General features: G+C 68.5%; 38 protein-coding genes, 1 tRNA gene and 2 pseudogenes. 20 read left to right on the forward strand and 21 right to left on the reverse strand.

Features of this window, described 5'->3' with window-relative positions; genetic code table 11:
* Positions 1–256 precede the first annotated feature (256 nt).
* Both ACZYZ3_RS17560 and ACZYZ3_RS17565 read right to left on the reverse strand, forming a co-directional pair.
* Positions 257–466 (reverse strand): hypothetical protein, encoded by a 210-nt coding sequence (locus ACZYZ3_RS17560; protein WP_463965088.1) that lies wholly within the window; start codon positions 464–466, stop codon positions 257–259.
* 94 nt (positions 467–560) lie between these two features.
* Positions 561–1,667, reverse strand: a complete 1,107-nt coding sequence (locus ACZYZ3_RS17565) for a DNA alkylation repair protein (protein ID WP_463965089.1) — start codon at positions 1,665–1,667, stop codon at positions 561–563.
* A 124-nt stretch (positions 1,668–1,791) separates the two neighbouring features.
* Between ACZYZ3_RS17565 and ACZYZ3_RS17570 the strand changes: the two genes are divergently transcribed.
* A complete protein-coding gene (locus ACZYZ3_RS17570; protein WP_463965090.1) occupies positions 1,792–2,574 on the forward strand; it encodes a phosphatase PAP2 family protein in 783 nt (260 codons plus the stop codon).
* Positions 2,575–2,631: 57 nt separating this feature from the next.
* Positions 2,632–2,967 (forward strand): MmcQ/YjbR family DNA-binding protein, encoded by a 336-nt coding sequence (locus ACZYZ3_RS17575; RefSeq protein ID WP_463965091.1) that lies wholly within the window; start codon positions 2,632–2,634, stop codon positions 2,965–2,967.
* Here the strand turns inward: ACZYZ3_RS17575 and ACZYZ3_RS17580 are convergent.
* Positions 2,964–3,257, reverse strand: a complete 294-nt coding sequence (locus tag ACZYZ3_RS17580) for a MerR family transcriptional regulator (RefSeq protein WP_463965092.1) — start codon at positions 3,255–3,257, stop codon at positions 2,964–2,966. The two genes, ACZYZ3_RS17575 and ACZYZ3_RS17580, sit on opposite strands and share 4 nt — an antisense overlap.
* A gap of 174 nt (positions 3,258–3,431) precedes the next feature.
* Between ACZYZ3_RS17580 and ACZYZ3_RS17585 the strand changes: the two genes are divergently transcribed.
* The 4 genes from ACZYZ3_RS17585 to ACZYZ3_RS17600 all read left to right on the forward strand — a co-directional run bounded on the left by ACZYZ3_RS17585 (position 3,432) and on the right by ACZYZ3_RS17600 (position 6,436).
* On the forward strand, positions 3,432–3,857 hold the full coding sequence (locus ACZYZ3_RS17585) for an Hsp20/alpha crystallin family protein (protein WP_463965122.1): 426 nt from the start codon (positions 3,432–3,434) through the stop codon (positions 3,855–3,857).
* 114 nt (positions 3,858–3,971) lie between these two features.
* On the forward strand, positions 3,972–4,355 hold the full coding sequence (locus ACZYZ3_RS17590) for a DnaJ domain-containing protein (protein WP_463965093.1): 384 nt from the start codon (positions 3,972–3,974) through the stop codon (positions 4,353–4,355).
* A 48-nt stretch (positions 4,356–4,403) separates the two neighbouring features.
* Positions 4,404–4,793 (forward strand): hypothetical protein, encoded by a 390-nt coding sequence (locus tag ACZYZ3_RS17595; RefSeq protein ID WP_463965094.1) that lies wholly within the window; start codon positions 4,404–4,406, stop codon positions 4,791–4,793.
* A gap of 122 nt (positions 4,794–4,915) precedes the next feature.
* Complete coding sequence (locus tag ACZYZ3_RS17600) at positions 4,916–6,436, forward strand: GH1 family beta-glucosidase (protein WP_463965095.1); 1,521 nt, start codon at positions 4,916–4,918, stop codon at positions 6,434–6,436.
* A gap of 10 nt (positions 6,437–6,446) precedes the next feature.
* Here ACZYZ3_RS17600 and ACZYZ3_RS17605 read toward each other — a convergent pair whose 3' ends face one another.
* A complete protein-coding gene (locus ACZYZ3_RS17605) occupies positions 6,447–7,517 on the reverse strand; it encodes an App1 family protein phosphatidate phosphatase (RefSeq protein ID WP_463965096.1) in 1,071 nt (356 codons plus the stop codon).
* Positions 7,518–7,576: 59 nt separating this feature from the next.
* The gene (locus ACZYZ3_RS17610) at positions 7,577–8,332 is read right to left on the reverse strand and encodes a DUF72 domain-containing protein (protein WP_463965097.1); all 756 of its coding nucleotides are present in this window, start codon (positions 8,330–8,332) and stop codon (positions 7,577–7,579) included.
* 147 nt (positions 8,333–8,479) lie between these two features.
* Here ACZYZ3_RS17610 and ACZYZ3_RS17615 point away from each other — a divergent pair, with 147 nt between their 5' ends.
* From ACZYZ3_RS17615 to ACZYZ3_RS17635, 5 genes are all read left to right on the forward strand, one after another.
* A complete protein-coding gene (locus tag ACZYZ3_RS17615) occupies positions 8,480–10,273 on the forward strand; it encodes a glycoside hydrolase family 15 protein (protein WP_463965098.1) in 1,794 nt (597 codons plus the stop codon).
* 121 nt (positions 10,274–10,394) lie between these two features.
* The gene (locus tag ACZYZ3_RS17620; protein ID WP_463965099.1) at positions 10,395–10,703 is read left to right on the forward strand and encodes a YegP family protein; all 309 of its coding nucleotides are present in this window, start codon (positions 10,395–10,397) and stop codon (positions 10,701–10,703) included.
* Positions 10,704–10,746: 43 nt separating this feature from the next.
* Positions 10,747–11,466: an HAD family hydrolase gene (locus ACZYZ3_RS17625; RefSeq protein WP_463965100.1), complete on the forward strand. Its 720-nt coding sequence runs from the start codon at positions 10,747–10,749 to the stop codon at positions 11,464–11,466.
* A 64-nt stretch (positions 11,467–11,530) separates the two neighbouring features.
* The gene (locus ACZYZ3_RS17630; protein ID WP_463965101.1) at positions 11,531–11,830 is read left to right on the forward strand and encodes a hypothetical protein; all 300 of its coding nucleotides are present in this window, start codon (positions 11,531–11,533) and stop codon (positions 11,828–11,830) included.
* Between the two features lie 64 nt (positions 11,831–11,894).
* Complete coding sequence (locus ACZYZ3_RS17635; RefSeq protein ID WP_463965102.1) at positions 11,895–12,656, forward strand: SDR family oxidoreductase; 762 nt, start codon at positions 11,895–11,897, stop codon at positions 12,654–12,656.
* 18 nt (positions 12,657–12,674) lie between these two features.
* Here the strand turns inward: ACZYZ3_RS17635 and ACZYZ3_RS17640 are convergent, their stop codons facing one another.
* The 4 genes and pseudogenes from ACZYZ3_RS17640 to ACZYZ3_RS17655 all read right to left on the reverse strand — a co-directional run bounded on the left by ACZYZ3_RS17640 (position 12,675) and on the right by ACZYZ3_RS17655 (position 17,443).
* Entirely contained in the window at positions 12,675–13,082 is a 408-nt protein-coding gene (locus tag ACZYZ3_RS17640; protein WP_463965103.1) for a sterol carrier family protein, read from the reverse strand.
* Between the two features lie 287 nt (positions 13,083–13,369).
* Positions 13,370–14,272 carry a right-handed parallel beta-helix repeat-containing protein gene (locus ACZYZ3_RS17645; protein WP_463965104.1) on the reverse strand — a complete coding sequence of 301 codons (903 nt, stop codon included), beginning with the start codon at positions 14,270–14,272 and terminating at the stop codon, positions 13,370–13,372.
* A gap of 493 nt (positions 14,273–14,765) precedes the next feature.
* Positions 14,766–15,755, reverse strand: a pseudogene (locus tag ACZYZ3_RS17650) (asparaginase); the annotation flags it as partial.
* Positions 15,756–15,790: 35 nt separating this feature from the next.
* A complete protein-coding gene (locus ACZYZ3_RS17655; RefSeq protein WP_463965105.1) occupies positions 15,791–17,443 on the reverse strand; it encodes a molybdopterin-dependent oxidoreductase in 1,653 nt (550 codons plus the stop codon).
* A 235-nt stretch (positions 17,444–17,678) separates the two neighbouring features.
* Between ACZYZ3_RS17655 and purD the strand changes: the two genes are divergently transcribed.
* Positions 17,679–18,983 carry a phosphoribosylamine--glycine ligase gene (gene purD / locus ACZYZ3_RS17660; protein WP_463965106.1) on the forward strand — a complete coding sequence of 435 codons (1,305 nt, stop codon included), beginning with the start codon at positions 17,679–17,681 and terminating at the stop codon, positions 18,981–18,983.
* Positions 18,984–18,985: 2 nt separating this feature from the next.
* The gene (locus tag ACZYZ3_RS17665; protein WP_463965107.1) at positions 18,986–19,960 is read left to right on the forward strand and encodes a phosphoribosylaminoimidazolesuccinocarboxamide synthase; all 975 of its coding nucleotides are present in this window, start codon (positions 18,986–18,988) and stop codon (positions 19,958–19,960) included.
* Positions 19,961–19,996: 36 nt separating this feature from the next.
* On the opposite strand, the gene ACZYZ3_RS17670 is transcribed toward ACZYZ3_RS17665, so the two are convergent.
* On the reverse strand, positions 19,997–21,262 hold the full coding sequence (locus ACZYZ3_RS17670) for a helix-turn-helix domain-containing protein (protein ID WP_463965108.1): 1,266 nt from the start codon (positions 21,260–21,262) through the stop codon (positions 19,997–19,999).
* Positions 21,263–21,406: 144 nt separating this feature from the next.
* Between ACZYZ3_RS17670 and ACZYZ3_RS17675 the strand changes: the two genes are divergently transcribed.
* Positions 21,407–21,652, forward strand: a complete 246-nt coding sequence (locus ACZYZ3_RS17675) for a hypothetical protein (protein ID WP_463965109.1) — start codon at positions 21,407–21,409, stop codon at positions 21,650–21,652.
* 145 nt (positions 21,653–21,797) lie between these two features.
* Here ACZYZ3_RS17675 and ACZYZ3_RS17680 read toward each other — a convergent pair.
* The 5 genes from ACZYZ3_RS17680 to ACZYZ3_RS17700 all read right to left on the reverse strand — a co-directional run bounded on the left by ACZYZ3_RS17680 (position 21,798) and on the right by ACZYZ3_RS17700 (position 29,270).
* Positions 21,798–21,874, reverse strand: a tRNA-Pro gene (locus ACZYZ3_RS17680).
* Between the two features lie 105 nt (positions 21,875–21,979).
* A complete protein-coding gene (locus ACZYZ3_RS17685) occupies positions 21,980–23,809 on the reverse strand; it encodes an ABC transporter ATP-binding protein (RefSeq protein WP_463965110.1) in 1,830 nt (609 codons plus the stop codon).
* Positions 23,806–25,638, reverse strand: coding sequence for an ABC transporter ATP-binding protein (locus tag ACZYZ3_RS17690; RefSeq protein WP_463965111.1), 1,833 nt, complete (start codon positions 25,636–25,638; stop codon positions 23,806–23,808). The genes ACZYZ3_RS17685 and ACZYZ3_RS17690 overlap by 4 nt, the downstream gene beginning before the upstream one ends.
* 399 nt (positions 25,639–26,037) lie before the next feature.
* A complete protein-coding gene (locus ACZYZ3_RS17695) occupies positions 26,038–26,985 on the reverse strand; it encodes a metallophosphoesterase (RefSeq protein WP_463965112.1) in 948 nt (315 codons plus the stop codon).
* A complete protein-coding gene (locus ACZYZ3_RS17700) occupies positions 26,982–29,270 on the reverse strand; it encodes a transglycosylase domain-containing protein (protein WP_463965113.1) in 2,289 nt (762 codons plus the stop codon). The genes ACZYZ3_RS17695 and ACZYZ3_RS17700 overlap by 4 nt, the downstream gene beginning before the upstream one ends.
* 37 nt (positions 29,271–29,307) lie before the next feature.
* Between ACZYZ3_RS17700 and sp36 the strand changes: the two genes are divergently transcribed.
* From sp36 to ACZYZ3_RS17715, 3 genes are read left to right on the forward strand one after another with little or no spacing between them, the layout of a single operon-like run.
* The gene (gene sp36 / locus ACZYZ3_RS17705; RefSeq protein ID WP_144671455.1) at positions 29,308–29,463 is read left to right on the forward strand and encodes a Sp36 family protein; all 156 of its coding nucleotides are present in this window, start codon (positions 29,308–29,310) and stop codon (positions 29,461–29,463) included.
* A 2-nt stretch (positions 29,464–29,465) separates the two neighbouring features.
* The gene (locus ACZYZ3_RS17710; RefSeq protein ID WP_463965114.1) at positions 29,466–30,035 is read left to right on the forward strand and encodes a RidA family protein; all 570 of its coding nucleotides are present in this window, start codon (positions 29,466–29,468) and stop codon (positions 30,033–30,035) included.
* 16 nt (positions 30,036–30,051) lie between these two features.
* Positions 30,052–30,963: an NUDIX hydrolase gene (locus ACZYZ3_RS17715; protein ID WP_463965115.1), complete on the forward strand. Its 912-nt coding sequence runs from the start codon at positions 30,052–30,054 to the stop codon at positions 30,961–30,963.
* A 402-nt stretch (positions 30,964–31,365) separates the two neighbouring features.
* On the opposite strand, the gene ACZYZ3_RS17720 is transcribed toward ACZYZ3_RS17715, so the two are convergent.
* Positions 31,366–32,043 carry a Crp/Fnr family transcriptional regulator gene (locus ACZYZ3_RS17720; protein WP_011693220.1) on the reverse strand — a complete coding sequence of 226 codons (678 nt, stop codon included), beginning with the start codon at positions 32,041–32,043 and terminating at the stop codon, positions 31,366–31,368.
* A 206-nt stretch (positions 32,044–32,249) separates the two neighbouring features.
* On the opposite strand from ACZYZ3_RS17720, the gene ACZYZ3_RS17725 reads away from it, so the two are divergent.
* Positions 32,250–33,434, forward strand: a complete 1,185-nt coding sequence (locus tag ACZYZ3_RS17725; RefSeq protein WP_463965116.1) for a MarP family serine protease — start codon at positions 32,250–32,252, stop codon at positions 33,432–33,434.
* Positions 33,435–33,502: 68 nt separating this feature from the next.
* Here ACZYZ3_RS17725 and ACZYZ3_RS17730 read toward each other — a convergent pair whose 3' ends face one another.
* A complete protein-coding gene (locus ACZYZ3_RS17730; protein WP_463965117.1) occupies positions 33,503–34,735 on the reverse strand; it encodes a DUF2332 domain-containing protein in 1,233 nt (410 codons plus the stop codon).
* A gap of 2 nt (positions 34,736–34,737) precedes the next feature.
* Positions 34,738–35,205, reverse strand: coding sequence for a type II 3-dehydroquinate dehydratase (aroQ, locus tag ACZYZ3_RS17735; RefSeq protein WP_463965118.1), 468 nt, complete (start codon positions 35,203–35,205; stop codon positions 34,738–34,740).
* A 195-nt stretch (positions 35,206–35,400) separates the two neighbouring features.
* Between aroQ and ACZYZ3_RS17740 the strand changes: the two genes are divergently transcribed.
* Entirely contained in the window at positions 35,401–36,378 is a 978-nt protein-coding gene (locus ACZYZ3_RS17740) for an SMP-30/gluconolactonase/LRE family protein (protein ID WP_463965119.1), read from the forward strand.
* Between the two features lie 31 nt (positions 36,379–36,409).
* Here the strand turns inward: ACZYZ3_RS17740 and ACZYZ3_RS17745 are convergent, their stop codons facing one another.
* The 3 genes from ACZYZ3_RS17745 to acs are packed head-to-tail and all read right to left on the reverse strand — an operon-like array spanning position 36,410 to position 40,117.
* The gene (locus tag ACZYZ3_RS17745) at positions 36,410–36,805 is read right to left on the reverse strand and encodes an SRPBCC family protein (RefSeq protein WP_463965120.1); all 396 of its coding nucleotides are present in this window, start codon (positions 36,803–36,805) and stop codon (positions 36,410–36,412) included.
* Positions 36,802–38,043: a flavin monoamine oxidase family protein gene (locus tag ACZYZ3_RS17750; RefSeq protein ID WP_463965121.1), complete on the reverse strand. Its 1,242-nt coding sequence runs from the start codon at positions 38,041–38,043 to the stop codon at positions 36,802–36,804. The genes ACZYZ3_RS17745 and ACZYZ3_RS17750 overlap by 4 nt, the downstream gene beginning before the upstream one ends.
* Before the next feature lie 43 nt (positions 38,044–38,086).
* On the reverse strand, positions 38,087–40,117 hold the full coding sequence (gene acs / locus ACZYZ3_RS17755) for an acetate--CoA ligase (RefSeq protein ID WP_463965123.1): 2,031 nt from the start codon (positions 40,115–40,117) through the stop codon (positions 38,087–38,089).
* A gap of 409 nt (positions 40,118–40,526) precedes the next feature.
* Between acs and ACZYZ3_RS17760 the strand changes: the two are divergent.
* Positions 40,527–41,390, forward strand: a pseudogene (locus tag ACZYZ3_RS17760) (hypothetical protein); the annotation flags it as partial.

Here is a 41,390-nt window from a genome sequence, read left to right on the forward strand (position 1 = left end):
AACGAGGAAGCCGCCAACAGCTACCCCTACCAGCAGGCCTACCTGCCCTACAACCGCCTCGTCGACGGAACGGTCCACGACTGGTGACGGCGCCGTGCCTGGGCGTTTCCGCCTGACCGTCCCTGCCCAACGGGACCTGGCACAAATTAGACCTGGCACAAAAAGGTCCCGGGCGGGAGTCGATGCTCCGCCGCCCGGGACCTGGTTTGTGCGCTGCAGGCAGGCGCCTGCGTCAGGCACCCACGCTCCGCCAGGGTCAGTGGATGAGTTCCCGGGTCATGCCGAAGGGCACCTGGTCGGACAGCGCCGCCGTGTAGTGGCCGGCCTTGTGCCGGGTGAGCAGGATCCCCTGCGTCCCGGTTTCCATGGCGAGCTGCTGGAGGCCGCGGACGGCGTCGTCGAGCCGTTCGTCAAGGACCTGACGGCTGTCGACCTGGATCTCAATGCACTCGGTTGCTGTGGTCATCGCTCTGTTCCTTCTTGGGTATTGCTCATCGGCCCCAATGATCGAAGCGACAATAACGTCATATTTATCGGCGCGTCAAATCGCCGCGCCGGCCCTAAACGCTCCCGGTCCGGACCAGGAATTCGGTCGGCGCGTACCGCACGCCGTTGACCTGCAGTTCCAGTAGATGCACGCCGGGATGATGGCGCCGCGTCGTCATTTGGCGCAAAGCATGGCGCTTCGAGAATCTCGCGGACTCGCCCGGCCCAAGGACCGCCGTTCCGAGCTTGAAAACCTTCTCCGCGCGGGTGCCGTTCGCCTTGGCATAATGCACCACATAGTCAACGGCGAGCCGGGCCTCCGCCGGCCCGACATTGGACACCTCGAAATCGAAGGCAAGCTCTCCGGGAAGCTCGACGACGGTGCTGTCCAGCCGCGGCGGCGTCACGGCGAGCGACGCCGGCGGGAACCCCAGCAGCGCCAGCGCGCCGGGGTGGGCCTTCTTGAGCAGGGTCCGGAGCCCGTGCCGGACCACCCTGGGCGTGTTCGCGTCCGGGGCGGCCAGCCATCGGGCCGCCGTGGCAACCACCTCGTCGGGGGCATGGCGGGCCAGATCGTTGAGGTGGTTGGCTACCGAGCGGCGGACGTCCTCGACCGGGTCCCGGTACAGGGCATCGAGGATCGGCAGGGTCGCGGCGGGCCGGTCCGTGATCTCCGGGACGCGGATCGCCCACGGCAGGTAGGCCCGGGTGCCCTCGCTGGCGAGCCGGCGGACCTGCCAGTCCGGGTGGGAGGTCCAGGCCTGGATAACGGCCAGTGTGCGGTCCAGATCTGCTGCGAGGAGCCGCCGGATCGCGAATTCTGCGGTGAGGCGCGGCGTCAGCTCGGCGAGGAGGGCCAGGCAGTCCTCGAAGTCGCCGGTTTCCTTGCGGGCCAGGGCGAGGGTGGCGGCTGTCTCGGTCACGGGCCAGATCATCCAGCCGGTGAAGTCCGGATCCTCCAGCGCCCGGCGGAAGATGACTGCGGTGGCGGAGTAGTCGCCGGGCAGGTCAGCCAGCAGGGCGCGGCTCAGGAGGTCAGTGCGTTCCCGCAGGCTCAGCTCGTCGAGTTTCCCGGCCGTTGCGGCCAAGCGGGTCAAGCTGCGGCCCGGTGCGGCCGTGGCGAGAATCCGCTCCAGCGAGCGGACCACGCCCGGGTTGATCAGTTCATTCATCACGCCCATGGCTTCAGGCTACCGGGCGAGCGCTCCGGGGCTGCCGGGCAGCACCAGCGCCTGCAGCGGCACCGGAACCGGGATATTCTTCACGAAGGATATGACCACACACGGCGCAGGGGCGGAGACGGGAATGGCAGAGGAGACTACCGGGAAATCGCCCGGCCGGTGGCGGGTTTTCCACGACAAGTTCGTGGTCGAGGAACGCTACATGAGCGAGCGGGACCGGAAGAACCTGTACCGGATCGCCGTCGGCCTCATGATTCTTGGCGCCGTGCTGTTCTTCTCGATCCTTGCCGGGGTCCTCAAGCAGGACGGCCTCACGGCCGGCGATGAACCGGTCCGTTCCTGGCTCCTGACCCTCCGCTCCGAGCCGCTCACCACGAGCATGATCATCCTCGCGATCATTTTCGGCCCCGTTGCCCTGCCGATCATCATCCTCGTGGTCACGGTGGCCTGGGGCCTGCTGGCCAAGCACGCCTGGCGGCCGATGCTCCTGGCCGGCGCCATGCTCACCGGCGTAATCCTTGCCCAGATCATCGGGCGCACCGTCGGGCGCCAGCGCCCGCCCGTGGACCTTATGCTCTTCGGCGCGGACTACACCTTCTCCTTCCCGTCCGGCCATGTCCTGGGCGCCTGCGACTTTCTGCTGGTCAGCGCCTTCCTGGTCTTCTCCCGTCGGCACAACCGCCTGGCGGCCGTCGCGGGTTTCCTGCTGGCCGGCGCCGGGATCTTCTTCGCCGCAGTGAGCCGGCTCTACCTGGGCTACCACTGGCTGACCGACGCGCTGGCTTCGCTGTCCATCTCGTTCGTGATCCTGGGCGGCGTGATCGCCCTGGACACCTGGCGGACCGCCCGTATCCGCGGTGAGCAGATCACCGGAACGCTTTCCAAGGCCGACACCAGCCAGACCTAAGACCACCCAGGTTGGCAGCCTCTTGTCCCGCCCCGGCGCCGGTGCGACAGTGGGGCCATGGCCACCGAAGAGGATGTCCGCCGCGCGGCCCTGGCGCTGCCGGGCGTTGTTGAACGGCCCAGCTGGGGCCAGCCGGCCTGGTTCGCGGCCACGCTCATGGCCAGGATCTGGGAAGAAGGCGTGCTCACGGTCAAGACCGAGGAACGCGAGGCCCTCGCCGGAACGGACCCGGACACCTTCTTCTGGACCCCGCACCACGAGCCTTCGCCGCAGCTCGTGTTGGTGCGGCTGGAGCGGATCGGTACCGAGGAACTGGTAGAACTCCTTGAGGAATCCCACCGCCTCGCCGGGGCCGGAAGTCCCGGGCGTAAGTCCACGCGCCGGAGCTCTTAGCTCCGGCGCGAGCGGAGGCGGTTCAGCTCGCCCTGCAGCCGGGCGTTGACAGCCTCCAGCTCCAGCACCTTGGCGACCCCGGCCAGGTTCAGCCCCTCCTCCAGCAGTTCGCTGATCCGCCGCAGCACCGCCAAATCCGCGTTGCTGTACTGCCGCGTTCCCCCGGCGGTGCGGTCCGGCGTCAGCAGGCCCCTCCGCTCGTAAAGCCTGATGTTCTGCTGCCCGGTCCCGACCAAGTGGGCCACCACGGAGATCGCGTAGACGCCCGGATCCTGTCCACGTTCCGTCACGGTGCTCCCTTGCAGTCTGCAGTCGTCAGTCGCCGAATCCGGCGGACCGCGACTTTTTGTCCTTGCATCAGTGTTGCACCGGTGCTATAAAAAATCTATATCCACCATCACACATAGTCAGGTTGGTTGGATACCTTAAGAAAACAGAACTCTCGCATGAAGGAGTGGGAAATGATGTTGATGCGCACGGACCCGTTCCGTGAACTGGACCGGCTGACCCAGCAGGTCTTCGGAACGGCGGCACGGCCCGCGGCCATGCCGATGGACGCATGGCAGGAAGACGGCGAATTCGTCGTCGCTTTCGATCTGCCCGGCGTTAACGTTGACTCGGTGGACCTCGACATTGAGCGCAACATCCTCACCGTCCGGGCTGAGCGGCGCGACCCGACCCAGCCCAACGTTGAGCTGATCGCCTCGGAACGGCCGCGCGGCGTGTTCAGCCGCCAGCTCATCCTCGGCGACACCCTCGACACCGAGAGGGTCAAGGCAATCTACGCCGACGGCGTCCTGACGCTCCGCATTCCGGTGCTGGAACAGGCCAAGCCGCGGAAGATTGAAATCACGCACACACAGGACACGATGCAGGAGATCGGGAAGTAGCTGCGGCGGCGGACGCACACCGTCGAGCCGTCGATCAGCGCGGGGACCAGAGGGCACCGGGAGCAGCCGGCGCCGTCTGGTCCCCGCCCGGTCCGTCCAGAGGGCGGTGAATCGATGAATCGGGACCCCCGGGGCTACTACGCTGCCTTGCACGTGACGCCGGACGCGACGGCGGCCGAGATCCAGCACGCCTTCCGGGCGCTGATGCGCCTCCGCCATCCCGACGTCGAAGCCGCCGCCGGTGCCGGAACCAGAACCGGGGCCGGGAAAGGTGCCGGGAACACCGGCGGGGACGACGCGCGGCGCATCCTGGAGTCCTTCGCGGTCCTTCGGGATCCCGGATCCAGGGCGGAGTACGATCCGGCAGCGGCAGCGGCGCTGTCTTCCAGGCCCGGCCGCACACCCCCCGAAGGCCAGGAGATTCCGGTGCGTCACCACCGGCGGGAGCGCCCGGCCCTTCGGGTTACCCCGGTGCGGTGGGAGCGAGGTCCGCTGTGACCGGAGCGCAGGCAGCCAGCCAAGAAGCACAAGAGAAGGAGGGCGGCCATGAGCGCATGGCGCCGCTACGATTCGCACCTGATGCCGGTCTTCCACGAGCGTTTCGAGACGCGTTGGGGCAAGGGCACAGCCCCGTTCCTGGACCCGGAAGCCCACGAAGCGCCGCTGCCGCGGGCCCAGTGGATCAACATTGACACCGGGGCCGCGCTCGCGGTGGTCCCTGTCTGGACCGCCGATGACAGCCAGCACCGCTCCTTCGGTGTCTTCTATCTGCCGCCGGGCGGCGATATCTGGGTGTTGCGGCCGGGGTACACAAGTTATCTGGAACCCTCCGCGGATGATACCGAAAGCCTCCTGGTGCTGCGGAACGACGCGTTCAAAAAGGCCGTCGCGCACGCCAAACAATTCCTGTTCGGGCCTGAGGCCGCGGCGTACTGAGGTTCCTCGGGAGTAATTCCGGGCCGCAGGCGGGCCGGGCACGCGGGCGCCGGTCGTGGCGCCGGGATGCGCCGCGGCCTAAAATCAGTCAACTGCCCGAAACTACCTAGGGGAATTCACTGATGAAAGCATCAGCCAAGGACCTGGCCGCCCTGCTGCCGCCGCGTTTCACCCTCGGCGTGGCGACTGCAGCCTTCCAGATCGAAGGTGCGCTGGATGAGGACGGACGCGGTCCCTCGGGCTGGGACCACTTCGCCGCCAGGCCCGGTGCGATCGTGGGGGACCACAGCCCCGCGATTGCGTGCGACCACTACCACCGGATGCCCGAAGACGTGGCCCTGATGAAGGAACTCGGGGTCGACTCCTACCGGTTCTCCCTGTCCTGGTCACGCATCCAGCCCGGCGGCAGCGGGCCGGTCAATCCCGCGGGCCTCGACTTCTATGACCGGTTGATCGACCTGCTGCTGGCCAACGGGATCGCGCCGATGGCCACGCTGTACCACTGGGACACGCCGCTGGAACTGGATGAGGCCGGCGGCTGGATGAACAGGGACACGGCCTACCGGCTGGGGGAGTTCGCGGCGATCGCGGCGGCCGCGTATGGAGACCGTGTGGCCCGCTGGGTGACGGTCAACGAACCCGCCACGGTCAGCACCAACGGCTACATGCTGGGGATGCACGCGCCGGGCGAAGCTCTCATGCTGAAAGCCCTGCCCAGCGTCCACCACCAGCTGCTGGGCCACGGTTTGTCGCTGCAGGCGCTCAGGGCCGCCAACGTACCGGGCGACATCGGGATCACGAATGTCTATTCGCCGATGGTGCCCGCCTCGATCAACCCCCTGGACAAGCTCAGCGCCGGACTTATGGACATGGCGCAGAACCGGCTCTACGCGGACCCCGTCCTTCTCGGCAAGTACCCCGACACCATCCGGGCCGCCACGTTCTTCTCCTCCTTCAGCCCGTCCAGCGAAGACATGAAGCTGATCTCGCAGCCGCTGGACTTCTACGGGCTGAACTACTACATGCCAACGCGTGTGGCGTCCGGCCCGGGCGACGGCGCGGTGCCCAAGGGGATGGCCGAGGCGATGGGCGATGACCTGAGCGGCTCCGCACCCGGCTCCCCGTTCCACATTGTCTCGTTCCCGGACACCGAGACCACCGCCTACGGCTGGCCCATAAAACCGGAGTACATGTCCGTCGCGCTCGCGGAGATGGCTGAGCGCTACCCGAACCTTCCCCCCGTCTATATCACCGAGGGTGGGGCGAGTTTCGAAGACCTCGAGATCCGGGACCCGGACGGCGGACTGATCATCCCGGACGAACGCCGCGTGCGCTACCTGGCGGACCACATTGCCACCGCCGTGGAAGCGACATCACCCGGGGGCGCTGCAGAGTCGGTTGAGCTTCGCGGGTACTACGTGTGGTCACTGATGGACAATTTCGAATGGTCGGGCGGCTACAAGCAGCAATTTGGGCTTCTGCACGTGGACCGCAAAACCCAGGAGCGCACCAAGAAGGCCTCGTATTACTGGCTCCAGGAAGTCCTCTCGGCCCGGCACCGGGACGCCGTCCCGGAGACCACCGACGCCGGCGTCGAGCCGGCCGCGTCCGACACCGCCGACGCCCAGCCCGCAGGCCAGTAGTCGATCACGCCTAGAGAATCTCCAGATCCTGCAGACTTTTAGCCATGCCTGCACCGTCCGGGGAGTAGATCCACGGAACCGTGGAGCCCGTGTGGTCACGGTTCTCCGAGTGCCCGCCGGCCAGGACGGCCTCGCTGGCGGAGAGTTGCCGGATTCCGATGGCGGCCACCAAATGGCCGTGCTGCTGGGCGAAGTGCGAGTAGATCGCTTCGTCATGCTGGCCGTTGTCCCCGAAGAGCAGCCAGCGCATGTTCGGGAACTCCTCGGCGAGCAGTTCCAGGTTGCGGCGTTTGTGCTCCTGGCCGCTGCGGAACCATCGGTCGTGGGTAAGGCCCCAGTCGGTGAGCAGCAGGGCGCCGGAGGGGTACATGTTGCGGGTGATAAAGCGCGCCAGGGTCGGGGCGGCGTTCCACGGTCCGGTGGACAGGTAAATGACCGGGGCCTCCGGGTACTCCACCCTGATCCGGTCCATCAGCACGGCCATCCCGGGCGTCGCCATCCGGGCGCGCTCGTTGAGCACAAAGGTATTCCAGAGCGCAAGGAACGGGCGGGGGAGCGCCGTGATCATGATCGTGTCATCGATGTCTGACACGATCCCCAGCTTGGTCTCGGGGGAAATGACGAAGATCTTCGCCGAGGCAGGCTTGGTCCCCTCGGCGCGCAGCACCGCGGTGTGCCAGCCCGGGGTGAGCTTCACCTGCACGACGGTGTCCACTAGTCCGCCGCGGTCCGCATGCACCCGTGCGGTCACCCCGCCGATCTCGATCTCCACCTCGGAATACTGGATGGGGACGGACGTGAACGCCCGCCAGCCGCGGATGTTCTGGTTGCCGTTCTGCGCTGCCTGCTCAGTCCGGCTGCCAGGATGGAGTCTGCTGGTCAGTACCACCCGGCCGAGGACCCGGACCCAGGTGGTGGAGCCGTAGCCTTGGTAGGCGACGGTTGTTGGGACAAAGTCCCAGCGCCGGGCCGCCTTCAGGCGGGCACGGTTAACGGTGTCTGAGACCCGGTGCGCCAGGCGAAACGCCCGGTTGCCGGTGACTAGTTGCTGACGGGGAGATTCCTGTGACGCCAATTCCATGCCTCCACTCTCCCACAAGGGTCCGTCCCGGTGCGGACTGCGTCCGGAAAAGCCACGGTTCAGGCGCCGCCCAGCAGTTCCCTCAGCACCATGGCGTTACGCACGGCATTCCCGCCGCCGTCGTTGTTGAAATACACAAAGACTTCCTTGCCTGCCGCCTGCCATTCGCGGATCCGGTCCGCCCACCAGCGCAGCTCGTCGTCCGAGTAGGAGCCGCCGTAGAGGTACTCCCGGTCCGGGCCATGCAGCCGGACGTAGACGAACGGTGCGGTGGCCCGGAGGACGCACGGCAGCCCGGCGCCGCTCATGACGCAGTAGGCGGCGCCATGGCGTTCCAGCAGCGTGTAGACCTCCGGCGCATCCCAGCTCGGGTGGCGGAATTCCACGCTGACCCGGATCCAGTCTGGCAGCGCCGACAGGAAGTACTCCAGCCGTGTGTCGTCCCGGGCGAAATCCGGCGGCAGCTGGACCAGCAGCACCGCCCGTTTCTCGGCGAGTTCATGCCAGCACCGGGCGATCCGCTCGATCCAGACCTCCGGGGCATACAGCTTCTTCCCGTGCGTCAACCCGCGAGGGGCCTTGACGGATAGCAGGAACCCCGGCGGAAGCCGCCGGCGCCAGCTGGCGAAGGACGTGTCCCGGGGCCACCGGTAGAAGCTGGCGTTGAGCTCCACTGTTGTGAAGCGGGCCGCGTAGTGCGCCAGCCGCTCCCGTGCCGGCAGCCCCGGCCGGTAGAGCACGTGCTCCCAGTGGTCATAGCTCCAGCCGCTGGTGCCGATGTGCACAGGTCCATACGTGGTTGCGCCGTGGTCCATTCCACCATCCCCTTTCCCGGTCGTCAGAGCCGATGTGCCCGGCGCCGAATCCGAGCGCCGAAACCTGCAGGGACGTTGTTCCGACGTTCCGTTTCAGCATCTATGGATCCTAGTCCCGGGGGGAAACGGTGTGGCACTGTAAGTCCCATGGCTCGCATTGAAGATTATGCACTGGTCGGCGATCTGCACACTGCGGCCCTGATCAGCACCGAGGGCTCGATCGATTGGCTCTGCCTGCCTCGCTTCGATTCGCCGGCCTGCTTCAACGCCCTGCTGGACACTCCCCTGGCCGGGCGCTGGCTGCTGGCGCCGGAGGGCGGCGGTGAATGCACACGACGGCATTACCGCAAGGGCACGCTCATCCTGGAAACCGAATGGGAGACGCCCTCCGGAACGGTCAAGGTCATCGACTTCATGCCGCCGCGAGACGGGGTGGCGGACATCGTCCGGATCGTCGTGGGCATCCGCGGAACGGTCAGAATGCGGGGCGAACTGGTCCTGCGTTTCGACTACGGCCACATTGTCCCTTGGGTCCGCCACGACGATCACGGGATCCACGCGATCGCCGGTCCCGATGCCGCGTACCTCGTGACACAGGCGCCGCTCCGGGGCGAGCGCCTGCGGACCATCAGCGACTTCACCGTCAAAGCGGGGGAAAGCGTGCCGTTCGTGCTGACCTGGGCGCCGAGCCATCTGGACCGTCCCCGCGCTGTGGACCCGGAAAAAGTCATGGCATCGACTGAGGAATTCTGGCGGCACTGGTCCGCCAAGTGCACGGTCACCGGGCCCTACCGTTCGGCCGTGCAGCGCTCGCTGATCACGTTGAAAGCCCTCACGTTCGACCCGACCGGAGGGATAGTGGCGGCCGTGACCACCTCCCTGCCGGAGGAGCTCGGCGGCGAACGGAACTGGGACTACCGATTCTGCTGGCTCCGTGACGCCACCCTGACGCTCCAGGCGCTGCTCGCGGCCGGGTACACGGAGGAGGCCGCCTCCTGGCGGGACTGGCTGCTGCGGGCAGTGGCCGGAGACCCCAAGGACCTGCAGATCATGTACGGCATCCATGGCGAGCGCCGCCTCCCCGAGGTGGAACTCCCCTGGTTGCGGGGGTACGAGAATTCCGCCCCCGTCCGGACCGGCAACGGCGCGGCCGGGCAGCTCCAGCTCGACGTCTGGGGCGAGGTGCTGGACTGTCTGTCCCTGACCCGGAACTCACTGCTCAAAAGCACCGATGAATCCTGGGACGTGCAGATTGCCCTGATGGAGCACCTGGAGACGGCCTGGGACCGGCCCGACAACGGGCTCTGGGAGATGCGCGGACCCCGAAGGCACTTCACCCACTCCAAGGTGATGGCGTGGGTGGCGGCCGACCGGATGGTGAAGGGAATCCGGGACTTCGGCCTGGCCGGCCCCGCTGACCGCTGGGAGGAGCTCCGGGACACCATCCGGGCCGACGTCATGGCCAGGGGGTTCGATGCCGACAGGAACACCTTCGTGCAGTCCTACGGGCGGCCGGAGCTCGACGCGAGCCTGCTGCTGATCCCGCGCGTCGGATTCCTGGCCCCGGATGACCCGCGCGTGATCGGAACGATAGATGCCGTCCAGCGGGAACTGACCCAGGATGGCCTCCTGCGCCGCTACAAGCCCGAAGAATGCGACGATGGACTGCCCGGCGGGGAGGGCGTGTTCCTCGCCTGTTCGTTCTGGCTGGTCGAGGCGCTCCTGGGGGCGGGCCGGCACCACGAGGCGCAGGAACTGTTCGAGCGCCTGCTGGCGCTGCGCAACGACGTCGGACTCCTGAGCGAGGAATGGAGCATCGATGCCGGTCGGCAGCTGGGAAATACGCCTCAGGCGTTCAGCCATTTTGCCCTCGTGATGAGCGCCCTGGAACTGCACGAGGACGGTGTGCGCCGCAGCGACTCACCGGGCCCGGAGCGGTGATTCGGGACGCTGCCCGCGCCGAAGCCCGCTATCAGTTCGTCGGGCAGGGTTTTCATCAAGACTTTCGATAAGTATACTTACTAATACCCCAGTGTGGGGCGGAGGATTAAAGGAGTGTGCGATGGCTGGATGTTTCGAGCTTGTGGACGCGCCCGATGGCGGCTACCGGATCCGGATTCTTGACGGAGCAGGCAGCCTGATGGCAATTTCGGTCACGTTTCCCACGAAGCGGGCAGCAGTGGCCGGCATCGCCCAAGCACGCGAAATCGCCGGAACGGGCCTGATCCGGGACCGCAGTGCCGGCGGGCAGGCCGCGCCGGCGGGGCCACTGGCCAGGGCGTCCAGGAGGACCGCCGGAGGCGCCGGCCGCGGAGCCTCCTTGTCCGGCGGCCCGCTGGCCGCCGGAAAACGGGCACGCGCACACCTCTGATGAGAATCCTCACAGCCTCCTCCGCCGTGCCCCCGCAGGCCGCATGACCGCCGCCCCGTCCCGCGGCCTGCACCAGGCAGCCGTGCTGTTCGACGTCGACGGCACCCTGGTCGACTCCGTCTACCTGCACACCCTGGCTTGGTGGCAGGCGTTCCGGCAGGCCGGTTACGTCGTGCCGATGGCGAGCATCCACCGCTCGGTCGGCATGGGCGGGGACAGGATCCTCGCCAGGCTGCTGCCGGCCGGCCGGGACAAGGATGAAGACGGTGTGATCATGGCCTCGCACGCTGCCGTGTTCGCCACCTTCTGGCCGGCCCTGCGTCCGCTGGATGGCGCCAGCGAGCTGCTGGCGCGATGCCACGACGTCGGGCTCGCCGTGGCGCTGGCCTCCTCCGCCCGCCTCCGGGATCTGGAAGTGCTGCGCGCCGCGATCGGCGCCGACGCCTTCATTGACGCGGCCACGAGCTCGGCTGACGCGAAGGAGAGCAAGCCTGCGCCGGACATCCTCGTCGCGGCCCTCAACGCCTTAGGCGTGCAGGCATCGAACGCCATCTACGTCGGCGACGCCGTCTGGGACATCTATGCCGCCGGGAAGCTCGACATCCCGGCCATCGGTCTGACGTGCGGGGGAACCAGCGAGGCGGAGCTCCGGGACGCTGGCGCCGTCGAAATCTATTCCAGCCCCCGGGCGCTGCTTGAAAACCTCGGGGACAGTGCCATCGGACGCCTCGCCGCCCGGGACCGCCCGGGCCGGCAAGCGTGAGCTGGCCGCAGGCCCTGAACCTCCGCCGCGCCCACCGCCCCTGACCAGCGGTTACAGTGTGTGCATGAATCCATCCGAGCCTGAGGGATCCGGAACGACCCCTAAGAGCCGGCTGATCCGGCTCGCGGTCCCGCTTCTGGGCGCGGTCCTGCTGGTGGCGGGGGCGGTCTTCCTGTCGCTGCCGGTGCGGCAGGAGGAGTTTGGCTGGTTTGCCTATGCCCCGCTGTCCCAGCAGATGTTTGCCGCCCCGGGCCTGTTGGTCATGGATGCGGAGAAATGGGCCGGCGTCGTGCTGGCCGGTCTGGGACTGCTGACACTCGCGTTCTGGTCCGGCGTCCTCGCCGGCCGGCACTTCGGCAGGTGACACGTCGCCGCCATGTTGGCGCGGGGCACTGTTCTGCTGCGGCATCTGGGCATACGCTAGCCGGATGACACGACAGCACCTGCCCGGCCGAGTGGCCGTAGTCACCGGCGCCGGCTCGGGGATCGGCCGGGCGGTCGCCCGGCTCATGCTCGCGGACGGGTACCGGGTGGTGCTGGCCGGCCGGCGGGAAGCGCAACTACTCGAAACCGGGGCCGGCCATGCCCAGGCACTCGCCGTTGCCTGCGATGTCACCGTGCCCGACGACGTCGAGCGGCTCTTCGCCGCCGCCCTCGGGCGGTGGGGGCGCGTGGACGTGCTGTTCAACAATGCCGGCGTGTTCGGCCCGGCGGCCTCCGTGGACGAGATCCGCCTCGCGGACTGGGACGCCACCGTTGCGGTGAACCTGACCGGGTCCATGCTGTGCGCTGCTGCCGCTGTCCGGGCCATGAAGGCGCAGTCCCCCCAGGGCGGGCGGATCATCAACAACGGCTCAATCGCCGCGCATTCACCCCGGCCCCGGACGGTCGCCTACACCGTCACCAAACACGCCATGACCGGGTTGACCAAGAGCATTGAACTCGACGGCCGCGGCTTCAGCATCAGCTGCGGGCAGATCGACATCGGCAACACGGCCACGGAGCTGATGGACACGATCGGCGTCGGCTCCGGGGCGCTGCAGGCCGACGGCAGCAGCCGTGTTGAGCCGACCTTCCCGGTTGAGGACGCCGCGCGCGCGGTGCTGCTGATGGCAGGGATGCCGCCCTCCGCGAGTATCGGATCCCTCGTGATCACCGCCGCCGGCATGCCGTTCATCGGACGCGGGTAGCCCCGGCGCAGTTTGCCTCTAGAGCGGCAGCAGGCCGGACAGGTCGGCGCGCAGCCCGGAGGCCGCCACCCGTCCGGCACCGACGGCGTCCGCCCAGCTCAACTGCCCGCTGACCATCGCCAGCCAGGTGGCGGCGTCGCACTCTATGACGTTCGGGGGAGTGCCGCGGGTATGCCGCGGGCCCTCCACACACTGCGTGACGCCGAACGGCGGAACGCGCACCTCCACTGAATTCCCGGGTGCCCGGGCGGTGACCTCCTCCAGCGAGTAGCGCACCGCCGTCGCCAGCGTGCTGCGGGGGACCGGGCTGCCGGCGCCAGGGCTGGCGGGATCCGCGGCGTCCGGCCCGGGGGCGTTGGCTGCCTGCCACGCTGCAAGTGCGGCGCGGCCCTCGTCGAGGGCGATACGGCGTCGGGCTACGGTCATGGATGTGCCTCCGGACTGGCGCACCTGCGCCGAGTGACTGGACTCCTCTGCGGAGGGCCGCCAACCGCGGCCCAGTTCACCCTACGCCACGGAGATTCAACGGGTCCGCCAACGGCTCATCGTCGACGGACGGCATGCCCTTGATGCCAGCGACTACACCGCGAAAGGCTGGGTACCGTGCACGGGGCCGCCCATACCAAGCCCGGACCGTGCTGTTGCTGGGGGACGCGCGCGACGGCGCCACCGGCAATCCGGCCTGACTCAGCGGACTTTGCTGGCGGTCCGGGTCAGGGGGTGCACGGGGTGTTGGCGAGGCCGCGGCCCGCGCCGCTCGCCTGGCACCGGACGGTGTTGCCCAGGCCAGGGGACTGGATCCAGACCTCGTAGCCCGGCACGCCGCCCAGCACGGTGTTGCTGGCAAAGAAGTTGTCCCGGCCCCAGCCGTCCAAGACGTTGTGGACCTGCAGGGCGTCGAGCTTGGCCGTCGACCCGGAATTGCCGGTCAGCACGTAGCCGTTGCCCTTGACGTCCACCCAGGAATCAGCGAAGTTGGCTCCGGAGTGTCCCGCCTCGGAAAAGCTGTTTCCGGTAACTTTGCCTCCCGTGGTGCCTTCCTTGATATCGATTCCTTCGGCGGACGTCCGGGAGATGCGGTTGTTGCTGATCAGGACGCGATCTGATCGGTCAGGTGTAGCAGCGGACCCCATCACTGTCTCCCAGTTGCTCTTGGCACTGCCCACATAGATTCCCTCACCGAATCCCGGCTTGGCCAGCCCGGTGTCGTGGATGTCCGAGTCCCTGATGGTGCAGTCGGTGCTGTTGGCGCGGAAGTGCACTGCCTCACTGCCGATACTGCCCACGTCGATTTGGCTCAGGACGGTGTGGGCGGATCCGTCCAGCACAATTCCCTTGGCTGACTTTGCGACGGACAGTCCTGAAATGTGCCAGTAGCTTCCGGTGATGTGCAGCCCGTAACCGGATTTCAGGGATCCGGAGCTGAGGACGGCCTGGCGGGAGCCGGTCAGGGTGATGGGGGCCTTGTCCGTGCCGGAAGCTGCGGCGACGAACTTCCCGATGTAGGCGCCGTCCCTGAGCTGGATGGTCTGGCCAGGGCGGGCAGCTGAGAGGGCTTTGCCCAGTTCGGCGGAGGTGGAGACGGTCACGGTCCCTTCCGCGGGATTCGATGCCACAGGTGCTTCAGCCGTCGGGGCTGCGGCGAAGGCAGTGGCTGACTCGGACGGTTCAGCCCGCTCAGTGTCCGTCGGCGGGGGCGGCATCGGGTGCGGGGGAGCCGGCCGTGCGGCGGGAGAAGCGGCCGGGGAACTCTCGGAGGAAGGGACCGCGCCGAGGGCCACCAGCGTCAGGCCGGTGGCCAGGAGCGGCCAGAGCCGCGGAGCCGCGGGGTGGACGGAGTTCGCCATGCTGCTCCGTTCGGTAGCAGGATCCGGACGTGCAACCGGAGCAAAGGTTGTCCGGAACTATCCAGACTGCCCGATCCGCCGGCTGTAGTCCAGCAGCCAGTCCGCCGCCGGACGCCCAGCAGCCCGACGCCCCGCCGTCAGTCGAGCAGCGCCGAGACGCCCTGCCGCCGGACGCCCCGCCGTCAGTCGAGCAGCGCCGAGACGCCCTGCCGCCGGACGCCCCGCCGTCAGTCGAGCAGCGCCGAGACGCCCTGCCNGCGTTGCCCAGGCGGATTTTGCCCACAGGCCGCCCGCCGCCGAGCACGGGGGGGACCACCTTGTCCAGGACGCTGGCCACTTCCGGGACGTCGACGGCGCCGGCGGCTGCCAGCAGGGTCAGGCCGACGAGCGTGGTGGCCCGGATGTTGCCGTCGAGGATTTTGATGGCGACGGAGGCGCCTGTGGGCGTGGCCATCACCAGCACGCCCTCGGCGCCGATCTTGGCGAGGATGCCGAGGTCGTCCATGACGATCGTGTTGCATTCGCCTTTTCCCTGCACCGCCCAGGGGTAATCCAGCATCGACGTCGCGATCGTGGCGGCACGGGCGTTGGAGTGCTTGTCCCCGGGGGCCTTGGCCAGCTTGGAGAAGGCCCGGGCGAGCCCGGTCAGGGAGACGGCGGCCACGGGCGCGCCGCAGCCGTCGATGCCGAGGTGGGCGATGCTTTCGCCGCAGTATTCCTCGATGACGGAGCGGATGCGCTGCTGCAGCGGGTGGTTGGGTTCGAGGTAGCTGTTGGTGTCCCAGCCGTTTTCGGTGCAGGCCCAGAGGAACGCGGCGTGCTTTCCGGAGCAGTTGAAAGCGAGCTTGGACTTGCCCCGCCCGGCCTGGACCAGCCAGTTCCTGGCGGTCTCGTCCTCCGGCCAGGCTGCCGGGCACTGGAGCTGCTCTTCCTTGACGCCGGCGGCCTTGAGCATGCCCTCGACGACGTCCATGTGGTCCAGTGAGCCGACGTGGCTGCCGCAGGCAATCGCGGCCTGCGCTCCGCGCAGGGGCACTCCGGACTGCATGGACGCGAGGGCCTGCAGCGGCTTGAGCGTGGACCGGGCGTAGATCGGGGTGGTGATGTCGCCCAGTTCGGTGACGACGGTGCCGTCCCCGGCAACGAGGACGGCAGAGCCGATGTGCCGGGACTCCACGAAGCCGCTGCGTTCAACGACGGCCAGTTCGACGGCGGACTCGACGGTGAAGGTGGCATGCGAAGTCAGGGGCATGAAGCAAGTCTATGGTGCCCGGCGGTAATACCCCGTTATTCCACGGTCACCATCAGCGACTGCCAGCCGGAGGCGCCGTCGGGCACCGGATCCGCGCGCTGGTCTGTCTGGACCTCACCGGTTCCGTCGGTGGCGCGGGCCTTGATGTAGTGCGGGCCCGGCGTGGCTTCCCAGTCGAAGGACCACTGCCGCCATGTCACGACGGAAGCCTCCGTGGCGAGCGTGGCCTCGGTCCAGGGCCCGTTGTCGATCTGCACCTCAACCTTGGTGATGCCGCGCGTCTGGGCCCAGGCGGTGCCGCCGATCGCGACCCGTCCGGCCGGAACCTTGGCAAAGGACTTGGGGACTTCGACCCGGGCCATGGTCTTGATGGGGCCGCGCTCGGACCAGCCGCGCTGGGTCCAGTACGCCTGGCTGTCCGCGAAGCGGGTGACTTCCAGGTCCACCACCCACTTGGTGGCGGAGACGAAGCCGTACAGGCCGGGGACGACCATACGCACGGGATACCCGTGTTCCAGCGGGAGTGCTTCACCGTTCATGCCGAACGCTAGCATGGCATCCCGGTCGTCCTGAAGGACCTCAATCGGAGTTGAGGCGCTGAAGCCGTCGATGGACGTGGAGAGCACCATGTCCGCGCCCCCCTGGGGGCCGGCCATTTTGAGCACGTCGCGGATGGGCATGCCCAGCCATTTGGCGTTGCCGGCCAGGTTCCCGCCGACCGGGTTGGACACACAGGTAAGGGAGACGTGGGATTCGATCAGGTCCGCGTCCAGCAGGTCCTGGAAGGTGAGCCGGATTTCCCGGTCCACCAGGCCGTGGACCCGCAGCTCCCAGTCCTGGGCGTTGATTTCGGGCACGCTCAGGGCGGTGTCAATGCGGTAGAAGTCGTTGTTGGGCGTCAGCCAGGGTGTGACCCCGGGCGCCATCGACTGCACTCCGGCGGGGACCGGGGGGGCCGGCTTCGCTGCCGCGGGCAGCTGCAGGGATTCGCGGGCCTGTGCCACATTGCTGCGGGCAGCGCTGAGCAGGCGCCCGCCGGTTGCGGCGATGGCCGAGGCCGCGGCGGTGACGCCGGTCGCGGCGAAGAAGGCACGGCGGCTCGTGGCGGGACGGTCCGGGTCCTTGGCGGCCAGGTCCGAGTCCATGTCCGGCCACTGCCGCATGCGCCACAGCCTCGTGACCAGGAACCGGAGCGCGATGAGTCCGGCCACGGTGCCGATAACGGTGGGAATCGCATCCAGCGGCTTTACCCCGGACCGCGTCACGACGGCCGCCACGATCACCGCGCCCATCAGCAGCACTCCGGCGACGCCGAGCGCCCATTTGCGGTAGGTCACGATGCCCAGCACGCAGGCGAGCAGCAGGATGGTGACCGCCATGCCAACGAACAGGGCGACCTTGTCGTTTGTGCCGAAGGTGGCGATCGCGAAATCCTTCAGCCACGACGGCGTGAAGTCGATGAAGGTCGAGCCCAGGGCGATCACCGGCGTCGCCCGCGCCGTGAAGAACGCCCCGATCAGTTCCGCCACGGACAGCACAACGGCGGCCGCGGCGACGCCGGCCAGCGCGGCAAGGACGGTGGGGCCGGCCAGCCGCCTCGAGGCTGTGTGCTGGCCGGGCCGCTTCGGGGCGGGCTTCTCTATCCTGGGTTCTCCCGCGCGGGGCGGCTGCGTGCTGGGCTTGTCCATACTGGGTCTTCGGAGCGGTCCGGGCCGCGGATGGCCGGCCGGGCGGCAGGACCCCGCGGGACATGCCCTCCCTTCGGGTGCAGGGATGGGCATGTTGGCATTGTGTCCAGCGGTCCTGGCCAGCACTGGGCATGTCCCGCGGGGGGCTGAAACAGGGCAGCGGCGGGAACGGGGCATGTCCAGTGGCGGTCACAGCTTAGGAGCCTGCCCGGTCCACAAAGTACTCTTGGGAACTGTGAAGGTACTTGTCATCGGCCCCGGCGGCCGCGAACACGCCATTGTCCGATCCTTGCTTGCCGACCCGAACGTGTCCGAGGTCCATGCGGCCCCGGGCAACGCCGGCATCAGCAAACTGGTCCCCACACACGCCGTCGACGCGAACAATCCCGACGCCGTCGCGGCCCTGGCCGTCAAGCTCACGGTTGACCTCGTGGTGGTCGGCCCCGAGGCGCCGCTTGCCGCCGGGGTGTCCGACGCCGTCCGCGCCGCCGGGATCCCCGTGTTCGGACCCAGCAAGGCCGCGGCCCAGCTCGAAGCCTCCAAGGCCTTCGCCAAGGAGGTCATGGCCGAGGCTGGTGTCCCCACCGCCATGGCCCGGGTGGCCGGTAACGCCGAGGAAGCCGCCGACGCGCTCGATGTCTTCGGCGCCCCCTATGTGGTCAAGGACGACGGGCTTGCCGCCGGCAAGGGCGTGGTCGTCACCAAGAACCGGGACGAGGCGCTGGCGCACGCGCAGAGCTGCTTCGATGCCAACGGGACGGTCGTGATCGAGGAATTTCTCGACGGCCCAGAGGTCTCCGTTTTCGTCCTCTGCGACGGCCGCAACTGCGTCGCGCTCTCCCCGGCGCAGGACTTCAAACGGATTTTCGACAACGACGAAGGTCCCAACACCGGCGGCATGGGCGCCTACACCCCGCTGGAATGGGCCCCCGAGGGCCTCGTCCAGGAAGTCCTCGACCGGGTCGCCCAGCCCACGGTCAACCAGATGGCGCACCGCGGGACCCCGTTCGTCGGTGTCCTGTTCGTCGGCCTGGCCCTGACCTCCCGCGGCACCCGCGTGATCGAATTCAACGTCCGCTTCGGCGACCCGGAAACCCAGGCCGTCCTCGCCCGCCTCAAGACGCCCCTCGGGGGGCTGCTGATGGCAGCCGCCAAGGGCGAACTGGACAAGGTCCAGCCGCTGCGCTGGTCCAAGGAGACCGCCGTCGCCGTCGTCGTCGCCGCCGAAAACTACCCGGACACGCCGCGCACCGGCGACCGCATCCGGGGGCTCAAGAAAGCCGAGTCCGTCGAGGGCGTCCACGTGATCCACGCCGGCACCAGGCTCGATGACGAAGGCAAGGTGGTGTCCGCCGGCGGACGGGTCCTCGCCGTGGTGGCGCTCGGCACCGACCTCGTGGAGGCCAGGGAACGGGCGTACGACGGCGTCGAACTGGTCCACCTGGAGGGCAGCCAGTTCCGCACCGACATCGGAGGCAAAGCCGCCCGCGGTGAGATCAAAGTGCAGACCCCCGGGGCCGTCCCGAAAGCGAAGGCCTGAGCATGACCACCCCCGAAGCCTCCGTGCCGGATGCCACCGACCCCGCCTCGTCCGCACCCAGGGGCTTGGACACCGCGACGCTGGACCTGCCCGGCTGGAAGCACATTTACTCCGGCAAGGTCCGTGACCTCTATGTTCCGGCGGACGAGTCCATCACGGAGCGCGTCGGCCAGGAGTGCGTCCTCGTCGTGGCCAGCGACCGGATCAGCGCCTACGACCACGTCCTCGCCAGCGAGATCCCGGACAAGGGCCGCATCCTGACGCAGCTGAGCCTGTGGTGGTTCGAACAGCTCGGCGTGGAGCACCATGTGCTCGCGTCCACGGTTGAGGCCGGCGTGCCCGCCGCGGTGGAGGGCCGGGCGATGATCTGCAAGAAGCTGCACATGTTCCCGATCGAATGCATTGCCCGCGGCTACCTCACGGGATCGGGGCTCCTGGAGTACCGGCAGTCCCGCACCGTGTGCGGCATCCCCCTGCCGGCGGGCCTGGTGGATGGGTCCCGGCTGGACGAGGCCATTTTCACCCCGTCCGCGAAGGCCGAGGTGGGCGAGCACGACGAGAACATCACCTACGACGCCGTCGTCGAAATCGTGGGCGAGGACATCGCCTCCCGGCTGCGCGAGCTCACCCTGGAGATCTACACGAAAGCCGAGGAAACCGCCCGCGGCCGCGGCATCGTCCTCGCCGACACTAAAGTGGAATTCGGCTTCGACGCCGCCACCGGCGTCATCACGCTCGGCGACGAGGTGCTCACCCCGGACTCCTCACGGTTCTGGGATGCCGCCACCTATGAGCCGGGCAAGGCCCAGCCCTCCTACGACAAGCAGTACGTCCGCGACTGGCTGACCTCGGCCGAATCCGGCTGGGACAAGTCCTCGGACGAGGCGCCTCCCGCGCTCCCGGACGAGGTCATCGCCCGCACCCGCAGCCGCTACGTCGAGGCCTACGAGAAGCTCACCGGCCGGACGTTCGCGTAGGCCGCGCGGGACAGGCTGCCGCGCGGAGCCGGCCGCCTAGGCTCCGGTTGACGCGGCCTGCGCCCGGCGCTGCGCGAGCCGGATTTCCAGCACGGCGTCCATCGCCTGCTGGACCCGGTCCGAGGCCCCGGCCGCGCTGAATTCCTTCTGTGCTTCGTCGAGATAGACGAGGGCCTCGTCGGACTCCCCGGCGGCCTTAAGCGCCTTGCCGAGCAGCAAGGCCACCTCCCCGGCGACGTGTTTGGCGAGCGCACCCTTTTCGGCGTGGATTTCGCGCAGTTTCTGCACCGCGGCCACGATGTCCCCGGTCAGGTAGAGCCAGCGGGCCCGGATGAACGCGACCTCGAGCTGGTCCGTCTTGTTGCCGCCAACGATCGAGAGCGCCAGTTCGGCGCGCTCGATCGACTTCAGGGTTTCAGGCTCCACGATCCCGGAGGACAGACGGACGGCGGCCGAGGCTTTGTTGAACCGCGCCCAGAGGTCGATGTCGTTGGCCGGGGAGAGTAGCTGGGCCGCCCGCTCGTGGTATTTGATGCCCTCTGTGTAGTCATGCCGCATGAAGGCCACGTTCCCGATCACCCAGGCGACCTCGCCGGCGAGCTGGGTCATGGAGTGGTCATCCATCTGCTCGTTCATGGCCTGGCAGTACTCCCAAGCCTCGTCCAGCCGGCCGCTTTCGGCCAGCGCGCCGATGAGGGCCCGCAGCGCACCAATAATCAGGGTGGAACCCTTCGGCAGCGCGGCGCAAAGACGCACGGCCTCCTGCGCGTGTTCGACGGCGACGGCCAGCTGCCCCTGGCCGTGGCACACGGCCGCGAGCATCTGGCGGGCCCGGACCCCCAGCCCCGCCGATTCGGCGGCCATCGGGTGGTCCAGCAGCCGCTGCACAAGGTCCTGGCATTCCTTCAGCTGGCCCTGCTTCATCAGGCACTCGGCCTGCATGTAGCTCATGTTCCACCAGGCGCTGGTGTTCTTGGCGTCAAGGGCTATCTGGGCCGCAGCGGCGGCGTGGGTCGCCGCCAGCGCGTAGTCCCGGAGATCCCAGGCCTGGCGCGCATAGAGGCCCGCGAGGACATACTCGGCATCGCTGACCGACACCGGCTGGCTCCACGCTTCCAGCGCCTTCGGGGCGAGGTCGAGCCGGCGGGCCAGCTCCTCGATCACATCCGCAGTCGGTTCACGGCGCCCGGTCTCCAGCAGGGAGATGTAGCTGGGCGAGTACAGATCCCGGCCCAATTCCGCTTGCGTCAGGCCGCGTTCGAGCCTTTCCGCTCGGAGTTTCTCCCCGAATCCGTTCCCCACGGATACCTCCTAATTCCGGACAGTCTTTGTACTAAATGCTTGACAGTCTCTGTGCAAGCCATTTTACAATGTATGTCAACAAGGGCCAGTACTGGCTTTGCAATGTGTCCGACTCGCGTTTCCGACCCGTATTGAGGAACCCACATGATCAAGAAGATTGCAGCTTCCCTCGCGCTGGCGGGGGCGCTGGCTCTCTCCGCAGCGGCTCCCGCAGTCCTGTCAATCAGCGCCATCGGCAACTGGCCCGACCCCATGGGTGGCACCACACTGGCTATCGGAAACTGGCCCGATCCCATGGGTTCCACCAACGGCAGCCTCTCGGCGATCGGCAACTGGCCCGACCCGATGACCTTCTCCACCAACATCGGCAACTGGCCTGATCCCATGTAGGCAGCGGCCTCTTATTGATGGCCCCGGGACGGGTGTGGACCCTGTCTCGGGGCCATTTCTGTTGCCGGTCACATGGCTGCCCGGTGGCCGCCGGGCCCGGAAACACGAAAAAGAGGGCCTTCCAGGGGAAGGCCCTCTTCTTGATTGGTCGGGATGACAGGATTTGAACCTGCGACCTCGTCGTCCCGAACGACGCGCGCTACCAAGCTGCGCCACATCCCGATCCGTTACTTCAAAAGCAACTTCACAAGAGTATCCGATCAGGACCCCGGATGCGAAATCGGGTGGCCGGCGCCCCGCATCAGAAACCGCCCAGCGCCAAAGGATTCAGACGAGGGAATCCTTCCACGCCCCATGCAGCTGCGCGAAGCGGCCGCCGCCACCGATCAGCTGCGCCGGGGGGCCGTCCTCGACGACCCGCCCGTCGTGGACCACGAGGACCCGGTCGGCGGTCTCCACCGTCGACAGGCGGTGCGCAATGATGAGGGCGGTCCGGCCGCCGTCGGCGCCCGTTCCCTGCAGCAGTCCGGCGAGGCCGGCCTGCACGAGCCGTTCGGACGGGATGTCCAGCGAGGAGGTGGCCTCGTCCAGGATCAGCACGGCGGGCCGGGCCAGGAAGGCGCGGGCGAAGCTGATCAGCTGGCGCTGCCCGGCGGACACGCGGCCGCCGCGCTTGTTGACGTCCGTGTCGTAGCCTTCCGGGAGGTCCTTGATGAACTCGTGGGCGCCCACGGCTTTCGCGGCTGCCTCGATCTCCTCGCGGGAGGCCCCGGGCCGGCCCAGGCCGATGTTGTCCGCGACGGAGCCGCTGAACAGGAAGGCCTCCTGGGTGACCATCACGACGTTCCGGCGCAGATCCGCCGTCGCCAGCTCCCGGACGTCCACGCCGTCGAGCGTGAGGGCGCCGGCAGAGACGTCGTAGAAGCGGGCGATCAGCTTGGCGAAGGAGGACTTCCCGGCGCCGGTCTGGCCCACCAGCGCCACGGTCTGGCCGGCGGGGATGTGCAGGTCCAAGGTGGGGATGATGACCGGGCCGTCGCCGTAGCGGAATTCCACGCCCTTGAAGTCGATGGTTCCCTTGGCATCGTGCAGGGCCACCGGATTCTTGGGCGGCCGGACGGTGGGGATCTCCTCGAGCAGTCCGGAGACTTTCTCCAGCGCCGCCTGGGCGCTCTGGAAGGAGTTGTAGAAAATGGCCATCTGGTCCACCGGCTGGAAGAAGCGCTTGGTGGACAGGATCAGGGCCAGCAGCACACCGACGGCGAGCTCGCCGCTGAGCACCCGGAAGCCGCCGGAGAGCAGGACGACGGCGACGCAGACGTTGCCGATCAGCACCAGGCCGGGCTGGAAGATGCCGTTGAGGTTGATGGAGCGCACCGTGACCCTGCGGTAGTCCTCGGCGAGGCCGGCGTAGCGGGCGGCGTTTTCGCGTTCCTTGCGGAAGGCCTTGACCGCGCGGATGCCGGTCATGGTTTCAACGAAGTGCACGATCAGCCGGGCTGAGACCACGCGGGATTCGCGGAACGCGATCTGGGAATGTTTCTGGTACCAGCGGGCTAGGAAGTACATCGGCACGCCGGCGGCCAGGACCAGGAGCCCGCTCCGCCAGTCGAGGGCAAACACTGCCACGGCCGTGAACACCATAAACACCATCCCCGAGGCCAGCGAGCTGATTCCGGAGTCCAGGAGTTCGCGCAGCGCCTCCAGGTCCGAGGTCTGCCGGGCGATGATGCGTCCCGAGGTGTACTTTTCGTGGAATTCCAGGCTGAGCCGCTGGGTGTGCCGGAAAACCCGGACGCGCAAATCCAGCAGCATCGCCTGGCTCAGCCGCGCCGTCGAGGTCACGTACAGCGCGGTGAGGCACGCCGTCGCGACGGCGGCGGCCAGGTAGGCGAGGCCGGTCAGCAGCAGCGGGAGGTTGTCGCCGGCGCTCAGGGCGGGCAGGGCCCTGTCGATGCCGAAAGCGATCAGTACGGGCCCGGCGACCCGCGCCGCCTGGGACAGCACGACCGCGGCAATGGTCAGCCAGAACCGCCGGCGGACCGGGCGGATGAGTGAACCGAGCAGGGCCAGGGAGCGGCGCCGGACAGTCTTGCTCTCACTCTTGGACAGGTGCGCGTTGTCCTCGTTCGCCGTGCCGAAGGTTGCGCTGCTCATCGGGAAAGCTCCTCGGCGTTGAGGCCCGACAGTTCGGAATCGAGCAGATCGGAGTCCAGATCCCGCGGTTCCGGGTCGAGGCTGGCGATCACGTAGCGGTAGTGCCGGTTCTCCGCGAGCAGTTCGGTGTGGGTGCCGACCGCGGTGATCCGGCCCTCCTCCAGCAGCGCCACCCGGTCCGCCAGCGCCACGGTGGAGGGCCGGTGGGCCACAATCAGGGTCGTGGTGTCGGCGAGCACCTCCCGCAGCCCCGACTCGACGAGTTCCTCGGTGTTTACGTCCAACGCGGAGAGTGGATCGTCCAGAACCAGGACCTTGGGCCGGGCGGCGATGGCCCGGGCCAGGGCGATCCGCTGCCGCTGCCCGCCGGAGAGACTGAGGCCCTCCTCGCCGATCAGGGTGTCCAGGCCGTCCGGGAGCGAGTAGGCGAAGTGGGCCTGGGCGACGTCGAGCGCCTCCTCGAGGGCGGCCTCGCGGCGCTCGGCCGGAAGGCCCGCGGGGGCACCAAGCAGCACGTTGTCGCGGACCGAGCTGGAGAACAAGGTGGTGTCCTCGAACGCGACGGCGACCACCGTGCGGAGCTCCTCGACGCTGAACTCGCGCAGGTCCACCCCGTCGATGGTGATGGAACCGCCGGTAACGTCATAGAGCCGGGGGACCAGCTGGAGCAGGGCGCTTTTGCCGCTGCCGGTGGTGCCCACCAGGGCCATGGTTTCGCCGGGCCGGATGTCCAGGTTGATGTCCTTCAGGATCGGTTTGTCCGGGGCGTCCTGATAGGCGAAGGTGGCGCTGTTGAAGCTGAGGGCGCCCTTGAGCTCGGCGGGGCGGCGGGGCTGCTCGGGGCCGGTGATGGTGTTCGCCGCGTCCATGACCTCGAAGTGCCGGTCCACGGCGGTCTTGGCGGTGAGGGCCATGGCCAGCAGCAGGCCGGAGAACTCCACCGGGGTGGCGATCACGGCGGCAGTGGCGAAGAACGCCACGAGGGCGCCGATGCTCAGCTCTCCGGTGGAGGCCAGGACGACGCCGACGACGAGGCCGGCGCCGAGGGCCAGCTCGGGCAGGAGGGTGACGACGAGGCTGAAGGTCGCGACGTGCTTGGCCTTGACGATCTCGGTCTGGCGGAGCTCCTCGGCCAGTTCGTTGAAGTTCTCCAGCGCCTCGCGGCTGCGGCCGAAGGCCTTGAGCACGCGGATCCCGTGGACGGATTCCTCGACCGTGGTCGCGAGGTCGCCGGCCTGGTCCTGGCTGCGGCGGGCCACCTTGCTGAAGCGGGTGCGGAACCGGAAACCGTAGATCATGATCGGCAAGGCGGCGGCGAGGAAGATCAGCGCCAGCTGCCAGCTCATTGTGAACATCACCACAACGCCGATCACCACGGTCAGAGTGGTCACCACCAGCATGATGGCGCCGAAGGCCATCCAGCGGCGCAGGAAGTTCAGGTCCGTCATGGCGCGGGAGAGCAGCTGCCCGGATCCCCAGCGGTCGTGGAAGGACACTGTCAGGTCCTGCAGGTGGCCATAGAGGGACACCCGCATCCGCGTCTCGACCATGGTGGCGGGATTGATCACGAACTGCCGGCGCAGCGCCACGAGGCCGGCTTCGGCGATGCCGAGGCCCAGGATGATGAGGGAGGCCAGCCAGACCGCGTCCGCGCTGCCGCCGGGCTGGAGGGACTCGTTGACGAGTACCCGCAGCACCTGGGGGATGGCCAGGGCCACGACGCTGGCGAGCAGGGCGCAGAGCAGCCCCAGGATGAGCCGCGGGATAATCGGCTTGACGTGGGGATAGAGACGGCTGATGGAGGAGAAAAATGAGGTCTGCGTGGCCATGCCTGCTTCTTCAAATGCACGTGCGGATATCTGACGCAACGGGATGTAGTTTCCTGTAGCAACTACCCTAGGCCATCGCGTGACCGGGTTCACATAGAAATGGACAGCATCAGGATCTCGCGCAGTAATTACATTCCGCAATGTCCCGCCCGGCGCGCCGCTCCCCGCGGGACATGTCCGTCCGGGTCGCGGGACATGTCCAGTCTTGGCCGCGAGGAGTGGACATATGCGCATTATGTCCAGCCGCGGGGTCCAGGGGAGGGCATGTCCCGTGGTGGCCCCGGGTGCCCGAGGGGGCATGTCCAGTGGCGGGCGCGGGGAGTGGACATAGGCCTACTATGTCCACTCGTGGGTCCGAGGGGAGGGCATGTCCCGTGGTGGAGGGGGAGCGGGGCAGGCTCAGGAACGCGCGGTGAGCGTGAGCAGCACGGCCTCGGGCTTGCAGGCGATCCGGACCGGGGCGAAGCGGGAGGTGCCGATGCCGCCGGACACGTTCACCGGCGTCGTGCGTCCCTTGTTTTCCCAGTCGTGCAGGCCTTTGGCGCGCCAGGTCGGGAGGTCGCAGTTGTCGACGAGGGCCCCGAATCCGGGGACGCAGATCTGGCCGCCGTGGGTGTGCCCCGCCAGCAGCAGATCGGCGTCGTCCCCGGTGAAGTGGTCCAGGACGCGTTGGTACGGGGCATGAATGACGGCGACCCGCAGGTGCGGCCTGGCGTCCTGGCCCTTGGTGCCCCGGGGCCAGCCGGCGTACCGTTCGAGCCCCAGGTGCGGATCGTCCACCCCGGAAAAGTCAACGCGCAGGCCCTTGATCACGAGCGACTGGCAGCGGTTGGTCAGGTCCACCCAGCCGCCCATCCCGAAGCCGGCGCGGAGCCGCGGCCAATCGAGCTTGGCCGGGCCCTTGGGTTTCGAGGACGGCCCGAGGAAATAGGAGGCCGGGTTCTTCAGCCGCGGCGCGAAGTAGTCGTTGGAGCCGGGGACGAACACTCCGGGGAACGTCATCAGCGGGCGCAGCGACTCCAGCAGGGGTTCCACGGCCTCCACATGGCTGAGGTTGTCGCCGGTGTTCACCACCAGATCCGGCTCCAGCTCCGCCAGCGAGGACAGCCATTCGGCCTTCCGGCTTTGGCCGGGCACGAAGTGGATGTCGCTCAGGTGCAGCACCCGGATCGGGCCGAAGCCGGCCGGGAGGATCGGCAGGGTCTCTTCGCGGAGCACGAACTGGTTCTTCTCCCAGAGCCCGTATCCGGTGGCAGCGGCACCGGTCATGGCCCCGGCGGCGGCGGTGACGGCGAAGCCGCGCCCGAAGCTTCGGACGCGGCTTGCCAGCGAGTCAAGCCCGGTCACGGCTTGGGCACGTCTTGCTGGCCCGGCGGCGCGGGCTCGCTCGGCGCGGGCTCACTCGGCGCCGGGCTGGGCGATGCGGGGCCGGACGGGGCCGGCATCGGCTGGGTGGACGGCCTGGGTGCCGGTGCCGGACCGGTCACCAGGTTCGACGGCGGGGCCGTGAACGGGTCCGTGCCGTAGGCCGGCGCCACCTGGGTCATGTAGTTCGAGAACTGCGGGCCCGCGATCATGTAACCGTCGATGGCCTTGTAGAACTTGCCGTTGAGGGTCAGGTCGCGTCCCGGCCGGTCCTGGCCGCCCAGCGCGTCGCCGAACCAGGAGGCCGTCGCCAGGCCGCTCGTGTAGCCGACCACCCACGTGGAGTTGTTGGGGTCGTTGGTGCCGGTCTTGGCGGCGATCGGGAAGCTGGTCCGGGTCGAAATCCGCGGCCGGATCAGGGAGCCGGAGCCGCGGTTGAGGACCTCCTGCAGCGCGTAGCTCACGCCGCGGGCAACTTCGGGTTTGATCGCGTCGCGGCAGTTCGTGGCCTGGGCCGGGAGCTGGGCGCCGGTCGCGTCCGTCACCGACTCGATGGCGATCGGCTGGCAGTACTTCCCGTTGTTCGCGAAGGTGGCGAACGCGCTGGCCATGGTCAGCGGCGAGGTCTGGGTGGCGCCGATCAGGTTGGACAGGCGCGTCATCGGTACGGGCTCGTTGGTCTGGCCGGCATGGATTCCAGCGGCGTCAACGATCTTCTGGATGCCGCAGAGGTCGACCTGCGCCGCCGTGGCGAAGGTCATCGTGTTGATCGAGTTTGCCAGCCCGTCGACAACGCTCATGTTCTTGTAGTAGCCGTCTTCGGCGTTCTGCAGGTCGTCCGCGGCGCCCAGGCCCTTCTCCGCCGTGTTGTAGGCGCCGTCCACCATGGTGGGGCAGGTGTTCTTCCACCGGTAGTTCAGCGGGTACCGGCGCACGGAACCGTTGAGGACCGTGTTCATGGACTTGCCCTCGTTGAGCCACGCGGCGAAGGTGAACGGCTTCATCGTGGAACCGGGCTGAAACCCGCCCAGCCCGCCGAGGTCATTGCCCTGGGCGTCGCGCATGTCCACGTTGAAGTTGATGACATTGTTGAACTTGCCTTCGGCCTCCAGGAACTGCGTGTTCTGGGCCATCGAGACGATTTTGCCGGAGCCCGGCTGCACGGAGACCAGCGAGGCGCCCCACTTGTCCGGGTTCTCCCCGGCGGAGCCCTCAACCTGGGCCTGCGCCACGGCCTGGGCGTTCGGGTCCAGTGTGGTTTTGATGGTCAGGCCGCCGCGGAAGACCTTCCGCTCGCGTTCGTCGGCGTCGGCGCCGTACGCCGGGTTGTTCAGCATCAGGTGCAGCACGTAGTCGCAGAAGTAGGGGGCCGTCGCCGAGTAGGCGCAGCCCTGGCGGGGCTGGGTGATCTTCGTTTCCACCGGTGTGGCCACGGCGGCGGCGTACTCGGCCTGCTGGATCTTGCCCTGGGTCAGCATAGAGTCGAGCACCAGGTCGCGGCGGGCCTTGGCGTTTTCCGGGTTGCTGATCGGGTCGAAGAACGACGGGCTGTTGACCAGGCCGGCCAGCAGCGCGGCCTGCGGCAGGGTCAGGTCCTTGGCGGTAGTGCTGAAGAAGAACTTGGATGCCGCCTCGATGCCGTAGGCGTCCCGGTTGAAGAACACGATGTTGAGGTAGCCCTCCAGGATCTGCTCCTTGGTGAACTTTTTCTCCAGCGCGATGGCGAGCTTCATTTCCCGCAGTTTGTCGCCGACGCCCTTGTTCACACCGTTCAGCAAGACCTGATCGCTTTTGCCCTCGGCTTCGAGGGAGGAGTTGATGACGTTGTTCACATACTGCTGGGTGATGGTCGACGCGCCCTGCCGGTTACCGCGGGCCGTGCTGACGAGTGCGCGCATGATGCCGGTGGTGTCCACGCCGCCGTGCTCGTAGAAGCGGCTGTCCTCGATGGCGATGACGGCGTCCTTTACGTACGGCGACATCTGGTCGAGGGGAACCCGGGTGCGGTTCTCGGCGTACAGGTTGGCGATCACGCTGCCGTCGGAGGCCAGGATCGACGTCGACTGGCTCGGCGGGTCGACCTGCAGTTCGGCCGGCAGCGTCTCGAAGAACTTGATCGATCCGCTGGCCGAACTGCCGGTGACGGCGGCCGCAGGGACCAGCAGTCCCGCCACCAGGACGCCGCAAATGGCGCTCACGCCCAGGAAAAGAAGGATCTTTCCGAGGGTGGTGGCCGTGTCAAATATGGGGTTCTTACCAGTCGCCATGTTTTCCACTTTACCGGCAAGGACTAGGCTTTAGCTCATGACCAAATGGGAGTACGCCACGATTCCGCTCATTATCCATGCCACAAAGCAGATTTTGGACCAGTGGGGTGACGACGGCTGGGAGCTTGTCCAGGTTGTCCCCGGCCCCGAAGGGAACGGCCTGGTTGCCTACCTGAAGCGGGAGAAGCAGTAGCCATGAGCACCCCCGCATCGGCCGCCCCGGGCGCCTCGGCCGTCCCCGGAACACCGGCGGACAGCGCCGCCGCGGCGGGCGCGCCGTCCGCCGTCGAGCAGCGCCTGGCCGAGCTCGGCCTGACCCTGCCGGAGGTCGCCGCCCCGGTTGCCGCCTACGTCCCGGCTGTGATCTCCGGCAACCACGTCTACACCTCCGGCCAGCTGCCGTTCATTAACGGCTTGCTCGAAGCGACCGGCAAGGTCTCCTCCGGCACCGAAGGCGCCTCGGACGAGGCCACGGTCTCACCGGAAGCCGCAAGGCAGTACGCCGCCGTCTGCGCCGTCAACGCCCTGGCTGCCGTCAAAAGCGTCATCGGGGACCTGGACCGCATCACGCGGATCGTCAAGGTTGTCGGCTTTGTCTCCTCCGACCCGTCCTTCACCGGCCAGGCCGGTGTCATCAACGGCGCGTCTGAACTGCTCGGCAGGGTCCTCGGCGACGCAGGCCAGCACGCACGCTCCGCCGTCGGCGTGGCGGTACTTCCCCTCGACTCCCCTGTTGAAGTCGAACTGATCGCCGAATTCGCCTAAGGGCAGGTCAGCTCCGTTGCCTCAGCTAGCCCGACGCCTGTTTGCTCTTCCCCCGGATCTCGAGGGGGCGGCCCGCAGCTGGATTGAACACGGCGAGCGGACCCCGCGCGCGCCCCGCTTCGCGTCCGCGGTGGTGCTGCTGCGTGACTCACCGACCGGCCTGGAGACCTGGCTGGGATACCGGCCTGGATCGTCACCGCTGGGGGTCCTCGCCTTTCCCGGCGGGTCGCTGGAGGCGTCCGACGACGACGCCGTCGGCTGGCTGGGCCCCTCGCCGCAGTATTGGGCTGAGCACATGGGGACCGCTGACATCGGGCTGGCGCGCCGCCATGTGGTGGGTGCCATCCGTGAACTGTTCGAGGAAACCGGCATCCTCCTGGCCGGACCGGACCTGTCCACCACAGTGGAAGCGACTTCCAAGGCTGAATGGATGCGGGCCCGGGTTGCGGTGGCGGAACAGGAGAAGTCCTTCACTGACGTGCTCGCCAAACGCGGACTCTCGGTGCGGACGGACCTGCTCAAGCCCCTGGTCAACTGGCTCAGCCCGGACTTCGCGCACCGCCGCTTCAACACCCGCTATTTCGCGGCCACGGTGCCGATGAACCAGGAGCCGTCGTTGCTGGCCAGCAAGGGTGTGTGGGGCCGCTGGGTGTGCGTCCGGAAGGTCATCGAGGGACGGGACACCTCCGCGCTCGGTGATGAGGTGGGCCAGGAGAACACAGTCGGACGCACCCTCGGCCAGCTGCTGGTGCCCGGCTCGGAGATCATGCTCGAGAAGATGGCCGCCGCGAACGGGTGCATCGCCTACCTGAGCTACAAGCGCAAGGCCCACGTGTACCAGCCGAAGCTCGTCGAGGAAGACGGCCAGCTGATGCTCGAGGTCGAGGCGGCCAAGACCGTCGCCGGAGAGCCCCAGCGCGAACGCTGACCCGGCCGCGGCGTACGGGTCACGGATCGGCTCACCCCGCCCGCCACGGGACATGCCCCCTGCCGGGCCAGGCCAGTGGACATGATGGCACTGTGTCCACCCGCTGCCGCGAGGAATGGGCATGTCCAGAGGATCCGGAGCCCACCGCTGGACATGTCCCACGCATACTGGTTCCATTCCGCGCGCGCCACTGGACATGTCCCTCGCGTGCCCGGGCCATTCCGTGCCCGCCACTGGACATGTCCCCTGCTGGGCCGGGCCGGTGGACATGATGGCATCGTGTCCACCCGTTGCCGCGAGGAATGGGCATGTCCCCTGTCCCCCGCGGGGCGTGCGGCAGGCTTAAACCCGAAAGCCGGCGCCGTTTTCGCGGGCCGGCCGTCGGGGTGCTGCCAAACAGGCTTAGCGGGAGCGCTGGCGGAGGCGCTGCATGTCGAGGATGACGACGGCGCGGGCCTCCAGGCGCAGCCAGCCGCGCTGCACGAATTCGGCGAGGGCCTTGTTGACCGTTTCGCGGGAGGCTCCGACGAGCTGGGCCAGTTCTTCCTGCGTGAGCTCGTGGGCCACCAGGACACCGTCGGTCGCGGGACGGCCGAAGCGGTCCGCCAGGTCCAGCAGCGCCTTGGCCACACGGCCCGGAACGTCGGAAAATACCAGGTCGGAAAGGGAATCGTTGGTGCGGCGCAGGCGGCGGGCCAGGGCCTGCAGCAGCTGTGCCGAAACCTCCGGGCGGGTGCGCAGCAGGGCGTTGAGGCTCTCATTCTTCAGCCCGGCCAGGCGCGTTTCCGAGACGGCCGTTGCCGTGGCGGTACGCGGGCTCGGGTCGAACAGCGCCATTTCGCCGAAGAGCTCGCCCGGACCGAGGATGGCCAGCAGCGACTCCCGGCCGTCCGGGGACGTGCGTCCGAGCTTAACCTTGCCGGACACGATGAAATAGAGCTGGTCGCCCTGGTCGCCTTCCCGGAATACCGAGGCTCCGCGTGAGAGGTCCACCTCGGTGAGTTCGTCCGTCAGCAGACGGAACGCCTCGTCGTCGAGCGTGGCGAAAAGGGGTGCGCGGCGCAGTACCTCGATATCCATGAAATCTCCTGACTAAAACTGTGTCGGCTGGGGCGCTTTAGCCATTGTTTCAGAATTTTGGCGCGTCTGTGACGTACTTGGCACCGAATCGCACCAAACGTCGTGGCGGGAGGAGAGCGAGGGCCGGCTCCGGGCTCCGCCCGCGCACGGCAAACTGTCAGCCGGCGCCGGTAGAATTGGGGCTTACCTGCCTGTAAGGAGCATTGGTGTTCGGCTTGACCATCTTGGATCTCGTGTTGATCGTGACGCTGTTGTCCTACCTGTTCCACGGCCTGCGCAACGGCTTCCTGGTCACCGTCGGCGGCATCGCAGGCTTCGCCGCGGGGGCCGTGGCTGCGTTCGTGTCCGTCCCCATCGTCAGCGGCCTGGTCGAGGACAGCGGCTGGCGCCTCACGGCGATCATTGCTGCCGCCGTGCTGCTGATGGTCCTGGGGCACGGCCTGGGCACCGCCATCGGGCGCCGGATCCGCAGCGTCGTGCGGATCCGCCCGCTCCGGTCCATGGACCGGCTGGCCGGCGGCGGCGTCAACGTGGTGGTCTCCGCCCTGGTCATGTCGATGCTGGCCTTCAGCATCGGGGCGCTGGGCGTTCCCTTCGTTTCTCAGCCGCTCGCCGAGTCCAAGGTGATCCGCTTCATCGACGGCGCGACCCCCGTGCCGCTCAAAACCTCCATGGCCCAGCTGCGGTCCGCTGTGATCGGCGGCGGCATCCCGACGCTGTTCGAGGGCATCGGGCAGGGCCAGCCGGTAGTGGTCCCGGACGCCAGCACCGACACGCCCGCCCTGAACCGGGCCGCGGCGTCGGTCCTGAAAATCGCGGGAACCGCGTACCAGTGCGGCCAGAACCAGACCGGCACCGGTTTCGTGGTGTCGCCGGGCCGGGTTGTCACGAACGCCCACGTGGTCGCCGGCGTGCCGGAACCGGTGGTGGAGATTCCCGGCGGCGGCGCCCTGCCCGGGCGCGTGGTGTACTTCGACGCCCAGCACGACCTCGCGGTCGTGGCCGTAGACGGACTGCGCTCCGTCCCGCTGCCGCTCAGTTCCGACCTGCCGGCCGGCAGCCCGGCAGCGTTTTCCGGCTACCCCCATGGCGGCCCGTTCCAGTCCAGGCCAGCCACGGTGCAGGACATCGCGACGGTGCTGGTCCCGGACATCTACGGCAACAACCCCGCGCCGGAGGACGTGTACCGGATCGCCGGGGACGTCCAGCCGGGCAACTCCGGAGGCCCGCTGCTGACCACCGAGGGCCAGGTGGCGGGAGTGATTTTTGCCAAGGCCACGGGCGAATCCTCGCTCGGCTATGCCATCACCATGACGGATCTGGGACCGGTGGCCGCCCGGGCCCCGGGCCTTGGCGATGCTGTCTCCCCGGGCCAGTGCATCCAGAACTAACAGTGCATCCGGGGTAGACCTGGCATCCTGGAGCAGCGCCGGCCGCCCGGAGTCCGGGCTTCAGGGCGCTAAAGCCATTCCAGGCTTTGGCCGTGCGGGCCGGTGATCGCCCTGGGCCTGCCGTTGTGCAGCAGCAGGAAGCGGCCGCGGAGCCGGGACTCGTCCATCTCGGGGACCACGCTGGAGCCGTCCGCCTGGATGATCACCGTGTGCCCTTCGTTGGACAGCCAGTGGCAGCCGCGTTCGACGGCGAGGCTCGCCATGGTGGCGCGAAACCGGTCCCGGGCCTCCGAGCCAAGGTAGGGCATGACCGCGCTGTGGAAGATTACCAGGGTGGCGTCCGACGGCGCCTGCGCGGCCAGGGCGGGGAGCTTATCGTTGAGGTCCCCGGCCACGAGGAGGGGCGGATCCGCCTGGGCAATCGCGATCGCACGGCCCAGCCGTTCGCGGCGGAAGTCCTGCTCGGGCCAGATCAGCGCCTCCAGCCACGCGACGTCGTCGGCGTTGCGGACGTCGAGGGGATTGAGGTCGATCCCCGCTCGCCAGACCACCCGCGGGAGCTCCGCCGGCAGCGGGACCGGCCCGGTGACGGAGCAGGCCAGGACCGGGAAGCTGCCGGCCGCGGCACCGGCAGGGGACAGTCGTGTGAGCCCGGGACCGGCGTCGTACTGATAGCCGTAGCGGTCCGGAAACAGGGCCAGCCCGGCCGAGGCCCCGACCTCGATGAGCGCCAGCGGGCGCCCGCCCTCGGCCGCGATCTGCGCCAGGGACGGCAGCAGGGCGGCGCAGCGCCCAGCCTCATTGGTCTGGGTGGCGCGGGTGAGCACGATCCGGGACACGCCCTCCCAGTGCGCGTCCAGGAACGCCCGGAAGTCCGGGTAGGGGCTGATCTGTGCGCCGAGGAATCGTGCAGCCGCCAGCATCAGCAGCGGCTGGCGCTTGTTGTACGGCCACTGATCGATCCGCCGGAGCAGTTCCGGGTCCTCCGCGATGCCCACCGACCAGGCGGCGTAGCAACTGGAGTTTCCGGGCGCTTCGACGGTGCCGAAGTGCCGGTACCACTGCGCCGTGGCGGACTCCGCACCGACCGGTTCCCCACCGACCGGTTCCCCACCGCCCGGCTCCGCACCGCCCGGTTCCGCACCGCCCGGTTCCCCACCGCCCGGCTCCGCACCGCCCGGTTCCGCACCGCCCGGTTCCGCACCGCCCGGTTCCGCACCGCCCGGTTCCCCCGCGGCCGGATCCCCGGAAGCCGGATCCCCGGAACGGGGGCCTGGACTGACGGGGTCGACGGCGGACATGCTCAGTCCCGGCTGCCCTGCAGTCCGGCGAGGTACTCGACGGCGAACCGGTAGCCGAGGATCCCTGCCCCGGCGATCACGGCCTTGCAGATGTCCGAGAGGTACGAATGGTGCCGGAACGCCTCGCGGGCGTGGACATTCGTGATGTGGACCTCGACGGCGGGCAGCTGCACCGCGGAGATGGCGTCCCGGATCGCCACCGAGGTGTGCGTGTACGCGCCGGCGTTGATCACGATGCCGGCTGCCCTGCCGCGGGCGGCATGGATGGCGTCCACGAGGGCACCCTCGTGGTTCGACTGGAAGCACTCGACGTCGAGCCCGTGCGCCGCGCCGGTGTCCTTGGCGAGCTGTTCGACGTCGGCCAGGGTGGCGGTGCCGTACTTCTCGGGTTCGCGGGTGCCGAGCAGGTTCAGGTTGGGTCCGTTGAGGACCAGGATGGTGCCGCGGCCGGCGGGGGTGGCTTCGCTCATGCCTGCCAATGTATCGCGTTGCGGTGCGGGCCGCCCCCCGCGGCGGAAACGGCACCCAGATGACCGGGCCGGGAAAAGGTGCCGCGGCTCGCGGGCTCTGGCCCGCACCGGCCCGCCTGCCTAAACTGAAAGGACCACCGTGCCGAGCTCCCGTACCGGCCAGCCCGCGCGGAAAGCCCGAGTCCGGAGCACATCATGCGCAACAATCATGCAGGAAAATCAATCCGCAGAACCGCTGTGGGCATCATCGCCCTTGCGGCGTTCCTCGTGCCGGCGCCCCTGGCCGCCGCTTCCGGCACGGACCGGGATGAGCGGTCCCCGGTGATCAGGCTCCCCGGCGCCACCGGCGCTGAAGGCATCGCCGCAGGGGAGGGTGACACGTTTTTCGCCGGCGACCTGCTCAACGGGAACATCTTCCGGGGAGACATCGGGAAAGGCACGGCAAGACTGTTCCTCACGGCGCCGGAGGGCCGGGCAGCCGTCGGCATGAAAGTCGACCGGGACAACGACCTGCTCTTCGTCGCAGGGGGCGCCACCGGCCAGGCCTATGTCTATGACCTCGAGACGAAAAAGACCGTGAAAGTCTACGACCTGGCGCCGGCCGGTGCCGGTTTCATCAACGACGTCACCGTGACCCGGGACGGCGCGTGGTTCACCAACTCCCGGGCCGGTGAGCTCTACCGGATCCCGATCAGCCGCGACGGGCAACCGGGCGACGCCCGGACCCTGTCGCTCGATGCGCCCGCCGGCACCGTGGATGGGGGTTTCAACCTCAACGGCATCGCCGCGGCCGACGACGGCGACCGGCTGATCGTCTCCCACACGGGCCGCGGCGCCCTCTACGCCGTGGACCCCGATGACGGATCGAACAAGCTGATCAAGGTCACGGACTCCTCCGGGGCCCCTGTCACCGTGACGAACGTGGACGGCATCGCCGTCCGTGGCGACACGCTCTGGGCCGTGCAGAACTTCCTCAACCAGGTCAGCAGGATCGACCTGAACGGCTCGCTGCGCAGCGGCGAGGTGCAGGAAGTCATCACCAGCAAGGACTTCGACGTCCCGACGACGGCGGCGCTGTTCGGCGATACTCTCGCTTTGGTCAATGCGAAGTTCGCCACCCCCGCAGCAACCAGCTTCGAGGTTGTCCTCGTCCGGGCCTGCTCCGGCGGCTGAGAGTCCGGGCTAACCGGCGGTGGCAGAAGGCCTAACGGGTCGCGAGCCGCTCGATCCGGCGCAGCGCCACGGCGCACACCGGAAGGTAGGCCGGTGCCCACCACGGGACCGTGAACGTGACGAGGCAGCCGCCGTCCTGCGGAACGACCCGGTGGCCCGTGGCCGGGACCCCCGCCACGGACCAGGACCAGGACCGTCCGGGCTCAAACGCCGTCACGGTGTACGGCAGCGCCGCGCCCAGGACGGTGCGGACCCTGCCGCGGCTGCCCGGCGCCAGCCCTCCGGTTGCGGGCCCGGCGGGGACTCCGCCGGCCGGCTCGACGCCGGTGATCGACGGCCCCCAGTCCGGCCACTTCCCGGTATCGGTGAGCAGCGCCCAGACATCCTCCGCGGACGCGGCGATCCGGCGCGACACGGAAAAGGTCACCGGGGGCGTCCGAGGATGGCAAGGGCGGCGCGGTGGCCGCTGACGAGCGCACCGTTGATGGACGCCGTCTCCCGGTGGTCCCCGCAGATGACCAGCCCGGACGGGCCCTCCATCGGCTGCCGGGACCGCAACGGCGGCGGCTGCAGGGGCAGGGCCTGCGGGACCTCGTGGCGTGCCACCAGCTCCCAGCCGGCCGTGGAGGAACCGAAAAGCTCCGCGGCGTGGCGGAGGACGTCGTCGTCGGTCGGGACCGGCCGGCCAGGGCCCAGCAGCGCGGAGGTCTGGATCAGGTGCCGCCCGGCGGGGGCGTAACTGGGCGCCGCGTTGGAGATGACGGCCGCGTTGACCAGCGGCCCGGCCGGGTGCGTGCGGGCATCGACGTAGAGCATGTCCGCCGCGCTGGGAGCCGCGTCGGCAGCGAACCAGTGCGTCAGCACCCCCTTCATGGCCGGGACGGTGCCGCCGGCCAGCCTGGCGGCATTAACCGGATCGGCGGCGAGGACAACATGGCGGGCCCGGAGCCGGGAATCCGCGGCGGTGACCAGGGCCGCGTCCCCGTCCGGAGTGATCGACTCCACCCGGGTCGAAAGGCGGACCGGGGTGGTGAGGCTGTCCTCCAGCTGCCGGGGGAGGGCCTGCATGCCGTCGCGCGGCAGCCCGGGCACCCCGGTCGCAAAGACGCGCATCAGCTGCAGCGCGAAGTCGTTGGAGGTGCTGCCCTCGTCTTCGAGCAGGACTCCGGCAAGGAACCGGTCCACTGCCCTGCGCAGTTCGCCGGCGCATCCGGCCCGGTCCAGGGCCTGCCTCAGGGGAACGTCTCTGGAGGGATGCCGCCGGCGGCCGGCGAACGCCGGGGCCGCCCACCGCAGCAGCCCCGCGACAGAGCGGGGGCCCAACAGCCCGCTGCGCAGGGTCTGCAGGATCAGGCGCGGCTCACGGACGGGATGGGCGAGGACGGCCAGGGAGTCCTCGCGGCGGACCCGGAGGCCGGCACCGAAAGCCTGCAGCGCCAGGGCCTCGACGTCGACCCAGCGGCGGACCGCGGGGTAGGCGGGATTCAGCACCTGAAACCCGCGGTCCACCAGGAAGCCGTCGACCCGGTCGGTCCGGATCCGGCCCCCGACATCGTCCGAGGCCTCCCACACCTGCACCTCGCGCCCGGCGGCCTGCAGCTCCCGGGCGCATTGCAGCCCGGCCAGGCCGGCGCCGACCACCAGCACGTCACACGCGTCGGTCATCGCGGCAACGTCCTGCCCTGGCCGGCCCGGACCAGGTCCTTGCTCACTTTCTCAGCGATTGCGCTATCTGGGCCATCACGGTGTTGTCGGCCAGGGTGGTGGCGTCGCCGACTTCGCGTCCTTCCGCGACGTCTTTGAGCAAACGGCGCATGATCTTGCCCGAACGGGTCTTGGGCAGTTCGGGCACCACGAGGATGGTCTTGGGCTTGGCGATCGGGCCGATCTCCTTGCTGACGTGGTTCCGGAGCTCCTGGACGATCGCGTCCCCGGTGTCCACGGCATCCCCGCGCAGGATCACGAAGGCGACGACCGACTGGCCGGTGGTCTCGTCCGCGGCGCCCACGACGGCGGCCTCCGCCACCGCTGGGTGGGAAACCAGCGCTGATTCGATCTCGGCGGTGGAGAGCCGGTGGCCGGAAATGTTCATCACGTCATCGACCCGGCCGAGCAGCCAGATGTCGCCGTCCTCGTCCTTCTTGGCGCCGTCCCCGGCGAAGTACATGGTCTCGAAGCGGGACCAGTAAGTTTCCTTGAAGCGCTCCGGGTCGCCCCAGATGCCGCGCAGCATGGCCGGCCACGGTTCGCGGATCACGAGGTAGCCGCCGGAGCCGTTGGGCACGGACTCGCCGGCTTCGTCCACGACGTCCACGGCGATGCCGGGCAACGGGACCTGGGCGGAGCCGGGCTTGGTGGCTGTCACGCCGGGCAGCGGCGCGATCATCTGGGCGCCGGTTTCGGTCTGCCACCAGGTGTCCACGATCGGGGCCGGGTTTTCCTTGCGCTCGCCGTTCTTGCCGGCGTTGCCGCCGATGACCTCGCGGTACCACATCCACGCTTCGGGGTTAATGGGTTCCCCGACGGAGCCCAGGACGCGGATCGAGGAGAGGTCCGACTTCGCGGGGATCTCCTTGCCCCACTTCATGAACGTCCGGATGGCGGTGGGGGCGGTGTAGAGGATGGAGACCTTGTACTTCTCCACGATCTCCCACCAGCGGCCCTGGTGCGGGGAATCCGGGGTGCCCTCGTAGATCACCTGGGTGGCGCCATTGATGAGCGGGGCGTAGGCGACGTAGGAGTGCCCGGTGATCCAGCCGACGTCGGCCGTGCACCAGTAGACGTCCGTTTCCGGCCTGAGGTCGAAGACGGCCTTGTGCGTGTAAGCGCCCTGGGCGAGGTAGCCGCCGGTGGTGTGCAGGATGCCCTTGGGTTTGCCGGTGGTCCCGGAGGTGTAAAGGATAAAGAGTGGGTGTTCCGCGTCGTGCCCGACGGCGGTGTGCTCGGCGGAGGCGGTCCCGACGGTGTCGGCCCACCAGTGGTCGCGGCCCTCGTGCCAGTCGACGTCCTGGCCGTTGCGCTTGACGACAACGACGTTCTGCACGGTGTGCCCGCTACCATCTCCCTCATGGGCGAGGGCCTCGTCGACGGCGGGCTTGAGCGCGCTGGGCTTGCCGCGCCGGTAGGTACCGTCCGCGGTGACGACAAGCTTGGCCTCGGCGTCGTCGATCCGGGACCGGAGCGCCTCCGCGGAGAAGCCGCCGAACACCACGGAGTGGATGGCGCCGATCCGGGCGCAGGCCAGCAGCGTGATGACGGCCTCGGGAATCATCGGCAGGTATACGGCCACGCGGTCGCCCTTGGCGACGCCGAGGGACTCGAAGGCGTTGGCGGCCCGCTTGACCTCGTCGGTGAGCTGAGCATAGGTGTAGGTGCGGGTATCGCCCGGTTCGCCCTCGAAGTAGATGGCGACGCGGTCCCCGTGGCCGGCCTCGACGTGGCGGTCCAGCGCGTTGTACGCGGCGTTGATCTCGCCTCCGACGAACCACTTGGCGAAGGGCGGCGTGGACCAGTCCAGGGCCTGGCTGAAGTCTTTGCTCCAGCTCAGCAGCTCACGGGCCTGCTTCGCCCAGAAGGCGGGCCGGTCGGCGTCGGCCTCGGCGTAGTCCGCGGCGGTGACCACCGCGTTGGCGGCGAACTCGGGGGAGGGGGCGAACTTGCGGTTCTCCTGCGACAGGTTTTCGAAGGCATCGCGCTGGGGAGCCTGCGCCGTCGTGGAGCCGGGGGTCTGCTGGGACATGGTGAACCTCATCATTCATCGATCCGTGCTGCGCGGGGACCCCCGTGCCTCCGCAGCGCCGGGCCGCTTGCGCGTCATCGGGCGTCGGCTGGTCACGGGCGTACCGCAAAGAGCTGTTCCGAAATACACACTAACGCCTGCGCCGCCCCCAACGTGTGCCGCGTCACACAGTGAACCGTGAGCGGTGTTTGTTAAGCGACGAATGGTGGTTCGGCGGCCTGCGGGGGTTTTGGCGCGGTCCGGTTCCGTACGGCCGTCCCCGGCTTGTCAGCTAGTGATCGGCGTGCCACTTGACTAGGCTGAGATGGAATTGTGACATCCGATGGAGGCAACGGGACCGCTCGCGGTCCCGTCTTGGCCTGCCGTTAGACGGCGCTGTCCAGAGTGCCGCCATGCTAAGGAGAACCGAATGAACGAGCAAACAAACGGGCAGCTTAAGCCGCCCGCCCAAAGCCAGGGCAACGGCGGCGCGGACCGGTCCGGCGGCTTCGGGGAAGCACCCCGTTTCACGGTTGACAAGGCCAGCGGGCAGGCGGCCGGCAAGACGAACCAGGCGGTCCTCGGTCCGTTCACCATCCGTGATCTCACGGTGTTCGGCTCGACGCTGATTCTGTTTGTGGCCTCGCTGATCCCGATGTTTGCCGTCCGCTACAACCTGTGGAACCTGGGCAGCCTGTTCTTCCTGGGCCTCGGGATTCTCCTTCCGGTGATTGTTACTGCCCTGTTCGTGGCGCGCCGGCTCAGTCCCGGAACGAAGATCCGCATCGGCTCCCTGTCGGTGGACCAGTTCGGCTCCGTGGTGGCGTCCTTCGCTGTCGCGTTCTTCTTCCTGGCCGTCGCGGGCAGCTATGTCCCCAGTATGCTGCTGGCCCTCGTCGGCGCCCTCGGGCTCTTCGCTGCCACCGTGCTGGGCCGCCTGATCCCCTTCTTCGCCGGAGACTTCCTGGACCGCGCAGAAACCCCCGCCCACATCGTGGCCCGCGAGACGGCGGTCCCCGTCCGCAAGCCGCACGCCCCCAAGGCGCCGAAAGAGGCCAGGGACGAGACCGCACCGAAGGCCGCCGGCACCGGCGCCGTCGCCGGTTGGGCGAAGCGGATGAGGCCGGGCGGACCGTCCGGCGCCGCTGGCGCTTCAAGCGCAGTTGCTACCGGCACGGCCGCAGCGGCCGGAGCGGCCGTTGGCGCGGCAATTTCGGGCCCGGCAACAGGCGGCACCGCGGCAGGTCGCCCCGCGGCCGCGACGCCGGCCGCGGCCCAGGCCGCACCGGCCCGG

Source organism: Pseudarthrobacter linnaei (assembly GCF_055412825.1).

Coding starts and splice junctions, on each gene's coding strand:
- ACZYZ3_RS17560 (WP_463965088.1), bottom strand. CDS start 466: ATGACCACAGCAACCGAGTGCATTGAGATCCAGGTCGACAGCCGTCAG.
- ACZYZ3_RS17565 (WP_463965089.1), bottom strand. CDS start 1,667: ATGGGCGTGATGAATGAACTGATCAACCCGGGCGTGGTCCGCTCGCTG.
- ACZYZ3_RS17570 (WP_463965090.1), top strand. CDS start 1,792: ATGGCAGAGGAGACTACCGGGAAATCGCCCGGCCGGTGGCGGGTTTTC.
- ACZYZ3_RS17575 (WP_463965091.1), top strand. CDS start 2,632: ATGGCCACCGAAGAGGATGTCCGCCGCGCGGCCCTGGCGCTGCCGGGC.
- ACZYZ3_RS17585 (WP_463965122.1), top strand. CDS start 3,432: ATGTTGATGCGCACGGACCCGTTCCGTGAACTGGACCGGCTGACCCAG.
- ACZYZ3_RS17590 (WP_463965093.1), top strand. CDS start 3,972: ATGAATCGGGACCCCCGGGGCTACTACGCTGCCTTGCACGTGACGCCG.
- ACZYZ3_RS17595 (WP_463965094.1), top strand. CDS start 4,404: ATGAGCGCATGGCGCCGCTACGATTCGCACCTGATGCCGGTCTTCCAC.
- ACZYZ3_RS17600 (WP_463965095.1), top strand. CDS start 4,916: ATGAAAGCATCAGCCAAGGACCTGGCCGCCCTGCTGCCGCCGCGTTTC.
- ACZYZ3_RS17605 (WP_463965096.1), bottom strand. CDS start 7,517: ATGGAATTGGCGTCACAGGAATCTCCCCGTCAGCAACTAGTCACCGGC.
- ACZYZ3_RS17610 (WP_463965097.1), bottom strand. CDS start 8,332: ATGGACCACGGCGCAACCACGTATGGACCTGTGCACATCGGCACCAGC.
- ACZYZ3_RS17615 (WP_463965098.1), top strand. CDS start 8,480: ATGGCTCGCATTGAAGATTATGCACTGGTCGGCGATCTGCACACTGCG.
- ACZYZ3_RS17620 (WP_463965099.1), top strand. CDS start 10,395: ATGGCTGGATGTTTCGAGCTTGTGGACGCGCCCGATGGCGGCTACCGG.
- ACZYZ3_RS17625 (WP_463965100.1), top strand. CDS start 10,747: ATGACCGCCGCCCCGTCCCGCGGCCTGCACCAGGCAGCCGTGCTGTTC.
- ACZYZ3_RS17630 (WP_463965101.1), top strand. CDS start 11,531: ATGAATCCATCCGAGCCTGAGGGATCCGGAACGACCCCTAAGAGCCGG.
- ACZYZ3_RS17635 (WP_463965102.1), top strand. CDS start 11,895: ATGACACGACAGCACCTGCCCGGCCGAGTGGCCGTAGTCACCGGCGCC.
- ACZYZ3_RS17640 (WP_463965103.1), bottom strand. CDS start 13,082: ATGACCGTAGCCCGACGCCGTATCGCCCTCGACGAGGGCCGCGCCGCA.
- ACZYZ3_RS17655 (WP_463965105.1), bottom strand. CDS start 17,443: ATGGACAAGCCCAGCACGCAGCCGCCCCGCGCGGGAGAACCCAGGATA.
- ACZYZ3_RS17665 (WP_463965107.1), top strand. CDS start 18,986: ATGACCACCCCCGAAGCCTCCGTGCCGGATGCCACCGACCCCGCCTCG.
- ACZYZ3_RS17675 (WP_463965109.1), top strand. CDS start 21,407: ATGATCAAGAAGATTGCAGCTTCCCTCGCGCTGGCGGGGGCGCTGGCT.
- ACZYZ3_RS17685 (WP_463965110.1), bottom strand. CDS start 23,809: ATGAGCAGCGCAACCTTCGGCACGGCGAACGAGGACAACGCGCACCTG.
- ACZYZ3_RS17690 (WP_463965111.1), bottom strand. CDS start 25,638: ATGGCCACGCAGACCTCATTTTTCTCCTCCATCAGCCGTCTCTATCCC.
- ACZYZ3_RS17700 (WP_463965113.1), bottom strand. CDS start 29,270: ATGGCGACTGGTAAGAACCCCATATTTGACACGGCCACCACCCTCGGA.
- sp36 (WP_144671455.1), top strand. CDS start 29,308: ATGACCAAATGGGAGTACGCCACGATTCCGCTCATTATCCATGCCACA.
- ACZYZ3_RS17710 (WP_463965114.1), top strand. CDS start 29,466: ATGAGCACCCCCGCATCGGCCGCCCCGGGCGCCTCGGCCGTCCCCGGA.
- ACZYZ3_RS17720 (WP_011693220.1), bottom strand. CDS start 32,043: ATGGATATCGAGGTACTGCGCCGCGCACCCCTTTTCGCCACGCTCGAC.
- ACZYZ3_RS17730 (WP_463965117.1), bottom strand. CDS start 34,735: ATGTCCGCCGTCGACCCCGTCAGTCCAGGCCCCCGTTCCGGGGATCCG.
- aroQ (WP_463965118.1), bottom strand. CDS start 35,205: ATGAGCGAAGCCACCCCCGCCGGCCGCGGCACCATCCTGGTCCTCAAC.
- ACZYZ3_RS17740 (WP_463965119.1), top strand. CDS start 35,401: ATGCGCAACAATCATGCAGGAAAATCAATCCGCAGAACCGCTGTGGGC.
- ACZYZ3_RS17750 (WP_463965121.1), bottom strand. CDS start 38,043: ATGACCGACGCGTGTGACGTGCTGGTGGTCGGCGCCGGCCTGGCCGGG.
- acs (WP_463965123.1), bottom strand. CDS start 40,117: ATGTCCCAGCAGACCCCCGGCTCCACGACGGCGCAGGCTCCCCAGCGC.